Source organism: Coraliomargarita parva, from assembly GCF_027257905.1.
Lineage (GTDB): Bacteria > Verrucomicrobiota > Verrucomicrobiia > Opitutales > Coraliomargaritaceae > Coraliomargarita_A > Coraliomargarita_A parva.
Window position 1 is genome coordinate 1 of sequence record NZ_JAPZEI010000002.1, and the last position, 57671, is coordinate 57671.

A 57671-nucleotide genomic window follows, 5' to 3' on the forward strand; every position below is an offset into this window, starting at 1 on the left:
CTCATTGAAGTTGGTGTCCAGCGCGGTGACGACGTAGTAGTAAGTCGTGCCGTTGCTGACGCTGTTGTCGATATAATCAGAGCTGGTGAGTCCTGTGGCGATGGCCGCGTAGCCGCTGCCACTTGTGATGGAGCGATAGAGAGAGTAGCTGGCCATGTCGGGCTCGCTGTTGTCGGCCCAGTTGAGGGTGACACTGCCATCGCCGGCGCTCGCGGAGAAGCTGCCCGGCGCGGCCGGTGGTGTGGTGTCGACCGGTGTGGCGTTGGCTTCCGAACTGTAGGTAGACTCATTGAAGTTGGTGTCCAGCGCGGTGACGACGTAGTAGTAAGTCGTGCCGTTGCTGACGCTGTTGTCGATATAATCAGAGCTGGTGAGTCCTGTGGCGATGGCCGCGTAGCCGCTGCCACTTGTGGTGGAGCGATAGAGAGAGTAGCTGGCCATGTCGGGCTCGCTGTTGTCGGCCCAGTCGAGGGTGACGCTGCCGTCGCCCGCTGTGGCGGAGAAGCTGCCTGGCGCTGCGGGTGGTGTGGCGTCCGAGGCGACGTCAACCGTCACATCGGTGAAGACGCTGGAGTTGAGTCTGGCATTATCGTGCGAAGTCACGGCCAAACCGGCACGCACAGTCGAAGCGAGCGCAATGGTTTGTGCGCCTCCGAGTTGGCTCCACGATGAGCCGTCAGTTCTGTAATAGGCGGTGAAGCTATTGCCTGTGCGGATCAAACGCAGCCAAACCGGGGCGCTCAGCGAGGCGCTCCCCGCGGTCTGGACGTTGCCTCCCGCAGTGCTGCGGTATTCGAAGGAGACAGAGTTCGAAGTGACCATAATCGAGGCGTAGGCGGCATCCGGCTGGAGGCTGTCGCGCATCATCACGCCTGATTTGGCATAGGCATGCGTGGGATCGATACTCACGACCCGGGCCGCCACCATGCCGTCCCCGGAATAGTCGCGTGAAGTGAGTTGGAACTGGTCGTAGGTGCCGTAGATGTCGGCACCGCTGCCGCCGACCATCCAAGTCCATGTATTGAAATCGATGTAGCAGTAACCGGCGATGGCGGGCTCGGCGATGTCGCTCACGCTCCAGCCCCATGAGGGGAGGGCGTCCTCGACGAGATCACCCGGGGTGGCAGGCTTGACCAGGCGCCAGCACACCCAGTCGTCCGTCGCGGTCATGCCGCTGTCGAGCGAGGTGCTGACACTGGTCGGTGCGCCGTTGCCATCGTTGCTGCGGTTGAGGCGGAGACGTTTGTTTTGCGAGCTGCAGTCGATGTAGAAATAGCCCTTCGCGTCGGCTGCGGTGAGGGTCCACTCCAGGTCGCTGCCGGTTGCGGCGGCAGAGGCCAGTTCGATGTTGGAACCGTTGGAGCGCAGGCGCTGACCGTCGGCGACGGAGGCGATGTAATAGACATCCGGATTAGCTGCGGTGGGAATGAGGATCCACTGCATGCTCTCCCAGAGGGAGCGTATCGAATGAAGCATCAGGCCGCCCGAACCATCATTCCCGAGGCGGAAGGAGGCACCCTTGCCGTGGAGGTAGTAGGGCTGGGTCGGGCTCAGGGCGTGCTCACCATCCCAGCCTGCATACATGTCGCCGACAGGTGTCAGTTCTTGCGATGGATTGAAAATGCGGCAGACCGGAGCTGAAGGTGTCCATGGATCGGCGGTCTCTGCTCCGTAGTCGGGGAATATCGAGTAGCGCTTGATCCAGGACTTGTCCTCCGCCATCCAAACGAATTCAGACAGGAAGCGGAAATTGTCCTCTTCGGTCCAGGTCGCGGTGCCCGACCAGTCGGTGGTTGAAAACTCCGTAATCCAAAGCGGCCGTCCGAATGTATTATAGATGCCTTCAAGATAGGATATGAATGCCGGGGCGTCGGGCGTGCCATACCAATGGACTCCGGTGTAGTCGACGCGGTAGCCGAGCGCATCGACAGCGCCAAAGAAGTCGTATTGCCACTGGCCGAAAGCGACGGCCACAGCCGGGCTCAACAAGGGCAGGTTGGTGGCTTCCAGTTCCGGCCAGTGGTCGACCGCTTCGGCGACCTGAACATCGGAGCCGCCACCATCATCGAGATCGGGCTCGTTGAAGCCCATCAAGGTGACCGCGCTGCCCTGACGCAGCCAGAGCGGGCCCAGGACGGCAAGCTGTTCAATGTCGGCCAGTCCCCATTGCATCGGACCGAAGGTCACATTCTCCGTAAGATCCCAGCCGGTTGGGTTCCAGGGCGTTTGGCCCCATTTGTAATACCAACTCGCATTGAGTATTTCCCATTCGTCGCGGTTGGGATTGTAGTCACCGACACCTTTCTTCTGGTAGTGGGTGTCAAATTTCAAGGCCCAGTGCTGGCTCCAGAGTGATGAGGGTGTGGTGAGGGTGATGGTGGCCGGGGTCAACTCGTCGGTCTGCAAGGCAAGGCCGCTCCATACGTTGATGTATTGCCCGTAGCCGCTTCCGGCATCGCTGATCTTCCACAACTGGTTCGGCTGGGCGCTGTAGTCGGCCAGCTCGACCGGGTCGCCGGAAGTCGCATCTTCGGGGGATTGGAGGCATAGGAACGTATCCCGATTTCGGATACGGTAGGTGTCGCTGTCGATATTGTAGAGGATTTGAAACTGCGTATGGTCCGTCGGTGTGTGTGCCTGAGCCTCTGTGGCTCCTGTGGTGGATTGACCCGCAGACAGGTAGGCGGCCGTTTCGCGGTTCTGAAGTTGATACCAACCGTCTCCGATGTCGGTTGGGAGGCTGTCGGGTGCGTCTCCCCATTGTATGCTTGTGCCCAGTGGGAATGAGGAAACCCCAGCCGTAGCGGGAAGTGGCACCAGTTCCCGGACGACTTGTTGCCCGTTGTCAGGCAGATACATGATGATCGTCGAAGTCTGGACAGGGCTGGTGAAATTGACGGCAAGGTCCGTTTGACTGTTCCCCGTAATCACACCACCCGGACAATCGACGAAGTCGCTTCCGTTCCAATAGAGCAGACTGAAATTGGCGACGGCGTTTTCACTAGCGGAACCGGTGTAGACATGGACGCCCGCGACCCGCTGTTCGGTGCCGAGGTTGAGTGTCAGGGAATGGGGGCCATTCACGTTTTCACTGCGCCAGGCGTCATTCGGCCCGACGTAGCCGTCCACCGCGAGCTTTTCAAAATTGCTTCCATCGACGGAGGTGGAGGTGATGATGCGCTGCCTCGCCAAGTGCAGGCTGGTGTCCGTTCCAGTCGGCCATCCACTGCCGCCGTTGGGGGGCAGGAGTGCGATTTCGCGAACCGTGGCATCCACCTCGGTCGTGTAGAGCATGAAATCCTTGACCGTAATCGGCGAGCTCAGGACCAGGTTGACCGCAGTGTCCGTATTGCCGGTGAAGTTGCCTTGTCCACCGGGGAGGGGTTGCATCCCGGAACCGTTGTCGTAGTTCAGGCTGAAATTCGCGATGGTGCCGGTGTCGTCATCGCCCAGAAACAGCTGGATGCTGCCGATTTCACGCGACTCCGGAAGAGTGACACCAATCCAGTGGCCGCCGGATGCAGAGGCACTTCGCCAGGCATTTGCGGCGTTGACCACGCCGTCGGTGACATAGGCAGCTTCGCTGCCCGTTTGAGCCGAATCCGAGAAGGCGGACTGGAATTTTGCCCAATTTACACGATCGTCGCCATGAATAGTATTAAGTATGAAAAAGCTGAATGCCGTCAGTAGTGCCGGATTCAGGAGTTTGGTATGGGCTTGGGAAGACAGGGGGAGGTTCGGGGTATTCATTAAATCGACATTGGTTTTGGGGGATGACTCTACGTGAATGATGAATACCCCGCATCAGGGAGGACGATCCTGATGTGCGGACAGCAGTTTCAGCTGGGTGAGGGCGATGCTTTCGACAGAGGCGACAGGCAAGTGTATGCTCAGCTTGCGAGTCCGTGCACAGTCACGACGCCATTGTGGAACAGGGGATTGGGATCCGTTCCTTTGAAGCCGGGGAATAAAGTGGATGCGCCTGAACGCAATCATGGGGCAGGGGATAGGGAGGCGAGGACGCAGGGGGCTTGCGCGAATTGTATCATGCCATGAAACTTCACGGTGCGAACCTATACTTATGGCTATAGCCGAAAGTATAGGTTCGCGCTTCTTGACAGCGCTGATATTCCTGGTTGGAGCGGGGAAGGCGGCCCCCCTAGCCAATCGTCTGGTAGAGGGATTTTCAGAAAAAAGGCATAATCGGCCCACTTATGAATAACAGCCCTTGCCCCGAAAAGCGTTTCGCTCGCTCTCTTTCTCTTCTGGCCTTTGCATGCGCATGCATCGGTCAGACCGTTCAAGCGGATGCCATGCCGGATGCCGGTCCTGCCGACCAGGCCTGGCGCGATGCGTCCAAAGCCCCGGAGGAACGTGCCGAGTTGTTGCTTGCCGCCATGAGCCGCGAAGAGAAAGTCGCGCTCGTTTCGTCAACCAATCCGGAAGATACCGATGCCTTGCGTTATCTCGGTATCCCCGCGCTGACCCGGGTCGATGCGTCTGCAGGCTTGCGCGGGGATTACAATGTGACGGCGTTTCCCGTGCCGCTGGCTTTGGCGGCGACGTTCAATAAGGAGCTGGGACACGAGATGGGTGCCGCCATCGGCAAGGAAGCGCGACAGAAGGCGTGGAATGTCATCCTCGGGCCGACGATGGACGTGGCCCGCAGCCCCTTGAACGGTCGCATTACGGAATCGTTTGGCGAAGACCCTGTTCTGAACGGCTGGATGGGGGCAAAGGTGGCCGAGGGCATGGAAAGCCAGCATACGATTGCGCAGATCAAGCACTATACGGTGTATAATCAGGAATGGGATCGCCTGGTCCTGGATATTGAAGTATCCGATCGAGCACTACAGGAAGTTTACAATCTGCCTTTCCATATTGCGATCAACGAGGGCGGGGCCGACTCCGTGATGGGATCTTATCCCCGGATCAACGGCACCTTCGCCTGTGAGAATTTCGACTTGCTGGAAAACTTCCTCAAGGCGAATCCGAATTTCAAGGGCTATGTCGGCACCGACGATGACGCCGCCAAGGATAAGATTGCCCAAGTGAATGCCGGGATCGACTCGATGGCCTTGATCCACCGCCCGATACCGATGGAAGCCTTCTTTGACGGCACCGTATCGGACGAACGCATTGACGAAGCCACGCGCCGTATGCTTTTCGCGACCTTTGAAAACGGTCTCTTCGACCACCCGCTGCCCGAGCAAAAGGCGGAGGTGGTAACGACTCCGGAGCATCTGACCTTGGCCAAGCAAATCGCGGAGGAAGGCACGGTTCTGCTGAAGAATGCCGACGACTTCCTTCCCTTGGATAAGAATGTTTCGGTTGCGGTGATCGGACCGACTGCCAAGGACATGGTGACCGGCGTCCAAGGCTCCACCTATGTGCGTCCGGGAGATTACCTGACTCCGGTCGATGCCATCCGCCGGGCCGTCGAAGGCTCCGGTGAGGTTGTCGTGGCACAGGGGACTCTGGGAGATGTGACCCTGCCGGCGGTGCCTGCGGAAGCATTCAAGACCCGCCTTGGTGAGCCCGGCCTGAAGGTGGAATATTTCGACAACGCGGAATGGCAAGGCTTGCCCAAGCACAAGGACGTGGTCTCGCATCTGGATTTCCACGGCAAGCCGATCGAGAGCCTGCCTGAAAACTGGTCGGCCCGCTACACCGGCACGATCACCTCGCCGTCAACGGGACTGGTGCGATTTTCCGCGCGCACAGCCGGCCACATCGAAGTGATCATCGACGGCAAGACCGTGATCGACGGACGCCGTTCCGAATCCGCATTCTTCCAGGGCGACGGCGGGCACTACACCTATCCGATCCAGGGCACGGTGATGATGGAGGCCGGACGCCCGGTCGATATCGAAGTCCGCTACACCCGTCTGGGTGCCCGTTGGAACCACGAGGTGCGTCTCGGTTGGCAGCCCGAGTCCCTGATCCCCGCTGCGGTGGAAGCCGCGAAACAGGCCGATGTGGCCGTGATCTTCGTCAACCAGGTCAGCGGTGAGGAAATGGACCGCGACAACCTCAATCTTGTCGGCGACCAGCCGCAGCTGATCGAAGCGGTGAGTGCGGCGAACCCGAACACGATCGTGGTGCTGAACACTCCGGGGGCGGTCCTGATGCCTTGGCTGGACGATGTCAAAGCGGTTTTCCAGATCTGGTATCCAGGGGCCGAGGGCGGTAGCAGTTTTGCCGACATCCTGTTCGGCGATTCCGAGCCGGGTGGCCGTTTGCCGCTTACTTTTCCCGCCAGCGAGGCGCAAGGCCCGCAACTTTACCAAGGGGGAGGGCACATTGCGTATCCCGAGGGCGTGTTTGTCGGCTACCGTTATTTCGATCTGAAGGGGCAGGAGCCACTGTTCCCATTCGGTTTCGGTCTTTCATATACCGATTTCGACTACAGTTTGTTGCGTTTGACAACGATCGACCAAGGTCCCGCCCGCGTGAAAGTCAATGTGAAGAACACGGGAGATCGTGCGGGATCGGACGTCGTGCAAGTCTATCTCGGTGAATTACCGACGACGATGGTGGATACGCCTATCCGGAAGCTGGTTGCTTTCGAGCGGGTGTATCTGAAGTCCGGGGAAGAGAAGACGGTGACTTTGGAGATTCCGGAAGAGAGCTTTAACTACTGGAGCGAAGCTGATAAAAAGTGGATCCGTCCGACTGGTGAAATGCCGGTCTACATCGGCAGGTCTTCTCGTGATATTCAATTGGACGGCACGATGGTCGTCAACTGAGCATCGGCGGCGGGATCATGTCATTCTCCACGACAGTCACTGGCCCTGGGGGAGCGCCCGTTCCTATAATTTTTATGCCTATATGATACTCCGGCATTAACGACACCAGCCCTCCCTGATCCTTAAGGTCAGGGAGGGTCATTGCGTTTTTATATGAGATCCGCTAAGGTGTATAAAGTTTGCGAATTGCGGCAGAATCATGGAGACTTGGTAAAGTGAAATGCTTCCTGTTATTTATCCTGTTAATCAGCGTCTGTCATGGAGAGACCCTGATCCGGAGTATCAGTGACCTTCGCGGATTGTCGGCGGAGGAAGCTGCCGAGGAGCTGCCGGTTTTGATCAAGGGGAACGTTGTCCTGTATAACACGGAAAACGGCGACATGATGATTCATGACGGGAAGGAGGGCATGTTTATCTTCAATCCCGATCTCCCGGAGGGGGTCGAGACCTTTCACCAGGGAGACCGTGTGCTCATTCGTGGTAATTCTTTTTACGGCGGTTACATCCCGTCGGTGGCACCGGGGTGTAAAGTGCTCGCGGTCACTCCGGATGCGATGCCGGAGCCGATGAAATTAACCGGCGAGGACGTCTTCGCCCCGGATATCAATTTGCAGTGGGTCGAAATCCACGGGGTTGTGATCGGGTCGAAAGTCGAGGAGCATTTTCTTATTTTGATTGTGCAGGTCGAAGGGTGGATGATTCCGGTCATGTTGCCCCGCCATGAAAATTCCAATCGGGTGCGGGATCTCATGCAGCGTGCGGTCGTCATTCACGGTGTGGTCGGCACGAATTTTAACGACTTTTCCCAGATGACCGGGCGGCTGTTGTATGTGAATTCTTTGGATGATATCCGTATGTCGGGTAAAGGCATCGAAGATGATTCAGCTCCATTGGTTCGTGTCGACGAGTTGTTGAGGGCCAATAGCCGGCTTCATGAACTCAGCCGTGTGCGCGGGGTGGTCACGGCGAAGATGCAGGATGGTTTCTACATGCGGGGCGAAGGGGGGAGCGTGTTTGTGTATGCTGCCACCGATGGCGACATGCAGCGGGGAGATCGCGTCGAGGTAACCGGGTTTGCCGTGGTTGCTCCATTTCGTCCCGTCTTACGAGCAGCCAAAGTGGAGGGACTCGGCCAGGCAGAGATGCCTCAAGCTCAAAGTTTGAAGATTCGTCAACTGAACGAGCTGACTTTGGAGCAACGCGAATATTATGAATCCGAGACCGAAATCGCACTCTCCGGACAGCAATATGAACTCGTGACGGTCGATGCCCTCGTGCTTGGCGTCAGCGATGGCGTCCAGAATTTGATCATCAACTGTGAGGCGGACAACCGGTTTTTCGAGGCCAGCATCTCCAGGACAGTGGATGATGCGGAGTCTATTGAAGCCGGTGCGCGTGTGCGCTTGACCGGAATTTGCGAACTGAAGCCTTTGCAGTCCGAACTCACGATGCATTCGATTTCGCATATCCGGATCATCATGCGTGACGCCGATGATATTGTCGTGATCGAGTCACCGCCATGGTTGACGGCCCGGCGCGCGCTCTGGATCAGCATCGTGCTGTTCGCGGTCGCGGTTTTGGCGGCTCTTTGGGGGATCTTGCTGCGTAGGCAGGTCTCGATACAGACGAAGATCATCGGTGAAAAAATTGAGAATGAAGTGATCCAGAACGAACGCCAGCGTCTCGCCCGGGAGCTGCATGACACGGTGGAGCAGCAGCTGACCGGTTTGGCCATCGTCTTGGAGAATGTCAGGAACAAGATTAAGTGTAGTCCGGAAAAGGCGCTGTCCTCGCTGGAGGTTTGTATGCGCATGCTGCGCTATTGCCGTGAAGAGGCGCGCAGTTCCATCCGTGACCTGCGTAGCGTGGCCTTGAAGAACGGCGGCTTGGAAGGGGCGTTTAAAGAACTCCTGCCGTTGACTGCCAGCAATGCCGACGCGGCCTTCACTTACGAGTTGGAGGGGGATGTCTCCTCGATCCGTGAACCGAATGAAAACCATCTGCATCGTATTGCCGGAGAAGCCGTGGCCAATGCCGTGCATCATGGTAAAGCCAAGCATATACATGCGAAGCTTGTCTGCGGTGAAGACGAGATCACACTGGAGGTGACGGATGACGGCAGTGGTTTTGATACCTCGAAGCCCCCGCCACGCGGACATTTTGGCTTGCAGGGCATGCGCGAACGGGCGGATAAAATGCAGGGAACCATTTCAATCGAAAGTTCACCACAAGGCGGAACGAAAATCAGGGTCCGTGTGCCCCGTGCCGTCGTCACCTCTATTACCCCATGAAAGATAAAACGACCATACTACTAGTCGACGACCATACGATGATGGTCTTCGCGCTCGCGGAAACAATTGCCGAATATCCCGACCTTGAGGTGGTGGGAGAAGCATCGACCCGGAAGATGGCGGTGGAAAAGTATCGTGAAACCCAACCTGATGTTGTGATCATGGACTACCAGCTCGGGAGTGAAACCGGAGTGGCCGCGACACGTGAAATCTGCGAAGACTACCCTGATGCCCGCATCGTCATGTATTCGATCTACGAAGGCGAAGAAGATGTCTGGCGGGCGGTCGAAGCCGGTGCCTCCGGCTACCTGCATAAGTCAGCCGAAGTGTCGGAGATTTTGGATGCGGTGCGTGAAGTCGCGGCCGGGCACGAGTATTTTCCGGCGGTGATCGCCAAACGGATTGCCGAAAGAAAAGACCGCCGCGGGCTGACCGCCCGTGAGATGGAAGTGCTCCACAAGATCGTCAGCGGGTGCAGCAACAAGGAGATCATGAGCGATTTGCACCTCTCCGAGGCGACGGTGAAGCTGCATGTCTCGAATGTGTTGGCAAAACTGGGCGTGGCGGACCGGACCCAGGCGGCCATCCAAGCCGTCCGGCGCGGGATCATTCATCTCCACGATCTGCCGGATTCCTGAGCCTGAGGCGGGACGTTAGGGATCTGTGAAGGTGAGGAGCCCGTCTGGTCTGGCTCAGGGCAGGAGTTCTGTTTGTTGGCCGGAGTTGCCCTGATGAGTAAGCATATCGGAGTGGATCGCATCCGTGGACGAACCACCTCCCGCCTTCGGCGGACTCCTCCTTGCCAAGGAGGAGAATTCTTTGCAGGAGGTGCTTGATGCTGTTGTGGGACTTTCAGTCGTGCGATTCGAGCCTAGCCGTTCGGCTAGTTCTTAATTTCGTTTCGAACCTGTATGCTCGGAGATAATGCCCCTTCGTTTTGTATTGTCTTCTTTCCTGACGAAATCTTCCGGATTGCGTGCCTTGTTTGGATTACCGGCAGTATTCGCCCGAACCGCCTGTATCGGCCTGTTCTTCGGCTGTATCGCCGGGGCCCAGGCCCTGCCGGCTGGCTGGACTGCGGCCGATGTCGGATCACCGGGGGCATCCGGCGAAAGCAGCTATGCCGCCGGCAGTTGGACGGTGAGCGGGGGCGGTGCGGACATCTGGGGCAGTTCGGATTCCTTTCACTTCGCCAGTCGTGAAATCAACGGCGATGTCAGTATTGTGGTCCGGCTCGACAGCATGGAGAGTCCGGGCTCGTATGCAAAATCCGGGATCATGCTGCGCTCGGGGCTCCGGGCGGATGCGGCCTACGCTTTCGTCTTTGCCACCTCCAGCTACATCGGCTTCGACTGCCGGCAATCGACCGGCGCTTCGTCCTACAATGTAGGCACTGTGTCCGGAACCGTCCCTCGCTGGCTCAAGCTGACACGTGTGGGCAGGCGCTATACCGGATATTACAGTGACGATGGCGTTGACTGGACGATGCTGGGCAGCCCACAGGAGCTGGTCCTTCCGGTTGCGGCGCGTGCCGGACTGGCGGTGGACGCAAACGATGCAGGCACGGGGACGAATACGAGTGTGTTCTCGGAACTGTCGGTGAGCGCACTGACGACCTCGCGGGTGAATATTGCGAAGTATCAGAGCATGTCGGCGGATTCGGAGTCGGCCGGCTACGGGGCCTCCCGGGCAGTGGATGGATATGTCCGTAACAGCAGCGCATGGAAGAGCGGTTCCGGAAGCGGCCATTGGCTGATGGTTTCGTTGTCCCGGGCGATGGCGCTCGGGAGCATTCAGCTTTACCTCGGCGAGGACGATCAGGACCCGATCTCGGACTTCTGGGTGCAATATTACGACGGGGCGAATTGGACCGTGATCCCCGGGGCCAATTTTACCGGTAACACCGCGACCGTGCTGAACATCGTGCTGCCCACCGCGGTGACAGCCACGAATGTGATGCTGGTCACGAGTGACAGCGAGGCCACCGTTCGTGAGATTGCGCTGTATCCGCCCAATGGGGGCGACGGCTACCCGCTGGGCGCCGATGTCGTGTTGAACGCCGCCTACAAAAAGACGGCCGATGCGTCGGCATGGGACGCTCCCTATTACCCGATCCGGGCGGTCGACGGCTACGTGAGTGATACGGAAGGCTGGCAGAGTCTCAGTGGCGATCAGCAGAGTCTGGAAGTCGATCTTTGGGAAAGCCAACGCATCGGCAGTGTGCACCTTTACTCCGATACCTCCAACGATATCGCGATTCCGGACTTCACCCTGGCTTACTGGGATGCCGCAACCGAGACCTGGGTGAACATCCCGGGTGGCTCGGTGAGCAACAACGCGGAGAAGGCGCTGGCGGTGGTTTTCGATACGCCGGTCACGACCTCGAAGCTTCGTATCACGCCGACCCCCGGCTACGCTCAGAAGGTGCGCGAGCTGGTCGTTTTTCCTGCGACTGCTCCGGGCAACGATTTTCCGCTGTGGACCTCTGTGACGCCGGGGGAACCGCCGTCGACCCAATGGAATGACCTCGGCGACGCCTTTTACAATCTGTTCAACCGTGAGAACGCCGGCACCCTCGCTGTGGACGGAACGGAGGTCATCGAGGCCTTGCCGCGCTCCACCGAATACGAGCAGCAATTCCAGGTGCTCTACAATCTGGACAGCGACTCCTTTCGTATCAGGAACCGGGATACGGGCCTTTGCCTTGAAGCGGAAGATGCCGGCACCGAGCCGGGCACGGCTGTGGTGGCGGGCGAATACAACGGGCAGCCGCACCAGCTCTGGCGGATCGTCGATGCCGGGGACGGTTACGGCTACTACGTCAATGTCTGGAACGGGCTCGCGCTGACCACTGACTTGGGATCACCGGCGGCCATCACGCTGGAGGAGCCGACCTCTTTATGGCAGCAGCACTGGGAACTGTCCTATGTTATCCACTACCCGAAAAAGGGCGCCGGCGACTACGGCTGGGACTGGGACAAGATGAACATCAACTGGAGCTACAACTGGGGCTTGGACCCTTACGGCAGCTTGCCGGAAACGGTCGCATTCTCCCCGCAGCAGTGGGGGTCCGCCGACATCGCGGGGCTTCGCACCCGCTACACAACTTGGCATACCGATGCGCGCTCCCGCTACCTGCTCGGTTTCAACGAGCCGGATTTTCCTTACGAAGATGAAGAGGGAAACCATGTCGGCGGATCGGATGTAGCGGTTGCGGCGGCGATCGAGTTTTGGCCACAACTGGAAGCGGCCGACCTGCCGCTGGTCAGTCCGGCGACGGCCTACGCTTACAACGGCTGGTTGGCCGATTTCTATACCGACGCGGCCGCGCATGGCTTGCGGGTCGACTACACCGGTGTGCATTGGTATGGTCCGCCCGATGCGGACGGGCTGTTCGGCTACCTGAGCGGGATTTATTCCACTTGGGGAAAGCCGGTCATCCTCTCCGAGTTCAACACGATCGACTGGGACGGCAGCACCACTTGGTCGGAGGAGGATAACTATCGCTTTTATGCCGAATTCCTGTGGATGGCGGAAAGCTTCGACTGGCTGAAGCGCTACGGCGTCTTTGCCCTTTACGTCGATCCGCCGGAGAATCCATGGGACCAGACGGCTCCCATGGGAGCGCTCTTTACTGTGGACCGGGAGTATACCGCCACCGGAGACCTGTATGCGGGCTGGGACGGGGACCGCACGATCCGCAAAACCTCCCCATACCTGCTTCATAACAAGGGCGCATCCATGCATCTGGGGCACAACGGAACTACCGTTGCTATCGATACGATCCGCAACAGCGCTTCCGATATGCAGTGGATACTCGTGCCCAGTGCGGACAACCCTTATATCGTCTACATCGTCTCCATCACGGATGGACGACGCCTCCGGGTCAACGGCAGCTCGCTGGATCTCGCACCTCCGACCACCACCGGTTCCACAGTTCAATGGACCTACACGGCAGACGACTCCGGCTATGGTTATTTCTATCTGGACAACCTGGGCGCGGGCCAGCGCCTGAAGCTCAACCGCACGAATGACGCGTCCGGCGCACCGACCGGTATCTGGCTCTCGCTCGAAGATTCGTCGAGCACGGACGACAATGTGAAATGGCGCTTCATCAAGCCGGCGACACCGGTCGCGCAGGAAAACCTCAGTGAACTGTTCGGAGACTTGTGGCGTAGTGACGACATCGGGCGCCCGACCCAGTCCGGTTACGCCTACTTCGACGCGGGCACCGGAGTCTGGATCGTCGGAGGCGGCGGGGCGGACATCCTTGGCGAGGTGGACCAGTTTCACTATGTGTCCCAGGATTTCTCCGGTGACGGCGAGCTGATCGTTCAGGTCGAAAGTGTGCAGAACACGGACACCTACTCCAAGGCCGGCCTGATGTTCCGTAACTCGACGGCGGTGGACGCACCGTATGCGCATGTCTTTGTCGGACCGGGCACGGTCGGTTTTGAATTCCGGACGTTGGCGGGCGGTGACACCCTGGCAGCGGCCTATGTGGGGCAGACGGCACCGAAGTGGCTCAGGCTCGTGCGCCGCGGCGACAGCTTTACCGCCTTCTACGGGGAGGACGGCGAGAACTGGTCGCAGCTCGGCAGCAGCCAGACGATTGCCATGTCCACGGTCGCGCGGGCGGGGCTTTCCGTCACGGCGCACAACAACTCGCACCTGATCGTCAACACGAGCACCTTCAGTCATCTGAGCTTCCTGCCGACGGGCTGGCAGAGCTGTGATGTCGGTGAGACCGGGGCCTCCGGCTGGGTGAGTGGCGGGGACACGTTTACCCTCGTTGCCGCCGGATCCGATATCTGGGGAACCGCTGACAGTTTCCGTTCGGTGCATCAGGTGCTGACGGGTAACGGTGTGATCGTGGCGCGGTTGACTAGTGTGTCGGATGCCGACCCATGGGCTAAAGCGGGATTGATGATCCGGCAAAGCCTCGACTCCGGATCCGCCAACGCGGCGATCCTGATTACTCCGGATAATGGGGTCCAATTTCAGTCACGGAGCAGCGCCGGATCGGCCACCACGAGCCAAAGCGCAAGTGCAACGGCCCCGAAGTGGCTGAAGCTGGAGCGGGTGGGCGAGAGTCTCTCGGGCTATGTGTCGGATGACGGCGCTTCCTGGTCACTGGTCGGCACGGCGACGGTTTCACTTTCCTCCCCGTTCTATGTCGGGCTTGCGGGCAGCTCGCATGACAGCACGAATGCGGATGCCGCGAGCTTTACAAATGTAAGTCTCGAGATGGAAGGTTTCGTCGCCTACCAGCACAGCTATTTCAACAGCGCGGAGCTTCTCGACACCACGATCAGTGGAATAACCGGCGATGCCAACCAGGACGGTGTCCTCAACCTGCAAGCCTATGCGGCGGGCCTGAGCCCATGGGAGACGGCCACGTGGTCCAACGGAGGTCAACCCACGATGCATTTCGAGGACGGCACCTATCTAGCGCTGCGCTACACACGTATGAAGAGCGTAACCGATCTGGACTACACGGTTAAAGTCGGCCCCGACCTGAGCCAATGGGACTCCGGGCCGGAGCACACTACCCAAGTCTCCGTGACGAGTCTGGATTCGGACCGCGAAGCGGTTGTGGTGCGCGACAATACTCCGGTGGATCAAGCGGCTCGTCGGTTCATGATGCTGGAAATCGACTACCTTGCACCGTAGTGCATCGATCGTAGGTGGCTTCTTTCCTGTCCGCCGTAGCTGGAGCGTAGGAGGAAGCCGGCCACCCGCATGTCCAATCGGTTCCGCAAGTTCGTTCGGTCGCGCGGCTAAAGCAACGCGACTACGTCACTGAAGCCTAGTTATGCCATTTCGGCTCCAAACCTTTAGCAAATCGGTATAAAGCCATACTTTTGGATAGATAGCCAAGCCGGTGAAACTTGCTATTCTGTGAGAGGTCGCACACGCGCCTGTCACTCGAAACCCCACTCAACACGATGTCCCGTCTCCCATGCCTCAAAGCCCGTTATTGCGCTTCGTCTTTGCTATGCCTACTCCTGTTCTCCGCGGCTCCGACTATTTCTCCAGCGCAGACGGTCAGTGATGAGCCGGCAGCCGTCCATGAGGTTGATTTCGGACCGAATGTCTATGTCTTCGACCCTTCGATGTCGAAGCAGGTGATCCAAAGGAAGCTGGACGATATCATCGCCGTGACCGAGGCCAATCACTTCAAGCACGAGAAGCGTTTCGGTCTTTTGTTCAAGCCGGGCAAATACGAGGTCGACGCCCATATCGGTTTCTACACTTCGATTGCGGGCTTGGGCGCGCTTCCGGGGGAGGTCCAAATCGATGGCTATGTCCGTGTCGAAGCGGATTGGCATCCGGGGAAGAACGCCTTGGTCAATTTCTGGCGCAGTGCGGAAAATTTCACGGTGACCCCGCCGGATGGAACGAATCGCTGGGCCGTCTCGCAGGCGGCACCGATGCGGCGTGTTCATGTCAAAGGCAACCTGCAACTCGACCCGCGTGAACACGGTTTCGCGAGCGGCGGTTACCTGGCAAACTGCAAGGTCGACGGGCAGGCATCGACGGGTTCGCAGCAGCAATACATGTTGCGAAACAACAGTGTGGGCAGTTGGGCCGGTGCCGTCTGGAATAATGTATTTGTCGGTGTCGAGGGCGCTCCGCCGACGAGTTTTCCCAAGCCGCCCATCACGACCGTGCAGCGGGCCCCTGTGATTCGTGAAAAGCCCTTTCTCTACTACAATGCCGAAACCGGCTACCGGGTGGCGGTTCCGGGTGTGCGGAAATATGCGCGCGGCACCAGCTGGGCGAACGGCATGCCCACGGGCACATCGATTTCCCTCAGCGAGTTCTTTATCGCCAAGCCCGGAGTTACCGCTGCCGAGATCAACGCCGCGCTGGATGCCGGCAAGCATTTGCTGGTGACACCCGGTGTCTATCCGATCGATGAAACCATTCGCGTGACGCACCCGAATACCGTGGTGCTCGGCTTCGGTCTGGCGACTTTCGTCCCGCAGCATGGAGTGATCGGGATGCATGTGGCCGACGAGGAAGGGATCAAGATCGCCGGCTTGCTTTTTGATGCGGGGCCGGAGAAGTCTCCCGTGCTCTTGGAAGTCGGGGAGGCGGGGGCCCACAAGGACCTTTCGCACAATCCGATTTCCCTACACGATATCTTTGCACGGATCGGTGGGATGCATGTCGGCCATGCGACGACCGCAGTCCTGGTGAACTGCAACGACGTGATCGTCGATCACTTCTGGTTGTGGCGTGCCGATCATGGGGCCGGCGCCCGGGAAAACGCCACCGACCCGACCGGCTGGGATGACCCCAAAGCGGATTACGGACTGATTGTGAGGGGAAAGAACCTGACTGCTTACGGGCTCATGGTGGAGCACTTCCAGAAACATGATGTGCTCTGGGAAGCGGACGGGGGCAGAACATACATGTTTCAATGTGAGATGGCCTATGATGCCCCGAACCAGGAGAGCTGGATGGACGGCGAAACTCGCGGCTACGCCGCCTACAAGGTGGCCGACCCGGTGAACACGCACGAAGGCTGGGGCTTGGGAGTCTATGCCATCTTTCTGAATGACCCAACGCTAGTTGCCGAGCGCGGCTTTGAAGTGCCGGACAAACCCGGCATCCGTTTCCATAGCCTGTTGACGGTACCACTCGCCGGCCGGGGCACCATCCTGCACATCATCAACGATACGGGGGCCGCCGCCCGGGGTCCCGATACGGTTCCCCAGTTCCTGGAGCAATACCCCTGATCCAGACTACAGGCCCTGTTCCGATCGGATGCTCTGTGGTTTTCACTTGGTGCCCGCGAAACGAAACCATACTTTTGGTTAGATGACAGGGCTGCTCGTCCACTATAGAATATTACTGTTCTCAAGATATACCCCATATGAAACGAGACTATTATGACTGTGATTCGGCGAAAGGAGTGACTCCTTCTGCTTCGTCCGGGTTCGCACTCATCCTAGCCCTGAGCCTGATGGCTCTGGTGCTGTTGTTGATTCTTTCGCTCAGCAGTCTGGTTCAGGTCGAAACCCAAGTTGTTCATAACCAGAAATACCTGACCGAGGCGCAGCAAAATGCCATCCTTGGGCTGAGTCTTGCGATCGGTGAGCTGCAGACGACGCTCGGTCCGGACCAGCGCATTTCTGCCAGTTCGGATATTCTTTCGGGGAGCGATGCCACGAAGCGCCACTTGACCGGGGTCTGGGTCAGCGATCCCGATGGAACGAGTGTCGCGGGCCAATCGTATGCGGAAGGGGATTTGATCCGTTGGTTGGTCTCGGACGGCGTGGATGCGAGCGGCCGGCCGGTTTCCGGTTATCATACATCTGCCGTAGCGGCGGATGCCGTAACGCTTGTGGGCGAGGGGAGTGTCTCCGATGTGGAAGAGGATGGCTTGGAAAACGATTCCGTTCAAGTTGGCTTGAGCGCGATCGAGGACAGCTCAAAAAGCGGGCGTTACGCCTGGTGGATCGGTGATGAAGGCGTCAAAGCCACGATCAGTCTCAGCCAGACCAGCTATGGAGACAGTCCGAACGCCGATCAAGCGAAGCACCAATCCATCCTGAACCACCTGAGCAACCACAAAGGGGAAGTCGCTGTGATCGACCAGCTTTCCTCCAAGGTCACGACTTCGGTGGATATGAGCAACTTCGTCTCCGCCTCGGACCTGGTCAATGCCTACCAGAATGTGGACGAAGACGACGCCAAGGCCGAATTTCATGATCTGACCGCATGGTCGAAAGGTGTGCTGGCCGATGCCCGGAACGGCGGATTGAAAAAGGATCTTTCCCTCCTGTTTGAGTTGCCGGATTCCGAATTCGACCTTTCCGCCTATGGTGCGGCAGGACCGAACCGTATCAGTGTCTTTGGATACGGGAACACCAGCCTCTGGTCGGAGCCCTTGTTTGTCGCCGGGGACGCCGCGGGCCCGTCCTGGAATTTATTACGTGATTACTACCGATTCTACCATCGGATGGAAAAGCCGATGACGGATCCCACCCTACAGGGGCAGGATCATTATCCCAGTATGAGTGACATGCGTCAGGTGCATGGAATGAACCGGGATACGTCCTCCTATCAGCCTGCGCTGGTTCTTGGAGGCGGCGTGCCGAGTGAAGGGGACTGGACGCGGATCAACGGCTACCAGTTGGATACGCAGTTCCTCGGGGACGAGGGGGACTCCCTCCGGTTCACCAACCGGATAATGCCTTATATGATTCGTTTGCCCTATCTGCCGTATCTCCAGCGTTTCCTCTTGGAGCTGGGGGCGTTCCGGGCCGATCAGATGACCAATGCCGATGGGGATCCAGTGGAGAACGTCTATATCATGACGCGCGGCAGTGCGGTCTTTCATAACCCATATAATGTCAAAATCGACACGCCGATCATGGCTTTCAATTTCCAGGAAATGTATGTCAACCTGGAGTTTGAAGAGGACCCGACCGACGATGACAGCAACTTTGTCATCAATGGGGCCGCAGCCCGCCCCGGCAACGCGGTCTATGCGCCTGGCCAGGTCGTGGCGTGCCCGATGCGGGACTGGTTTGCCGATTGGGGGCCGACCTGGGGCATCTACGGGGATTGGTCGGGGCGTCTCAGTGGTATCGCCGGCAATTGGGATGGCTACACGCAACGTCCCAGCGACGACCCCTTCGATTTGAACTACGGGCCCTTTGTGAGCTCAAACCCCGATGAAGACCAAACGTATAAGTTCTGGATCGCAAACATGGTCGTCGGGCCGAGCCTCCGGGACGGCGAACCGCAGGATAGTATTGCGGGGGTCAACCAATGGGATAACCCGGTCACACTGACGAACAACGACCTCTCAGGGACTTTCTTCCTCGATGCTTATTTTTCAGCGGATGAGCCGATCGTCGAGAACATGATGGGCGCTCCGCGTTCGACTTCGCCCAAACGTATCTCAGCGGCATCGACCCGCAATAACCCCACACCGATTATGGGGGTCGATTATTTGCTCAAGCCCGCGATTTACACGGATCAGAATACACGTTATCCGGCCTACGCCTTTACCAACCCCGGTGCACTGGTCACTTCCAGCGCGAATTTATTCCCGGATCCGGGAAGTGGTGAAGCCGGCGGATTTCCCTTGCTGTCGCCGGACCGCCAATTCCGCATATTGGACCTGCCTCCCAGCGGGGCGACCGTGATCAACGAGGCCTGGGGCAATACCATTGACGCCAATGGCAAAGACGAAGTCGTCATGATCGACCTGCCGACCTTTCCTTTGATGTCCATCGGCTCGCTGCAAAATGCCCAGTTGTCTCACTTGGCCCAGATGCCGGCCCTGGCTGTGGCCAACTCCTTCGCCTCGCCCTACATTGACCCTACGAAAACACTGTCCACGTTCAATAACTGGCATGGCCAGTCGAGGTTGTTTTATGATTTGAGCTATCTCTCGAATGAAGCCCTATGGGATGCCTATTTCTTTTCCTCATACTCGATCCCCTATGATTCCTCGCGGGATGACTATAATGAAGGCAGCGATCATGTCGGCGACAGTTTCGATGCGGCCTTCGATACGGATTTCAGTAACCCGGACTTTCTCACCGGCGCTTTGCCGGACAAGCGCATGAAGCTGCTGCCGGAGGAAGGCGAATCGCTTGATGCGATCAAATCGAAATTGTTCGAGTCTTCGGGCGACCCCTTGGACTTGGGCTATCTCCGCTCTGCGGAAAATTTGCTGATGGAGGGCTCCTTTAATGTGAATTCCACCTCGGTCGATGCCTGGGTTGTGATTCTTTCCGCCGCCCGGGGGCTTGCCACCTATTTCGGTAACACCGAAGCCCGGGAGAACGACCACACCCAGATCTCCCGCTTGTCCCAACCGCTGAAAGGGGTCTTTGACGGCGACGAAGAGGGCGACGAAGCATGGGCCGGCTTCCGCCATTTGTCCGATGTCGAAATCCGGACCCTGGCCACAGCGATTGTCGCGGAACTCAAGGAACGGGTCGCCACCGTGAACAATAACCGGCCCTACCTCTCACTCGCCGAGTTTGTGAACCGCAGCCTGCGGTCCGACCGCTACGGACGCAGTGGCTTGCTGCAATCCGCCATCGACCAGTCGGGCATCAATGATGACTTCAGCCAGTCCGATATGGAAGTCACGAGCGCTTCGCTCAACGATGGTAACTACGGGCGTTTTCCCGAGCCCGGGAACATCCTCGATGCCAATGGTAACGGACGGTCCGCTGCGGCAGGAGCACCGGCCTATGTCCTGCAAGGCGATGTCCTGACCACGATCGGTTCCTTTATTCAAGTGAGAAGCGATACCTTTCGTGTTCGTGCTTACGGAGATGTCTTACATCCGCTGACTGGAGATGTGTTATCCTCTGCGGTGTGCGAGGCGGTCTTGCAGCGGGTTCCGAAGCCGGTCTTTCCCTCGTCTTCCGACCCTGAGGATTCGGACTACTGGGTGCCCGACGAAAGCCGGGAAAACCTGGGCCGTGCCTTCCGTATCGTGAGCTTCCGCTGGCTCAGTCCGGATGAAATCTAAGAATGTTACCTATGAAAGTGAAACTGCTCTATTTCGTCGCCTGCTTGTGGATGTTTCAAGTTTCATCGGCCCAGGAACCGGAGCCGGTCCGGATTTCCTTCGCAGCCTTTTCATTGGGGAAAAGCATCGGCGATCTGGCTTACGAGAGCGGTCAAGACGTCGAACATCTGGATGTCCCCTCATCCTGTCGCTCCGAACTCAAAACCTACACCGGAGGGCCGACGATCGTGTTTTTCACCGAGACTGCCGGAGAGGAGGGGCAAGTGCTCCGGAAGCCGGTAGCCCGGGTGGCCGTGCCGGCCTCCGGAAAGCGTTACCTGTTTGTTTTCATCGAGGACCACAAAGATGGCTACAAGGTCATGCCCTTGTCCGACGACATTGAGGATTTCGGTGCCGGCACCTATCGCTTTGTGAATTTCGCCGACTACCCGGTGGCCATCGAGCTGGGCGAGCAGCGAGAGATGATTAAGCCCAAAGGCATCACCGATATCAAAGGCAAGCTGGAGAGTGATCAATATTACGATACCCTCATGATCTCTCTACCGGAGGCGGAGAAGCCACGCAAGGCGTTCAAGGGACAGATCTACTTCTCCGCCGAGCAAAGGATGCTGTATTTCGTTTACCAAAAGCCCAATAGCCGTCCCGGAACGATCAAACTCATCGGCATCTCGGAAATGCTCCAGTCAGAGGCACAAGCGGAATAAGCCATAAGTTAGATTATATACCACGCCGATCTGCCTTGCCCTTGGGGAGAGATGTATCGGTTTTTCCGATTTCCGATTGATGGTCGCTTAACGAACTAGCATTCTTGGCTAGCGGGTTGGATGGGATTCATTTCGTTCAGGCCCAACTTGATGTATTCGCCTGAAGGAATGCGGGTGCCTGATGTTTGAATCGCATCGGACGAGTGATTCAACAGCCAGATGCTGTCACTTTGGGGATCCGGGTAAATGGCAACACGTTCACCGAGGGATTCGTAGTCATTGATTTGGGCCTTGCGGGCTGCCTTTTGGGCGAGGTCGGTGATCAGGGCTTCGGAGTGGGCTGCTGCGTAGTAGACGGTTCCTTTGTGAAAGCGATGGATCAAACTAGCGGGCTGCCCTTTGGATGGGCCATTCAAGAAGGTGGCTTCGACTTGAGCGGTGGTCGGAGTGACCCTTTCGACGAAAGGATCGCAGTCGACGATCGTTTCGCCCAACTGAGCTTGGATGCGACCGCTTTCGCTCGGGAGGGTGCGGTTGCGTGCCATGGTAAAGCCGAGCACATCGGCCAGGGCTTCGCCGGGAGTGTTGTAATTCTGGCCCCACTGGTCTTTATGCATCGTCTTTGCGACGCCCAGCAGGGTGCCACCTTGGAGGACAAAGCTACGGATCGCGTCACTCATTTCCAATGATAGGAGCTGTGCGGAGGGCATGACGAGGAGTTGATAGCCTTCGAGTGGGGTGCCTGGTTGGATGATGTCGACGGAGATGCCGAGGCGGGCCAGGACTTGATAGGTGGTAAGCAGGCGTTTGCTGTAAGGGATCTCCCCGCGGTTATGAATGTATGGATCTGGAGTGAGCGAGATTCGGGCACAATCCGGGCAGTAGAGGACGGCTGCTTTGGCTCGGGGGAATTTCGCTGGGATCGGGCTTTGGAATTCAGGTCGGGCTGCGATGTCCTGCATGAACTTGATCCGTCTTGGGTCCGGAGTGCCGCCCCAGTCGCAGAAGGTTTGGGTTTCATTCTCCGCGTTCGCGGGGTGGTTACGCCAATGCCACATGATAATACCCTGAGCTCCATGGGCGAGCATTTCGGCCCAGAAGGCCGGTTGGATCGGTTCCGGGAGAGAATTGGTCTCGAAGATCCAAAAAGGCTGGTGCTTTGCACTTCGGAAGAGGTCGTGTCCCAGCGCGTTGCTGGCAAAGGCTGTGGAAAAATAGGAATCCCACCCAACGGTATCGACCACTTTGGCCCAATCCTGATGGTCCAGTCCGCGGTCAAAGATCGCCGTAGAGTTAGTCGATACCCAATGGGATGGATCGATGATTGGCCGAATGACATCGTATTGCAGCTGGATGAAGTGGCGGATGCTTTCGCTGAAGAAGCGGGAATGATCGAGCACCTGGCCCATGGTCGAGCGTTTATTGGCGGGTATGCCGATCTCACCCCAGTCGCTGTATTCCTGACTCCAGAAGCGGGTGCCCCAGCGTTGGTTCAAGGTCGCTAAATCGCCGTGTACGCGCTTGAGGTATTGCCGAAAACGGAAGGTGGCGGAGCGACTGTGGCTCTCCGGTGGGGCGGCCTCGGGGCCCATGAGCTCGTTGTCGATTTGCCAGCCGATGACGGCGGGATGCTGGCCGTAGCGTTCGGCGAGCACTTTCGCAATTTCGACCGAGTAGTGTTGATAGATATCGTTGCAGACATCCGCGTCGCGGCGTCCACCGGGTTGGTGCCGGAGGCCGTCCCGGCTAACAATCATCATTTCCGGATACTGCGTGGTCAGCCAGGGAGGCGGTGTGGCGGTCGGAGTGCCGATGATCACTTTAAACTCAAGCGAGTTGGCCAGATCCATGAAGCGGTCGAGCCAGTCGAATTGATACTCGCCCTCACGCGGTTCGATTGCGCTCCAGGCGAATTCAAGGATTCGCAACGTATCCAAGCAGGCCGTCCGCATGTTCTGCAGGTCCTGCTCCCACTCGGATTCGTCCGTGATCTCGGGGTAATAACTGGTTCCAAATCGCATGATACAGCTTTATTCGTCGATGGAGATGGTTTTATCTCTAAACTAACATGCAGCAAGAGAGAAGGGGGGAGGTCTGTCAGCGGTTGGGCCCATCGAAGCGCGCGCGCCATTCGGGGTCTAAAGTCGTTTCTTTTCCGTTGTAGAGGACGCTCTCGGCGTGGCCGTCGATAAAGACGGCATTCACATTATTGCCGTGTCGCCCAATACCGATCCGATCCGGGGTGGAGTGGGTGACGTTTCGGCTGGTGCTATCGAGAAAAGCGATCGTTCGTGAGGCGTATGCGCTGTTATCCATGACCGTTCTGTGCATGTCGGGTCTGTCTTCGCCCGCGGAGGCGTAGTAGGCAGTATTGATCCCGTAGCAGTTGTTGTCGCGCTGGACTCTTGGGTGGGCGCTGTTGTAGTCGACAGACGGGCACCAGAAGACTGTTGTCTGTGCGACTTCGGGCGAGAGCTTCGTGATGTCGGACAGCGTGTGGATTCCTGAAGGTAGGCCTAGATACGGAATCAGGTCGCTGTGCCATGTGGTCATGGTCGGGTTGGTTTGCTGCCTGTCGTTGGTCGAGTAGAGCTTCGCCGCGACCTGCAGCTGCCTAAGGTTGTTCAGACATTTGGCATTGTTGGCGGACTCGCGGACCCTGGCGATTGCGGGGATCAGGATAGCCGACAATACGGCAATGGTTGCAATGACGGACAGCAGCTCGATCAGGGTAAACCCGGAGCGTGGGGAGATGGCTTGCTTTGGAGGGTGAGGGTTCATTGTCGTCTCGATTTCTAGAATTTGGGATCTTGCGTCATCGTTTCCAGTGGTGCCGGTGTCGTTGGGGCGACTACTTCCATCTCCTTCCAGCTATATTTTGTATAGACGGGACTGAGTGACGTTTGCTTGCCTTCCATGGGCGAAGTTCCGGGCGTTTCGCTGGCGATGCTTGCGGTAAATGCGATGGAGACTTGCTTACTTGATGCACTCGCCGTCGCTTGATCGCCAAAGGTGAAAGCCCTGCGCGGCCCGGAATAAAAAACGAGATCAATGTAAAATTTGTTGTTTCCTTCTGATGTTTCCAAGTGCCCCATGTATTCGCCGAATGTTGCTTCGATGGTGTTGAGGGCGAAGTGCAGGCCATCGAATTTGAAGCGCCCGAACCCTTTAGCCGAATCCAGTTCGACGACTTCGATTTGCTTGGGTTCGATGCCTTCGACTTCAAAGCGCAGCCGTAAGTCGTCGGCTTTAAACTGGCCATTCGTGAGCCGGTCGAAGTAGGGGTGGCGGTCACCCCCGTCGGTCGCGAGTCCAAGTGCCGCGAGGATATTGCCTTCTTGTTGCGCGCAATAGAACTGCATGGCGGTGAAATCATAGCCATCATGCAGGAACCGCAGTCTCAGCGAGCGGACTTGGCCCGGTTTGCCCCAATAGGCCAGGAGCGAGCGGCGCTGGTTGTTCAGGTCGCTGTAATTCACGCTGCCGAGTGAAAATTCCGGATGTTGGTAGGTGGTGCCGATGATATTCTTGCTGCCTTTGGCAAAGGCTTTTGTGAGGGTGCGCGGTTTGGATGCGATCGATGCGTTCGCGTCAAAATAATGCCGGAGCTTTTCGGGACATTTATGCGACAACCGGTGCTGGTCCAGAGTTGGCACTTCGTTGGGATCTTCACGTCCGAGCGCGCGCTGGATGGAGCCTTCGATTTGAGGCGTCAGCAATGTTTCATAGCAACGGCTGTGTGGTCCGGACCACTGTCCGGTTTGTGGATGGAAATACAGGGCGATTTCCTGCCAAGCGAGTTCATACAAGTTATCGATGAGTGCACCTAATTCCGGAGCCTCGACAAACCGGCGAAGGCGGCGCAATTCATTGAGCGCGACATTTGTATAGGGTGGGCTGTTGTATTCCGAGAAGGTGCCTAGTTCAAAGGTATAGTCATGGAAGCGCTGGATCCGGTCGCTTGCGAATTCGGTCAGCTCGTTGTCGTTTAATAGCTCACCGGCCAGCAGACAGACGAAACTGCCCATGATTACGATGTTGGTGTAGCCCAGAGGCACGTCTCGCTTCTTGATGGAGCGGGCGGCATTGAGGATGGCACGGTCCATCTGCTGGAGCAGTTCTTCAGGGAGGCGGTCGGCATGAGTCAGGTGGGCTTCCAGAAGTTGGGCGCCGCAGAAATCTGCCCAGTTCCAGTCCGGCGGATCCATTTCCTGGATCGATTCTTCAAGAAACCAAGGCCAAATCCCATAGGTTTCACTACTCGGGTCTTGGTCCTGCAGCGAGATGACTTTGCCGAGAATATCGATCGCAATTTTTAGGTCGTCCGGGCTGCCGGTGTCGAGGAGGGCGACTGCAAATTTCAGCGATTGCCGTGTTTCATGCACGGTCGGGCCTTTGTAAGTGGTGTGGTAACCGGGACTCGCGAAAGGGGTGCTCAGCATGCGGGTGGCTGGCGTGTAGTCTTTCCGTGCTTGGGCGACAGCTTTTTCGAGCTGTCTTCTTTCAAAGTCGGTCAAGCCTTCGAGGGCTTGAGGATGGTCTGTGGCGACTGTCATTGAGCTTTTTTGTTTAAATTCGCTTGACCTTAATCATAGTGAAAACAATTCTACAATAATAATTCTAGAATAATTATTCTGTAATAATAAGTAAGTTCTCGATTTCACATGGATTCACGTCTCCCCAAAACGATTAAAGGCAGTGCGACTCGCAAGCAGGAGCAGGTTGTCGATCAGATAGTTGCTTTAGCTCGCCAGTATGGGGCTGGGATGAAGCTGCCGACAGTGGTTGAGTTGTCCAAGTCGCTCGGCGTGACGGTTTCTACTGTGGACCGCAGCTTGGGGCGTCTGGAGGAGATGGGTATCGTGCGCCGTAAGCGGGGGAGCGGTATTTATGTCTCCTCGCAGATTGATCAAAAGCGGATTGGTCTGGTTTTCGGGCGTAATGTGTTTGGTTCCGGAAGTTCTCCTTTCTACCGGATGCTCATTCAGTGCTGCGAGCAACGTGCGCTGCGGCATAATGAAGCTTTTTCATTCTATCTGGATACGCCGCAGCTGGGGCGCGACGAAGAAAATGATATCCATCATGATTTGGCGGACGCACTTTCGCGGGGTCGTTTGGATGGCATTCTCGTTGCTAGTAAGCGTAGTCCGGAGCAGGACCGGCTACTCCGATCCTATGGTTTACCCATGGTGGTGCTGAGCGCCAACACATCGGGCTATGGATTGGTCGGGTTTGATATGGAGTTTTTTCTGGAGCAAACCCTTTGCGTGTTGAAAGAGCGGGGTTGTGAGTCGATCGGTTTTATTTCCACGCGGCCCTATCAACGGGAAGTTTTTGAAAAGGTTACGAAGCGTGAAGGCGTTACGGTTGATGCTGACTGGGTGAAGTGCCTCCCCGGGCCTGATATCATATCACCGGATCGCTATGAGGCCGAAGGGCGACGGTTGATGGGAGCGCTGCATGAGGCGAATTCGGGACGCATGCCGGATGGAATTATCATTGCGGATGACATGCTTGCGCGCGGTGCTTGCGATGAATTTGAACGTTTGGGCGGCGTCGTCGGTGGCGACGTCAAATTCGCGGTTCAAGTGAACCGTGGCTGTGATGTCTTACACAATTGGAATGATCGCCTGATCCAATACGAGATGGATTCCAATGAAGTTGTGGAAGCGATGTTTACCGAACTGGAAGCTCTCATGGAACAGCCCAACGAACCGCGTCCACCTGTTTTTGTTAAAGGCCATTTGAAGGCGTAGCCCCTTTTATTTCCTAAACCCACTCGAACCCTAAAAATATAAACTATATAAAAATTATGAAACATATCCCTATCCTTGGAATTACCCTCTTTGCGGCATCTGCCGTAAATGCGCAAACGACTATTTTCGATCATACTTTCGATGGAAGTGGCAGCACGGCTCTGGGCACCACCACAGAAGATTACAGTGGTGTAGCATGGTCTACCGATGGATTTGATGGGACGGACTTTATTTTTGCAGACGGGACAACGGATTCGCGCGCGGCCGCTTTGCTTGCCTACAGTTTTACTTCCGGCACTTACGAGATAACTGCGACTACGCTTGTCGCGGACACATTTTTGGGAATAGGTTTAACTACTTCTGATCCCGTTCAAATGGCTTATGTAAACGATGGAGATAGTTACTCTACGTTTGCGATTCGCTCAAATGGTGACTTTGAGTTCTGGGAAGGGCCTGGCAGTTCTATTACAAATGATGGAGGGGCCGTCGGTGATTATAATGGAGGCGACTACGGAAATGGGCCTCGTGTCGGCACCTTGCGCATGGTTCTTGAATGGGATGCGACCACTCATACGGGCACAATTGCCGGCTACTATACACCCAACGGAGGGACTGAATTCCAGGTAGATTTAGACGATCAATCCGCATCGATGACGAATACGATCAGCACGAGTGGTGCGGCTTTAACAGGTGTCGGACTGGTCTTCGATGGTCGAAATGGCGGGCAGTATGGAACTTTCACTATGACATCCATCCCCGAACCCAGCACCTATGCGTTGATTGGAGGTGTTGCAGCTCTGGCGCTGGGTGTGTGCCGTCGTCGCAAATAAAACCCGCGGTAAATGTTTAAATTAGATGCGCTGTCTACCTTTGTAGACAGCGCTCTTTTTCGCCTTCTGCAAGCTACGCTGCGAATGCTCTAGGACTCTTGTATCTGGAGATCACCATTATCCCCAAATTAAATCAGCTAAGATGAGCCGGTTGTTATTACTCCCTTTCTGCATCCTGAGCCTGCTACAGTTTGTTTCTGCTCGCACGCAAATCCCTCAGATCAATTGGGTTTCGGCAAGTGACTGGGTTAATGTGCAGGAACATGGTGCCGTGGGCGATGGCGTAGTCGACGATACGGATGCAATTCAAGCATTACTCAGTGATCTGCATCCCGGCAGTGTGCTCTATTTCCCTCCGGGTGAGTATCGGATTACCCGTGAGCTGTTGATTGAAAAGTCACAGGTCGGGAACCCGCGTGAGAAGCGCCTCATGGGGGCTGGTTTTTACGGTCATGGTTCAGATACGATCCTAAAATACGACGGTGAGCCTAGTGCGGTCATGTTGCGCATTCGGGGGATGCTTCATTATCACATCGAAGGCTTCGTTTTTGATGGGGGCGGTAAGGCGCGTGTCGGTATGTATCACGACAACCGCTTGGAGGGGAAAATGCTCTTCGAGACGCACCTCTACCATGAGTTCGTCACCATGCGGAACTTTACGGAGTATGGCATTCTATTTGGCGATCTGGACGACAACCCCGGAGGGGCGAGTGCCGAGACCACGTTCCAGCACATGATCTTTGAAAACTGTGGCACCGGGATCACTTTCAATAAATTCAACGACTACAACTTTACCTTCGATGGCTGCACCTTTCGTGATAATGCCCGCATGGGAATCGAATGTATGAACGGCAATTTCTATGTGCGTAACAGTCGCTTTGAAAACAACGGGTTGGATGTGTCTGCGAACCCCGAGCACTCCAGCAGCATACGTCGATCCGTTTCGGTGGGGTCGGGGGCCTTTCTTGAATTTACCAATTCGGTGTCGCCTTTCACCGTGGAGAATTGTCTCGTCACGGATTGGCAACGGGCGGCTGCCATTACTGCCTCGGGGGCTCCTCTGTTGATTTTCGACAATCACTTTATCAGTTCGATGGACAAAGGTGCAGTGATCGATTCGGACCATGCGCAGAACGTTGTTTACGCCGCCAACTCGTTTGAAGGCGCGAAGCGGCTGTTCGCTTCTGATTCCGGAAATTACGTGACCGCCGAACTCCCGGAAGTCTCTCCTTTGCGCTTGGATGCCGCGATGAACTTCATGCCGGATCAGGTCGAAGTGCCCGGTTGCTATTTTGATGTGAAAGAGGATTTCGGTGCGGTTGGAGACGGCAAAGCCGATGACACGGATGCGATTCAAGCTGCCATCGATGCGGCGCGTGCGCATGGGAAATTTGCACAAGTGTATTTGCCTCATGGCGAATATCGTGTGACGCGGCCTCTTCGTTTGGAGGGCGGTGACTATGTTTTTGGAGGGGGAACCCTATACAGTGAGATCTATTTCGACGGTGACCCGGATGACGATGCCATTGTTGTGGCACCTGAAGGCACGCTGACTTTGGATAACTTTCGCGTGAAGCGGTCCGCACTTAAAATCCGCAGGGAAGACCGGGATGAAGGCTGGCGGGTTCGAACTTACAAAGTCGGCGTATTTGATGGGAGCGGGGCGGACATTCGTCAGTTGCCTTCTGAAAATGGCTCACATGTTGTGTATCATTCGGTCTACGTCACTGGGAAATACGTGGAGCTGCCGTTTCAGCTCGGGCTACGTTTTGACGGGTTGCGGGCGCATGATTCCGTTGTTCTTGAGAATACCGAAGGCAATTTGCAGTTCTTCGGCTCTGGGGATGCCACGATTCTGCAAACAGTCGGTTATGAAGGCACTTTCTGGGTTCGTGGTGAAACCCGTGGCGGTTTTCTTGGGGTGATGACGCGCTTGGCCACGCTGACAAAACACAGTATTTTTGTGGAGGATAGCCAGTCCTTCGTCGCGAGTGATTTCTACGAAGAGCAAGCCCCGCCCGAAGCGATCGTGTTGACAGGGAAAGCGGGAGATCCCCCGGGGCGGTTGACTTTGGGATTTGTGAAGACCGACCGTTTTATTCACATCCGAGATTACGTCGGGGAGGTCAATCTGGTGGCCAGCCAATTCTATCAGCACAAGAGTAACCCGTCTCCGGGGATCGTTGTGGCGGGGGAGCCGCCGGTCATCAATTTGGTCTCCAATTTCTTCTATATTCCAGAGTTCTCCGTGAAGCCAGCTGACACTTTGGTCAATAGGGTCGGTAGCTCCGGCTCATCCCCGCATAATGCGGCTAAGATGACAATCAACGATGTCCATGAAGCCGGTCAAATCGAAGGCGCCATCCATGACTTGCGCAAGCTTGGTTGGGTCGATTGGCAGCTCAAGCATCCGGAGCTGCTTGAATTCAATGATGCGGAATAGCGATTAATTGTATTATTTTATGAGAATGTTACTTCCAAGTTTGCTCCTGAGTGGAGTTGCCGTTCTGGCCTTGCCTGCGTGCAAGGATGATCCTGCTGCCGGTTTTTCGGCGACGGTGCGTGAAACTTTTCCTTCTGTTGACTTGCGTGGTTATGGCCGGGTTTCCGGTGAAGAAGCCAGCTTGTCCGGTGGGGCCAGCCTGCTGACGATCGACTGTGAATCACCTGAAAAAGCCGAACTGCTGCAGGCAAAGTATCTGTCGGATCTAAGCCTATTGCCGAAGACCGAGGGAGCCGAACTCGATTTCCAAGGTGAGGCGGTGACGCTTGTTCAGGCCGACGGCCAAGGCTACATTCTGGCTGCCCGGAAAGGCAACAATGTCCGGATCGTATCGGCCCAAGAGCGTTCGTCTTTGCTGGCTGCGTTGGCTGAAGGGGATTGGTCGGACTGGGTATTCTCCACTGACATGACGGTGCCGATGTATCTGGACCGATGGGACAAATGGGGCTTTCGTTCGCATTTTCGTCCTTGGGCCGGAGCCCCCAAGGAATACGTGAAGTCGCAAGGTGGGGGGAGTTATGATTTTCTGGAGGAATTCGAGTTTGCCGAAGAAATGGGGCAGATCGGCCTATTACCCTTCAACGGGCCGCATTCGATGGATACGGCAGCAGGTTTGGACAACTCGATGTGGTGGGATTGGATGGTGCCGCTCGCACAGGAGCGTGGCTTGCCACTTGGCTTGAACATTAAAGTCGCCGAAGGGAGCGAGGCTCCCTGGTTGATGAACCGTTACCGTGATCAGGAGATGCAGCCGATGCCGCAATTCAGCGGAACCTACATGCGAATCGGATCGCCGTATTTTGGCACACGTGGCACTTCGTCCTGGGCGGCGAAGGAGGCGAACCAGGTTCAGTTCGATTTGGCGGAGTCCGTTTTGCGTCGATTCGAGGATGAAGAGAATGTGGTGACGATCCTGGAGCCACATGGCGAGCTCAAGAATCTGGCGCACTCGATCTTTCTTGAGTACGGGCCCACTGCGGATTCCGGGTATCGGGAATATTTGCAAAGCATCTATGCAGACCTGGGCGAATTGAACACAGCATGGGGGACCGATCTCAGCGCGTGGACGGATGTGCGTGTGCCTGAGGTGGCTTCCTTTGCCGGTTGGAGTGAGGATGCCTATGATCTGACCGGAGAGTGGAAACTGGCCTATGAGACACTGGCTCCCCAGCATCAGGGGAAAGATGATTTACTGTATTACAATGAACGCTACTGGGTGAAGCAACTGGAGAGCGCTCCTGCGCCTGTAGCGTGGTTTCGTCGTGATTTCGACGATTCGGATTGGGCTTCGATCCAAGCCCCCGGCAGTGACTTGAGCTTACTCATCCCCAGCCGTCCGGCTGTCTTTCGACGCCACTTCCAACTGTCGCAGGACTGGTTGAATACGCACGACCAGGTCTGGCTGTATGTCTGGGATATGAATCTCGCATCGAAGGATACCTTTAAGGCAGTGCTCAACGATACCTTGGTGGACGAGTCGGGGCTGAAGCTCATGCGGCCACACTGGACGGCAGTGAACGTCACCGGGCAAGTGAAGGCGGGAGCAAATCTATTGGCGCTTCGTTTGCCGAAGGGAAAACTTTCCTATCGGGTCTACCTATCCGGGAAGGCGCCTCAGGGCTATCCGTATTTCGATTCCGGGCGCAACCAGCAGTGGTATGACTTTGCCATGTGGCACTGCCGGTTGCGTAAAGAGGCGGTGCGTCACGGCTTGGAAACCATCCGTAAGGTCTTCCCGAATCGTCAGGTGGCGCAAATGGCACCGGATGCTTACTTCGATGACGTCAAAGAACTGTCCCGCGAGTATGGCTCCAATTTTCATAACACGGGTTACATGTCCGCCTTCTATGCCGATATGTTGCCGGCATTGATGCGCGGTGCCAACCTTCCGTTTTCACTTGAACCGGGTGGTCCGGCTAAGGACTTGGAGCGCTTCAAATCCTTTCAGGGCATGTGGACAACCGAGGGTGTGCAGGGGATCGATTACTTTATCCACATCGGTTCGCTTATGTGGGACCCCGAAATTCGGCAGCACTTCAAGGACAACCTTTCCTTGTTCGAGTTGATCGGCAAATACCATTCGACCCAGGCGGAAGTGGCCGGCCTTTACTCGTCGGAAAGCACGCGTCTCAATGGCTTCCCCTGGGTGCTCGACCCGAACAAACTGCTCGCTTCCGGTTACTGGATCTGGAATACGCGCGGCTATATCCGGGACTACTATCCGAGTGATGCTTTGAGTGAGTCCTCCTTTGCCAATGGCGATGCGGCAGCCTATCGTGTGATTCTCGATTGCAATACCTCAATCATGAGCGTGGCGATGGTCGATGAAATCGAGCAATACGTTCGCGACGGCGGCACATTTGTGACTTATGCGCAGACGGGCCGTCACGGCACAACCGAGGCAGATGCCTGGCCAATTGAGCGATTGACCGGATATGCGGTCGAGAAAATCGATGCCATGGATGCAGATGGCAAGGTGCTTGAGTCGGGCCTGCTGTCAGTGGCGCCCGGCCAGACCGTGCTGTTCGGCGAGTGGGCGGGCACCCGGGCGAATGGCTTGCACTTGCGCAAGGTCGCGGCTGAGGCCCAGGACGTCCTGCTCTGGGATGACGGCAGCGTTGCTTTAGGGGTGCGCCCCTTGGGCAAGGGCTATGTCGTTCAGGTGGGCTGTAAATTCAGTGCGACCAAGATTCGCGACCGCTTGGATCCGGAGCAGCGCAGTCAGGAAAGTTTGCATGCTTTGCCGGAAGGCGGTGACGAGGCTTTGACGAATTTGCTGGTGCAATTGATGGAGTGGCGGAACGTGGCACCGCTGCCATTTAAATGGGAGGCCGATGGCGATGGGGTGCTCTTGCGACAATATGTTTCCAATAACGGGCTTTACGACATCTGGGCACTTTATAATCAAAATGAATCGAAAGCGATTGAAGGCAAACTCCGCATGCGTGACCGTGCGCCGGCGTGGTGTCTCGATCTGTTGGATGAGAGTTCGGTGGCGATGACTGACGGGGTGATTGAAGTCGCACTGAAGCCGAATCAAACCCGGGTATTCATGACGCCACGCGGTCAGATTACAGATGCGCCGGTTGAATGGTTTACGCTGCAGCGGAACTGGTGGCGAGGCACGAAGCGCAGTGGAGATACGTCGACCGCGAAGGTGAGCTTTGACAACATGAAGGACCTGACGAATGGCTGGGCCTACCACCTGCTTGAACCCGGACAGAGTGTCGGTCAATACGTCGGTGAGGGCGTCGATACCACGGACTGGCCGCGTAAAAAGCGTTTGAGCGCTTGGAAAACCGCCGAATGGCCCGAGCCAAAGACGATCATCCTTCGCCGGAAATTCACCATCCCGGAAAATTGGTCGGGTGATGTCAGCCTGAGCTTGGAGTCCAAGTCCGGATCTTATTTTGCAGGAGAGGGTGAAATCTTCCTCGACGGGAAAAGCATTCACAAGAAGAAGCAATACGGCATGGATGGCTTCACAACAGATGCCTTCAAGCCGGGGAGCAGTCATGAGCTGGCGGTCGTGATTCAGGCCGATAGCACGCTGTGCGGTGTGCGCGGTAACGCCTGGATCTGGCTCTGGCCGACACCGGAGGCCAGTATTGATCTGGCCGGCGAGTGGCAAGTCAGCCCGGATTCTCTGAATTGGACCGGCACCATGAAGCTGCCGGGCAAATACGGCGATGCGACCTTGCTCAAGCGGACGGTCAATGTGCCCACCACTTTTGACGGGATGGAGCATCCGCAAATCTACCTCGATGCCGATGCGCGCGATCTTGTTGGCTTCATTGTGAACGGGCATTTTGTCCGTCGTTATCATCGAATCACTTCGGATCGTTTCCAGCTGAATGTGACTCCATGGATCCGGTTCGGCGAAGCGAACGATATCGAGCTGGTGCCTTACTGGCGCAACCCAGTCGATAGTTCGATCCAGTCGATCAAGATGGCCGTCTATTCCGAACCATATTGATTCTGCACTTTGTATTCAAAATGAATTACGACGATCAGTTCGATGTGATTGTGATGGGGGGCGGGCCTTCCGGTTCACACACGGCTCTGGCAGCAGCCCGCGCCGGGCGAAAAGTGCTTTTGGTGGAGAAGCATGGTTTTCTCGGTGGTTCACTCACCGCGATGGGCGTCGGGCCGATGATGAGCTTTCACAACCCTGCCGGCACTCAGGTCGTGGCGGGGCAGGCGGAAGAATTGATTCAGCGACTGATTGCGAAGGATGCCAGCCCCGGGCACATTCCCGATAGTGTGACCTACTGCAGCACAGTGACCCCATTCGATAGCGAGGCCCTGAAAATCGAACTGGAGTCGATGATTGTGGAGGCTGGAGGTGTGATTCTGTATCACACGCACTTTGCGGGTGCGGAGACCGATTCGAGTGGGCAGCGGGCGACCTCTGTGACCTTGTGCAATAAATCCGGGCTACAGACTTACCGGGCGGAGATCTTTATTGATTGCACGGGCGACGGCGATCTCTGTGCGGCACTCGGTGCTCCCTTTGCCAAAGGTCGTCCGGAGGATCAGGCGATGCAGCCGATGACGATGAATTTGAAAATCGGCAACGTCGACATGGACGCCGTCCGTCAGGATGTCTTTGACCGTCCGGACGATTTCGAATTCGACATGGGGGTGGAAGAGGGCTTGAGGCGTTTACGCATCACCCCGCGGGTGAGTTTAAAAGCGTATACGCACACCTGGAAAGCGGCTCAGGAGCGTGGCGAGGTGAATGTGCCGCGGGAGTTCGTGCTCTTCTTTGAAACCGCCACCCCGGGAGTCGTCATCGTGAACACCTCACGTATTCAGGGATTGGATGGCACCAATCCTTATCACCTGAGTCTGGCGGAGATGGAAGGACGCCGGCAGAACTTGGAAATCTTCCAGTTCCTCAAAACGCACTGTCGAGGATTTGAGAACGCGATCCGTATGGACAGTGCCTCGCAAATCGGAATTCGTGAAACACGCCGGGTCGAGGGGCTCTATACGTTGACGGCGGCGGATGTTTTGGATGAGACGCAGTTCCCGGACCCGATTGCCCTGGGGGGCTATCCCATCGATATTCACTCGCCGGATAAGGTCGAAACGAATTCGAATCATTTGGGTGAAAACACGCGCTATCAGATACCGATGCGTTCCATGCTCTTGGCTAAGCCGGAGAATTTGATTGTGGCGGGCCGTTGTATCAGCGCGACGCATGAGGCTATGGCCGCTTTTCGTGTCAGCCCGATCGCGATGGTGATTGGACAAGCTGCCGGTGTGATGGCTGTCGAGGCATTGGAGCAAGGCGTGCCAGCCAATCAGGTCGATTACGAAGGGGTGCGCACAAGATTATTTGCGGGTGGGGCGTTGCTTCCGGACTGCCCCTGCGCGACGGCGAATTAACAAATCTCAATTTATTGAAGAAAAGAAATCTATGACTCAATTTAAAGACTCGAAACAGACAATGGGGTTGTTCCTGACGCCGGACTGGCTGCACGATTATTCCGATATGGAAGAAGCCTTGGTTGAAGCCGCTAAGGGCGGATTCGGTATCATTATCGGTTTCGCCCGGCATATGCGCCAGACGGTGCTTGATGCTGAGGTGCGCGCTGCAATCAAGCATGCTGCCGAGACTTCGCATGAGCTCGGTATGAAGTTTGCCCTCGATATGGACTGGTGCCACTGGGCCAATATCAGCGTGGAGCGTGAGCCGGAGATGGCCTTGTGGCAATTGGTTTCCGAAGGAGGCGCCTGTCACAATGGTCAGTTCGAGCTGTGCGTTAAGTATGAGGGAAAAGCTCCGGTCGTGGTCGAGGAGATCTCTGCGGTTTTCGCCTGGGATGCCGAGGGGAAGGTCCATGTCTTGTCGCCGGATGACTACGAATGCGATCAAAGCTCTTTCGCGTCTGATTTCGCTTGGCCCAGCTTGGATGACGATCAGGCGGTGAGCCTGCATAAGCCGCGGGGTATGGGATACTACTGTAAGCTGAATGGACGTATTAAGGCGGGGAATTACACTCGGGTTCGCGTCTATCTGGCGATGCGTTCCTCGAAATATCCGGATGTTTCCAGCCCCGAGTATTTGCGTGTGCAATCCGACTTGTTGTCATTTTACAATGATGTCCCGATGGATGGTGTGGGCTGGGATGAACCGGGAAAGGGTGGTTCAATGCGCGGTCATAAAGCGGGTAAGAGCTTCCTTGCCAAGTTTCAGGAGAAATACGGTTACGACCTGCGTGAGCGTTTACTGGACTTGGACGTTGGTGAAAGTCATACCGCGGTTCAAACGCGTCGGGATTATTACGCAGCTTTGGTTGAGATGAACTTCCAGGCACAGAATGCGTTTAACCAGCAAGCCAGGGCGCAGTATGGCGAAGATGCTTTTCTCGGCACGCACCACACCTATTCGGGTATGCCCATGGATATTCGCTGTGGGGTGATGGACTACTTTAAACTCGGGGAGGTTTTGTCCGCCGCATTTACGGATACGGGTTGGGATGTGACTCGGCACGCTGAAACGGTTTATAACTATACTTTAGTGGATAGTCTACGTAAGGAGTTGGGCAAGCCGCTCAGTTACGTCAACGACTGGAGTAAGAAGCCACGCACGGTCTGGTATGATTACTATACCCGGCTTAAGATGCTGTATCGCATCGAATGGTTCATGATTTTCCTCGGTCGTCATTGTGAAAACTTTCCGACATTCCCCTGGGATCCGTATTGGAAGGATGTAACCCGTAACGCGGAACAGTTGGAGTCCTTCCGGGAGACCTTGCCCTCGGACTTAAGCGTGCATTCGGAAATGGCAGTCTGGTTCTCATGGGAAAGCCAAGTCTGCCACGAACGCTCCTGGGGACATTATGTGCGCCTTTGGGTTACATGTAACTACAATCTGGCCGAGCAAGGACTGGAGCATAGCCGCTTTTTCGATTACGTGAGCACTGCCGCACTGGAAAACGCAGAGGTGCGGGACGGGCAAATTATCATTTCGGGGCAGTCTTATCGCCGATTGACACTTCCCTACGCCTCAATGGTTTCCGCAGCAATCTGGGATAAATTGAAGGCCTGTCGTGAAGCTGGGATTGAACTTATCTTTATCGGACCGCCTCCGAGCCGATTGTGGGATAAGGAAGTCCCGATCGATCAGGATTTTGCCGAATGGGCCGGTGTGAAGCGGGTCAATGCCGCAGAGTATGACGCGGTCTTGAAATCGCAGCGTCCGGTGCCGAGCATGACCGATTGGGAGCCGGATAAGGCCGATTTCCGATTCCCGGTGACTGCTGAATCCGGGACCGAATGTCTGAAGGATATCGAAGGTGATACCATTGGTGTGCGCCGGAAAAATGTCACTTGGTTCTCCAATTTGGATCCGAGAGAAAACTTCTATAAGCATCTGGCCAGTTGTGCGGAGGGAGTGCCTGCAGTGACTCATTACGGTAAGGCTTATTACCGTTGGTATGCCAGTTCTGATTCGGAGACTGCAGTGCTCGTCTGTATTGCACCGATGTATGCTGTCTTACATGAATCCTTCGATGCTAAGGAGTCTCGTTTCCGTTTGGAGGGCGGCACTTGGGGCATGTTACAAGTGAATCGATCAGACGTCACCCTCTTGTTGGGGGATTCGGGCACTCAGCTGCTTTCTTGAACGATCATTGCCGATTATCGTGTGGAGATAACAATGTCCAAATTCAATCGCTTGAGCGATCATCTGATCCTCCCCGGTGAAATGCCGCCCTGACTTTCGCATGCAGACACCCGACTGGTGGATGCATGATTCGAAACCTCGTGTTCTCCGGAACACATAACCTCAACCATACCCCCCATATGAAAATAGTGAAACAAGCTATGCTGGGTGTGCTGTATCTCTGCACATCCATTGCAGCTTCTGCTGCGAGCAATATTGCCCCGATGAGTTGGACTCCACGCTCCGACTGGATCGATGTCACGCAATCGCCTTACAATGCGGCAGGCGATGGTGTGACCGATGATACGGTCGCGATTCAGGATGCGCTGGATGACATCAAAGGAACCACCAATGCCAAGGCCACCGTCTATCTGCCGGCGGGGACCTACCGGATTACCGGTTCGCTCTCGATTGCCGGCAGCGGGACTCAATTGATTGGTGACGGTATCAACACGGTCATCCAATGGGATGGCAGCGCCGGGGGCACCATGATGAATTCCGTCGGCGTGTCCCGTGGTAGCTTTATCGGGATCGTGTGGCAGGGGAGTCCGGATGGCAGCTCGACGCACGCGAACCGAGCCGCGTACGGAATCGACCACCATTCGCCCACCATCTATGAAACGCGTGTGCGTCATGAGAACGAGGCATTTCATAACTTCACCACGGCAGGTATTCGTAGCTACGGCGGTACCGGTTCAGGCCCGATTCCGACAGCCGAAACCATGGTGTGGAATTGCCTCTTTGAAGACTGTGCGATCGGGATCTATAATGGGAGTGATGCCTACAACAGCTATCAGTGGATCATCGAAGGGAGCCTTTTCAAGAACTGTGGCTATGGCATCAATACGCCCAGGGGGAAAACGGTCGTTTTCGATTGCCGGTTCGAAGGCTCGACGTCGGTGGATATCAGCACGACGGCAGGAATCGCCCAGCGTGTGCGCCGCTGCGTGTCGGTTGGGTCGGAGCAGTTCTTTGAAGTGATTTGGGGAAGTTCTTCCGGGAGCCAGATCATCGAGGATTGCCATATTGACAGTTGGACCAACACCGACGGTGCGATCATTTTCAAGGCGCAGGGCGCGATGATTGTGACGGATTGCGTTTTTACGAATCCGCCCAATACCCACGAGCCGATCTACATGGCCAATAATTATAACCCGAGTCGGATACTTGTCGGTGGTAACTATTGCCCGACATTGACCAACCTGGTCAAAACACAGGTGGATACGACGCTTTACAACCTGCCGCTTGGCGCGCGGGGCAGCAACCTGCCATCCTGCGAAGTGGAGTTCCTCCGGAATACCTGGCCGGCGGACAGCAGTCACATTCTTGATGTCACACAGTCGCCCTATAACGCGGCGGTCAATGATACGAGCACAGACTCCAGCGCAGCCATTCAAGATGCGATTGATGATGCGGTGGCTGCGAATGATGGCAGCATCGTTTATATCCCACGCGGCAAGTACCGCATCGAGACAACCCTCGATCTATCCGGCAGTCATTATACGCTAGAAGGTAGTGGCCTCCGTACCACGCTTCTTTGGTATGGGAGCGTCGGCGGCAACATCATGCAGATCGATGACCCTGAGGATGTTCAAATTAAGCAACTCAGTGTGCTACAGGTCGAAGGCGACGGTGGCAGTATTCCTTCGGATCTGACGAGTGTCGCGCTGAAGGTGACCGGAAGCGGTGCGTCTTCACTGGTTATCGACGGCTTCTACAGCAAGATGTATCGTTATAACAATACCGGGGGAATTGCCAGTAATCCCTTGATTCCCGGGATTGTGATGGAAGATTTACCGGCGGATGCCTTGGTCTTTCTGGGCCACAATGATGCGGGCTTGATGATCAAAGACTGTGGTCGTGCGACCATATTGGCGAAATACAATATGGGTGGGCCCATCCGGATGAGTGGTAGTGATTACGGTAAGACCGGTTTTACCGGCGTGGTGGTCAACCAGTCCGGTTCATTGCACGACTTTTTAAATTACGACATGCTGATCGATGACAACCAGGATCTGGTCGTTGGTGCTTGGTATGAAGAGCAAGGCTATGACCACGTATTGCTCAAGCGGGGGACTGGTACGGCGCCCGGGCGTGTCACGATAGGCGGGATTAAACAACACAGCTACTACGGTAAGGTTCTGGATGTGGATAATTACGAGGGCACCTTCTTTTACTACGGGCAGGCCTTCTCATCACCCTCTGAACCTCACCCGGTCGTTCAAAACGGTTCGAATTCGCTCAATCTGGTTCTGGCGGGCTGCACTTGGGGTACCTATGCCCCGGATCTGGATTTGGATATCGGGGCGAACCTGATCATGTTAGGCAATGTCCAGTCGAACAGCCCGAGCTATACGACGCTGACCGATTACACGCCAACGGGATGGGAGGAGCCGGTTTCGGACGGCTTCGATGATCTGCGCGAACTCGCCTGGTATGACCTCGCGCTTCGCTATGGAATGGGCAACTTTCTGCTCAACTCTTCGGTGGAAAAAGATACCGTGAATCCGAATCCGACGACCGTTTTGGGCGACGAGCCATTGTACTGGGGAGTCGGCGGTGAATCGGCTCTGGGAGCGGGGACGCGTCAGGTTGCGGTGGTCAGCGGAGGCTCGCCCTTCGGGCCCGGCGCTCAAAGTATGCTGTTCACTGATACAACCGCCGATACCTCGGGTTCGCGCTTGGATCTTCGTCAGTATTTCGGGCCATTCGCATTGACTGGGGATGACGGGGCTGTGCTGACTTTTGATTTCAGGCTCAATAGTTCGGCCACCCAGAACGATATCTGGATGCGCGTAATCACCGAAAGCAATCATACCATCTTGTCACTGCACCCGATGAGCAATGGCACGACGGGGCACCTCTATGGCGGGGGCATCTCGCCCTCTCTAGCGCTCGATACCTGGTATCGTGTACAGGTCGTGGTGGATGCGCCTTCGGCCGGGACGGGGTGTGCTACCTTATCTCTCACGCCTTGGGCCGGTACCGGGCCGGGGACGACGTTGACTTACACGATCTCAACCTATGGCAGTCCCTTGAGTTCCGGGTTCAATCGCTTCTACGTCAACCAAGTCAGTCCCGGGCAATCCGCGAGCATGAACCTGGACAATGTCCAGTTGATGATTGGTGATCCGCTCTTGTGATCCTTTTGTGTTAGCCAGGGTTTAGGAAACAAGCCTGCTCTAAGTGCGTATGGCTGGCTTAATTAAGAGTTTGGCTGCCGGTGGCTTCCCCCCGAGCATCAGGGATTCCAGTTGGGTGAACATGAGGTCGACGAAGTCGGCGGGATTCACTTCGGCCAGAATCAGGTTGTCTTGCCAGTACTCGAGCACCAGGGAGCCTTGATTGGCGTGGCTTGCGACTTGGATGTCCTTTCCCGGCCGGATGTTGGTTTCCTTCATGTGGAGGCAGGCACCGCGGGCGAGAATATCGTCAGTGATCACCAAGGCATCGGGCAAGTGCTTCTTGCCCCCGCAGCGTTCGATGCAGCGGCGCATCCATTCGCGGCCGAGTGGTTCGTGGCTATCAAAGGGGGGCTCGGATTCATCTTCCGGATGAAGCACGGCCTCTTCGATGACTTTCAGGCCATGCTTTTCGGCTGCGTTGGTGAACATTTTGCAGTGGCGGGTTAAAATGCCCAGCAAGCCGATGGTTTGGCAACCGCGTGAAGCCAGCGTGCCGACGCATTCATCTATGAGATAGTTGGTATCGATGCCGACGGTTGGGAAATACGACGATGGGGCGAGTGCAACAGCAGGGATATTTTGATTGGCAAGCCATTGCTCGTATTGCGGATTGTTGAGCTCGCAAATGAGTAGGCCGTCCAGTTTTCCTTGCTTCAGAGAGTCGGCGAGTTCCGGATTAAAGGTATCCGTTTCGAATTCTGTTTCCTGGCTGCGTGGGCTGAGGTAAAATGAGAATTGTTCGTTGCCGGCTTCGGCACGTTTTTCGCAGTGCTGCAGGAGGAGAAGGTAAAAGGCGGATGATCCCAGTTGGAAAATGTTGCGTCCGAAAATCAGGCCCACGCGTTTTTCCAGCAGGTGGCTTGAGACATAGATGCCGCTGCCCTGTCGACGATGTATGACCCCTTTCGCCTCCAGTTTGGCGAGGGAGCGGTCGAGGGTGGTCAGGGTGACGCCCAGCTTGCTGGCAAGCTGTTGCGCCGTGGGGAGCTTCATCCCCGGACCGTAGCTGCGGGCCATGCGGGTGAGTTCGCTGATGACGAATGGCTGTTTGTTGCGGGGTGAGCTGCTGATTTTTGACATGTTCTGAGGTTTTTCCAGTGGGCGATGCACCAGACTAGCTTTATATATACTGTATCTATGAAAATTTGACAGCAAAATCTAATATTAGAATTGATCTACAACAATCAGCTGCTTTGACTGTCGGTAAATCGGCGGTTCCGCCGTCCTGATTACCCTACATTTATCTGAATTCCTCTGATGTTCATGTTAATTCCCTCGTTGAGCCGATCCCGCGTGCTGGCTGTTGTTGCCGGGGCAAGCCTCGCTTTGCTCAGTGCTTGTTCGAACCGCAATGCTTTCTCTGACTTGCCTCTGGACGAGCAGGTTGGCGCTGGAGTCGAATTCCTCCGGGTCTTTAATTTCGATTCCGCATATAAGGTTCTGAGCGTGGTTCAGCCCGAATTGCCGCAAGATGATTCAAATTGGACGCTCGCCACCTACAGCTTGGGCTTGGCGGCTTGGCACAAGACGCCTCCGGGAGATACGGCATTGGAAGAGGCGAGGACCCTGTTCGAGTTGGTGGTCGCTGTTTCGCCGAGTTCAGAATTGGCTGCCAGTGCGTTACTGGACTTGGGGCGGATGGCAGAGATCTCGGACTACCTCGGAGATCCCACGGACGTGCCCTTGGCCCAAGACTATTACAAGCGGGTATTGGACGAGTACCCGGGGACGGAGATGTCCACGCGCGCAGCACTGTTTCTTGCTCAGTGTATGGCTCAGAGTTTTGAGCCGGAGCAGATTCTCGAGGCCATCGTGGTATTGGATGCCGCTCTTTCCCGTCAGCCGGATTCGCCCTGGGCGAGTACCATTTTGCAATATAAGGCGCAACTTTACGCTTTTTACCTCAATGATTATCCAGCCTCCTTGAAACCATACGAGGAAGCCATGGAGCTGGGCTTTCCCCGGTCGTCGGAGGGGGATCTCTCGCTCTGGCAACTCGGCTTGCTAGCGGAGGAGGGTGGAGACGATTTGCTGGCAGCCAGGGCCTATACCCGGCTGGTTCGAGATTTTCCCCGCAGCACGTACGGGGCTGTCGCGAGGAGGCGCGTGGTGCAAATAGCAGGAGCACACCCGGAGCTCGATATCCCCATACCTGAGTTGTCTGAAATCGAGCTCGGCCGCTAACCCTTTACCGGTATTTCATTCATGAAAAAGTTGTTGTCGAAGTTTAGCCCTAACTGGATTGCCGCATTTTTGCTCTTGGGTGCATTTGTTGTCAGTGCGGTACGATTTTATACGGTTTCCAGGACGACCAGCGGTTCAGGCGAAGTGTCCGGCAAAGTGATTCGTGTGGCGCACTGGCAGCTGGAGCCGGGGTTCCGAGAAGCGTTGCAGTGGGCGATGGACGAGTATAACAATTTGCCGGAGGTCAAAGAGGCAGGGGTGAGTGTGATGCAGACGCCCATCGCAGAGCGTGTCTACAACCAGTTCATGAATGTCCACCTGATCAGCGGGACGGCTCCGGATATCGCGGTGAAGAACTCTTCAGAGCTGATTAAGGGGAATGCATTAGCTAAATTCTATGCTCCCTTGGGATCCTACACCGCTTCTCCGAACCCGTACAATCAGCCGGAATTTCAAGTCGAGGGACTGCCTACCAAGCTTTCCACCTTTCTCTCCGATACAAAATGGAAGGATACATTCTTTGATGGCCTTCAGGGTGGCTATGAAGAGACGCTTAGCGACTACTATGCCATCCCCATCTGTACCTGGGGCGGAATGCGCTTTATCTACAATCTCCGGATACTCGGGGAAGTGAAGGATTACGCTGCGAATCTTGCGGCCGAAGCGACCCAGCCGGAGTGGATGTCAGGATTATGGCGAACCGCAGCAAACGAGGAGGGGTATTTGCCCGAAGCCTCTGCACTGGCATGGCTGAAGACCGATGAAGTGCCTCAGACGCTTGGCCAGTTCATGTTCTACTGCGCGGCGGTCCAGGCCTATGCTGCGGACAATAGCGATGCCTATTTGGTCCCGATTGCCGGTAGTAAATATTCCGCCAACGATATCGCCACACTGTACTCTGTTGAGTTCCTCTCCGCACCATGGAAAGAGCTGAGTCTGGAACTGGGGAAGAAGAGTACGGCGCTTGAAGCGCTGGCTGCATTTGATCGTGGGCTCTGGAGTTTTGACAGCCCGTTCCTCCGTGAAATGATCGAGTTTCAGCGTTTGGTTTGCCAATTTTATCCGAATGGATTTCTAGGGCTTGATCGTGAGCAGGCGCAGCGCCGATTCGTCTTGGGGCAGGCCGCTATCCTGAGTACCGGTGGCTGGGATGCGACCAGTATTTATCAGGGGATCGCGGAACGCTCAGATCCGAAGGATCGGTTTGAAGTCAACATTGCCATCAAGCCTTTAGCGGTTGAAGGCGAGCGTTGGTTTGAATTCCTCGATATGCGCTCGACCGAGGCGGATGCCAAAGGGGGAGTCCCATTTGCGATCAACAAGCAGTCGCCGAATTTTGATTGGGCATTGGATTTCCTTCGTTTTCTATCTTCACACAGGATCAATGAAGGCTTTTCGCAGCGTGCTGGATGGCTCCCGGTGATCGTCGGAGCAAAGCCACCGGAGCGTGTTGCCGCGTTCATGCCCTATAACGAAGGCATCCCCAAAACTTTCAGAATGCAAATTTCCGAAAGCACGACGCCTGCGAATATCCGGAATGCATGGTCGTCGAACCTGAAGCTTGTCAAAACCGGGGATTTGGAGGGCGAAGTCATGTTCGAGCGTGTGAAAAAGGCAATCGAAGATCCGGTCAATGGCCTCCATAAGGCTTGGATCTTTGACTTGATCAAGGCCAAGGATCAATCCCGTGCCAATCAACGTTCCATGTCAGTCGAGCGCTTGAATTACATTTTAGGTGAGGCGGCTGCCGCGAAGCGCGAGCGTGCGAGTACCTACCTGAACTTGATTGAGGACGAAGGAGTGCATTTGAGGCGCTGGTGGCACGAATTGCATCCCTCCGACCCATATCCGGAATATTAATATCTAGCACCTGAATTTTCTCCGATGTCTTCCAACACTGATTTATCCCCGAATCCGGCGACGGATGCCCACGCGAAGGGCAAACTGCGTGCGAAACTCTTTCAAAAGAGTAAGCTGTTTCTCGCCCTGTATCTGCTGGTTTTGCCGACGACCTTGTCCCTGCTGGTCTTCAGTTATTATCCGAAGTTCGACGTCTTCCTCATGTCTTTCTTTCGCTGGCAACCGCCGACGGTGAAAGAGTTTATCGGACTTCGTAATTTCAAGGAGGCCTTTGCCGATCCGATGTTCTGGCAAAGCTTCAAACTCGTGGGGATACTCCTCATCGCGAACCTGTTCAAACTTTGGCCGGGAATTCTGGCTGCGATTGCGCTGAACCGGGTGAAGAGTGACCGTTTGCGCTATTTCATCCAAGTCTGCTTTGTCATCCCGATGATTATTCCGGGGATGGTATTCCTGTTGATCTGGAAAAATTTCTACGACCCGGATTTCGGACTGGTCAACCGTTTCCTTAACCTGACCGGCGGCATGCAACTGTTGGACTGGATGGATGCCGCGATGCCACAGCTTTCGAGTGCATTGTCACCGATTCAAGCATCGGCCATCAATCCGGTCTTCGGAGGAATTGGAGGCTTGATCATTCTTGGAGCCTACATCCTGGCAGCCGGGAAACGCAAGGTGCACGATGCCAGTCGCTGGGGGGACTACGTCGTACTACTGGCCGGTTCGCTGATATTGCCGGTCGGGGCGGCCTTCTTCGGACTGCAAAGCGCGCCGACCGAAGGCAAGGTCTTCATGACCGGTTTGATTGCCTTGGTTTGGATGTTTGCCTGTGCCCGTCGACTGGGGAGCAGCTGGATTGCCTGGCCTTTCCTTCTGCTTGGGGGGATCGGTGTGTTCTGGGCGGATCTCTGGCGCTTGCCGGTGGCACTTGGTATCGCTTTCACCATTGGGGAGATCCTGCGAGCCAAGATGGACGACTATAAGGCTAAGCCTTACTTCTCTGCATTGGGAGGCCTTTGCATCGCGGTGGGAGTTGTCTTCATCTTCCTGGGGAATATCTGGACCGAGCCGACCGGCCAGTTCGTCAACGGCACACCTGCCTGGCTGGGCAACAAAGATCTGGTCATCCCCGCGATTCTCTTCTGGGGCTTTCCCTGGGTCGGCACAGTCGGGGTACTCATCTACCTCTCCGGCCTGCAAAATATTTCACAGGATGTGTACGAGGCTGCCAAGCTCGACGGTGTCAGTCCGCTCGGAATGATCTTCAAAATCGAGCTCCCGTTGATTATGACCCAGGTGCGGATCAATCTGATCTTTATGACGATCAGTACTTTGACCATGTATGAGATCTTCCTGATCCTGCTCGGTCCCGATGGTGGCCCCGGCGGTAAGGGGATGGTGCCCGGGCTCTATATGTTTAGTGCCGCTTTCAGCGAAGGGCGTTTCGGTTATGCCTGCGGTTTAGGCATGGTGCTTTTCGTCATCATCCTGCTCCTGACCATCGTCTATCAAAAATACGTTAAGGTGGAGAAGTAATTCCCCTGCCTCAAAACTATCAAGACTCAGCTTTTACCTACTTGTTCATGAAACTGGAAACATCCAACAAACTCGGCGAGGTCATCAAGCTCGGCTATCTCGCCTTCGTGCTGCTCTTTGCTTTCTTCCCGCTTTACGTCATGGTCGTGGTGAGTTTCAAGAGCAACGAGCAGTTTCTGGCCAACCCGTGGTTCTTCGATTCGATCAGCGAGTGGAACTGGCATAACTGGGCCATTGGATGGAACACTGTCAGTGGCTATATCTGCAACTCGATCTTCGTTTCATTCCTCGGTACCGCGATCACACTCTGTATCGTGCTAATGTGCTCATATGCGATCGCGCGTTACGACTTCCCCGGAAAGAACGTCATTTTCTACTTGATCATGGCGACGATGTTTCTGCCTGGCACGGTCGCCGCGCTGGTTACTCTTTTTGACCTGCTACGCAAGATGGGCCTGGTCAACAACCTCTGGGCGCTTGTGCTGATGGCATCGGTTGGCGGCCAAGTTGCCGGTGTCTTTATCTTACGTAATTTTATCGAGGACATACCCAAGGAACTCTTCGAGTCTGCACAGCTCGATGGAGCCGGACACCTGCAGCAGATCCGTCATATCATTCTGCCCCTGTCCGCTTCGATTATTTCGGTGACCTGTATCATGGACTTTCTCGGGTCCTGGAATAACACCATCCTGCCACTGTTGCTTTTGCGTGACGATCAACTCCTCACGATTCCCGTCGGTCTCTTCCGACTCGATGGCGAGTATGTGAAGCAATACGGACAGCTCATGGCCGGCTATGCCATTTCATCAGTCCCGCTGCTCATCATCTTCCTGTTCTCGATGAAGTTCTTTGTCAAGGGGCTCTCCGCCGGCGCGGTGAAGGGCTAAGCGCCGAAGGCGCGAACGCTGAACATCGAACGTCCAACTTTGAACGCTGAATACTTTCCCACCTTTTACCTTTCCACTTTCACACTCTAAAAAACAATGGCTACTGTTACACTCAGCAAACTCGATAAGACTTATAGTCCCGGCAAAAAGGACAGCTTCCGCGCGGTCAAGGGCATCGACCTCGAGATCCGCGACAAGGAGTTTATGGTCTTCGTCGGCCCTTCCGGTTGTGGCAAGTCCACAACACTGCGTATGATCGCCGGACTGGAAGAGATCACCGGAGGCACATTGAAAATCGGCGACCAGATTATGAACGACGTCGAACCGAAGAACCGCGGCATTGCCATGGTCTTCCAAAATTATGCGCTGTATCCGCACATGACGCTCTTTGACAACATGGCCTTCGGCCTGAAGTTGAATAAGACGCCCCGCGACGAAATCAAACGTCGTGTGGACGAAGCCGCAGAAATCTTGGGTCTGACCAGCATGCTGGACCGCAAGCCTAAAGCGCTCTCGGGTGGACAGCGCCAACGTGTGGCGGTCGGTCGCGCGATCGTGCGCAAGCCCGATGTCTTCCTCTTTGACGAGCCGCTCTCCAACTTGGATGCCAAGATGCGCGTGCAAATGCGCACCGAGATCTCCCGCCTGCATGCACGACTCGATGCCACCATGATCTACGTCACCCACGACCAGGTGGAAGCGATGACGATGGGGGACCGCATCTGTGTGATGAAGGACGGCAACATCATGCAGGTCGATGAGCCGCTCAAGCTCTACAACGACCCTCAGAATATGTTTGTTGCGGGGTTCATCGGTTCGCCTCCAATGAACTTCTTTCACGGAAGCTGCATTGAGAAAGGTGGCTCCAGTTATTTCGCTGAAGAAGCGTCCACCCGCGGTCAAGCCTTCACCTTGAAATTGGAGGGGCATCTTGTCGCCGCGGCAAAGAAACAGGGAAACAAGCCTGCTGTCTTTGGCGTGCGTCCCGAGCATATTGAGGTTTCAGAAAGTTCCGGTGGTGACTCGATTGAAGCTGTGATCGACGTGGCCGAACCAATGGGTTCCGAGACCTATTTATATCTGAATACACTCTCCGGAAAATCCTTCATTGCCAAAGTCCACGCGGAGCACGCCTTCAAGATCGGGCAACAGGTACACCTCAGCTTCAATCAGGAGCGCGCCGCGCTCTTCGATCAGGCATCCGAGAACGTCGTTAAGGGATAAGCGGAGAAAAAGGTCCGAGGAGAAAGTATACAAATGAGTGATACGAATTGGTTTAATGAGGCCCGCTACGGGATGTTTATTCACTGGGGGGTCTACTCCTATGCGGCCCGTGGCGAGTGGTTTCCCAACCGGGAGTTGGTTCCTTTTGAGGAATACAAGACACGCTACGCGGAAAACTTCAAAGCGGAGCGCTACGACCCGAAAGCCTGGGCAAAGTTGGCAGTCGACGCCGGCATGAAGTATGCCGTGCTGACTACGCGGCATCATGATGGATTTGCCCTTTGGCCGACGCAGACCAGTGATTTCCATGCGGGGAATATCGGTCCGATGCGTGATTTAGTTGGTCCTTACGTGGCAGCCTTTAGGGAAGCTGGCCTGAAGGTCGGCTTTTACTTTTCGCCGGCATCCTGGTTTCATCCGGACTATCCGGGCCCTCATTTCCGAGACTGGCCGAATGAGGGGGATTGGAAAGATTCCGGGCAGCGTGATCGCTTTATTGAGCACTACAAAGCCCAGCTCATTGAGCTGATGTCGAACTACGGCAAGATCGACTACCTTTGGTATGACGGGTGTATCCCTGATGACCTGCAGAGTCGTGAGGTCAATGAAGCTGTTCTGGCACTACAGCCGGAGATCCTGATCAATGAGCGTAACGGCGAGCCCTTCCATGTGGAAGTTTGCGAACAGGCGATCAAGCCGCCGGCCGAGGATATCCTGTGGGAAGCCTGCATGACGCTGAATGATAATTGGGGCTACCATGCCGGTGACCATAATTGGAAACAGTCCCATGATGTGATCCAGATGCTGACGGATACCGCACGGAATGGAGGCAATTTGCTTCTTAACATTGGGCCGAAGTCGGATGGTAGCGTGCCGCAGGAGTCGGTTGATATTTTAACCGCTGCCGGGGATTGGTTGAAGCGTAACGGCGAGGCTATTTACGGAGCCGAGAAGTGTCCTTTCTCTTGGAATAACTGGGGCAAAGTCACGATGAAGGGGAGCAAAGTCTACCTGAATATTTTCAAGTGCACCGGCACGGAACTCTGCTACGGGGAGATCAAGAATAAAGTGCTTTCGGCCAAGTTTCTGGAGAGCGGGGTATCCATCGATTTCGAGCAAAAAGACGGTCGTTTATTCCTCCGGGACTTGCCTGTGCCTCTGAAGGATCCCATCGCCACCACGATTGTTCTTGAACTCGACGGCCAACCGGAAGCGATTCGCGAGCAGACTTCCTTCTGGATTCCGGGCTAGGTTTCTCGAGCGCGAAGACTGGTGAATTATGTTCGAGTGATGAATACCATTCGAGATCGGTTACAGGAACGAGGGGCCAATTCTTACGATGGGGAAGGCTTCGAGGAAAACTCCGTCCTGTTGCGTGGGAATTTCAGAGAGCTTGGCGGATGTTATCGTGAAATCATGCTGCCGGACGGAAAGCACCATCCACAAGGATTGCCGGATCCGGCACCGGTCGTTGAGTTCCTCGTTTCGTCTGCTGGCCAAATCTAATTTTAACCTAATATGCTTCGTTTCATCTTTTCCGTATTCTTCATCATGTCTGCTATTCAAGCCGCCAACGCGGAATCATCTCTGTCCTTTTCCGAATTCGATCAACGCGCAAACCGTGGTGAAACGCTCACGGTTGCTTTTCTGGGAGGCAGTTTAACTTGGGGGGCCCAGGCGACCGATCCTCTGAAGACTTCGTATCGCGCCATCGTGTCGCGGAACTTGCGCGAGCATTACCCGAATGCCCATTTTACCTTTGTCGATGCGGCCATCGGTGGCACCGGTTCACAACTTGGAGCCTTTCGTTTGAATCGCGATGTGCTGGCTTACGAACCGGATCTGGTCTTTCTTGATTTTACGGTAAATGACCATGCTTCAAAGGTTCCCGAAGACGACCGCCTCTCTTCTTATGAGTCGCTGATACGGCGCATGTTGCAGGCGGATATTCCGGTTGTCCAAGTCATCCTCGCAGTGAAGGCCGATATCATGCCGAAGCCGTCCGTGCGTCCATTGGATGACCTCCATAAGGCGATTGGCGCGGCTTATAATTTACCGCTTGCCGATGTCTTAACTTCGATGCGTAAAGCGGTGCTCGAGGACGAACGCGCCACCCCGGATGAGCTTTGGGATTTGCCTTATGACAACACCCACCCGGGGGATGCCGGTTACGCGCTGTATGCTGAATGTGTGTGGGATACTTATTTGAAAGCGGTTCAAGACGCGGCGGTCTGTGCGCTGCCCGAAGCCACGATCTACCCGGATCACTACATGCAGGTCGACCGCTTTCTCTTGGCTGGCTTAAACGCGTTGCCGAAGGGCTGGAAGACCGGTGTTCCCCATCGCAATGCCGTCGCCTTTGATTTTACCTGCTCCCGCTGGATGGATGACCTCGCGCTCGCCGAAGCCAGTGAAACCGAATCGCCCGAGGCGCTTGTGCTCGAGTTCAAGGGCGAGAGCGTCTTGCTCTTCGGCGAAAGCACGCCTAAGTCCGGACGTTATACCGTCAGTATCGATGGGGGAGAGCCGGTCGAATACAAGGCGCTGTGTGCCAGTGGTAATATGCGGCTGGTGCAACTACTGACGCATGGCTTGGATCCGGATGTCCAACACCGCCTGGAGATTCGTCCCTTGCTGGAAGCCGGTGAAGAACTGCGTCTCAATAGTGTTTGTGTGGCCGGTGGCTCTGTCATCACCAAGTAAGGGAAGGACGCTCATATGGCAGGAATGGACTGGCTCAAAGACGCGGTGATCTACCAGATCTATCCGCAGACTTTTCAGGATAGCGACAGAGATGGAGTCGGCGATTTTCAGGGGATCATTTCCCGTTTGGATTACATCCGCGATCTGGGGATCAATACGATTTGGTTGAACCCCTGCTTCGATTCACCCTTTGGGGACGCGGGCTACGACATCCGCGATTTCTACAAGATCGCGCCACGCTATGGCGACGAGGCCGACTTCGTCGAACTGGTCCAAGCCGCCCATGACCGGGGGATTCGAGTGATTCTTGACCTGGTGGCCGGGCATACCTCGATGGACAATGTCTGGTTCGCGGAAGAGGCCGCCGATCCTCATTGTGTCGAAGCCAATCGCTACATCTGGAAGAACCGTGACTTCGATCCCAAGGAAGGTCCGGTGCGTGGGGACTTTGTCTCCAACTTTTTCTGGTATCAACCCGCTCTGAACTTTGGCTATTCGGAACCGAGTGAGCCTTGGCAGGACCCCATTGATGCGCCTGGGCCGATGAAAAACCGGGCGGAGCTGAAGAAGATCCTCGCTTACTGGTTTGATCGTGGCTGTGACGGATTTCGTGTGGATATGGCCGGCTCTTTGGTCAAGCCGGAGGGCACCGCGGCCTCCATCGAGGCGGTCAAAGAGATTTGGCAGGAGGTACGCACTTGGATCGATGCGAACTATCCGGACCGGGTACTCATGTCTGAATGGAGTTCGCCCAGCCGTTCGATTGCGGCTGGTTTCCATTTGGACTTCATGCTGCACTTCAATGCGCCGGGCTATTCCTCTTTGTTCTTCAACGGCAATGGCACTCTGCCACCGCCGAAAGGGCAGACGCATTGCTATTTCGATGCCGAAGGGAAGGGGAGTCTCGAAGTGTTTCAAAAGTCCTATATCGAGCAACGTGAGGCGACCTTGGGTAAGGGACTAATTACCCTGCCGGTGGGCTGTCATGATTTTCAACGTTTGCGCTGCGCGCCCCGAGGTTGGGACGAACTCCGTTGCGCCTGGGTCTTTTTCATGACGCAGGCCGGACCGCCGACGATTTACTATGGTGAAGAGATCGGCATGCGCTATGTCGAAGGCGTGCCTTCGAAAGAAGGTTCGTTGCTCGACGGCATTGTCGCGATCAATGCCGGCACCACCGAGCTTGGTGAACGCGCCGGCACGCGGACTCCCATGCAGTGGGACGATTCCGACAACGCCGGATTTTCCACGGCGTCTGCCGACTATTTGTATCTTCCGATCGACCCTGATCCCGACCGTCCGACCGTGGATGCGCAGCTAAAAGATCCGGGTTCGCTATTAAACTTTGTTCGCAAGTTGATCCATATCCGCAAAGCATATCCGGCCTTGGGGACGGACGGTGACTATCGGTTCCTGAACCCCGGAAATTGCCATTATCCGTTTATATATAAGCGTGAGTTAGCTGGCAGTTCTTTTCTGATTGCAGTCAATCCATCCGGTCAGACGCAATCCATTACCGTGGAGATGGACGGTCTGTTGGATGCATCCCTGCTGAACTGTGGATGCGAACTGATTCAAGATGGAAACCAATTATCCATAAGTGTTTCAGGTTTTGGATATGGTATTTTTAAGTTAATGTAAGGATATGTGGTCACCTTTATCGGGCTACCTCATCTCTCCGGGAGATATCCCAGCTTCACATATTAAAGTCTTGATTTTACATCAACTATCATATGGTATACGCGTGTCTTTACGTAAGTCGTTGTGTCCTAACATCAGATACCTAAGTTTGCCTTTTATTCAGACTAATCGCTTCGGTAGTGATGTTTTTTGTCTTACGGACTGTCTATAAACCTTGCCAATACTTCTACCCCCCCAAAAAAATGTGCATCGCAAATTGCCCTAGTCAGCGAACGCTTCCGAGCAAAAGTGGTTTTGCACTGATCATTGCGATTAGCCTGATGGCTTTTGTCTTACTGCTGGTTGTCTCCATCGCAACTTTTATCAGAGTGGAGTCATCGAATAGTCTGGTCATACAGCAGCGGCTTCAGGCGGAGGAAAATGCACGTTTGAGCTTGATGATTGCACTGGGGGAGTTGCAGAAGCATGCCGGACCGGATCAACGTGTAAGTGCCCGTTCAGATGTAACTGGAGATGCTGCTGAAGCCGCTGGGAATCGTTTTTGGTTGGGAATCTGGGATTCGACCCAGTCTGCGGCAGCACCCGTATGGTTGGTCAGTGGTAATGAAGGTCTGGCTGCGACCGATCCTGATTATGTGAATCCGGACATTGCATTAGCAGATCCGGCTGTAAGCGATCAAGTGGTTTGGATGGTGGATGACGGTAGTGTTTCACAGGCATCCGACAGGGTGAAGGTGCCGCGCCGTTCGATTGTCAATACGAGTTTGGATGGATCGGGAGGTTATGCATTCTGGGTCGGGGACGATGGGGTGAAAGCCAAGGTGAACATCTTGTCGGAGGACAATACGCCTTCGATTTCTCAGAATGCGTCACCGACGGTGGTGTCTTACGGCTATGGAATCAATCAGGTGGATGCTGAATTTGAGAATGATGATTTCGAGGACGATGCCCGTCTGGAGAATTTGGCCACCTTGGATAGCTTATCGACTTTGACCTCTGGTGCGTCTGTGGCTCGAGACTACTTTCATGATCTTTCGGTCGACAGTTATGGTGTCCTCAGTGACACGAAAAACGGTGGGTTGAAGCAGGACCTAACGGCTGCTTTCGAGTCGGATACAGTGTTTCTCCGTGAGTTTGGAGACCCGAATGTGCAGCCGATGTTGTCGAGTTTAAGACTGGTGGACGACATTGTGGATGCTTCGGGAAATCCGACGGGACCGAATTGGTCAATTTTGAGGGACTACTATCTGCATTATCAAACACTGACAGGCGGTAATTCGATGGCACAAATTCCGGCTCAGCCCAAATTGAACACAACGGCGGTTCGTTATGATTATTTCCCATACAAGCATGGTAATCCCGCATTTGGTTTAGAGGATAATTATCAGATGAATAGTCCAGTAACACCGGTCTTAGCGGGCTTGCAGTTTGATTTTTCGATTAAGTCTGTCAGGCAGGGCTCAGGGAATTATAAATTATATATTGGGATGAGGCCAGTGATTCGAATTTATAATCCCTATAATGTATCAATTGATACTAGCTTTTATCGTTTTTACATGCGCCTGAATCCAAAATTTAAAATTACGGTTGGCTCGCAGGTAATCGAAGAGGACTTTGTTTCTATGGGGCTTACGGAGTCGAGTTCTGATCGGGGTTATTATATTACGCAAACAAGCTCTCCATACGATTTAAAACCAGGAGAAACCCGAATTTTTTCTACCAATTCAAGCAAGAACCTAGTGCCTACATATTTGGCAAATGGGTATTATTATGATGAAATTACTTCGCAGGAATTTGGCCCTGACGAAGAAGTTGTGATTAATAGTGTAGAATTGTTATCGGACGCGGACTTAGCGGATGACAAGTTGGACTTTTACATTGTGCTCAGAAAAATTAATCCTTCATGGATTGGAGATTTGGATATACATCGCTTTGCGAAGCTCTATCAGGCGGATGCCGATAAAAAGCCACCAACGGTTGATGATGAGATCGCTCCTTTTTTTGTGAGTAGCGCTAGTAACCAGAGCGGTGTTTATCTAGCCAGTTGGTCATTTATGATGCCGACTTCGCGCGAGGTGAATGGATTTCGTAACATGGTAGATCAGAATTTAAGAGCTTTGGCCGGCGATGCTGATTGGGATGGTTTTAAAGACGGAAATGGAAACACTTCTATGGGGATGTATTCGGCGCAGCAGGACCATGGACTGTTGTCGGGGGCGGTTCCTCCTGAGGCATGGGATACGAATCGCTACAGTGGCTACTGGGGGAGCTCTACGGCGACGGGGGGGCAGCGATTCGTAGTTTTGTTTAATGTCCCTCGCGAACCTCTGCTTTCCATTGGAGAATTACAGCATGCGAACCTTTCTCGCTACAGTAGTGACCCTGGATGGATTGTCGGGAACTCTTATGCCAATCCGCGCATCCCACTGGGGCAAGTGGTTAATTCTAATTTCGCTAATTATACGGTCTATGATTTGCCCTACCGTATCAATGAAGCTTTGTGGGATTCCTATTTTTTCTCGTCGATCGACCCATCTCTGAGTGAGGCTGATTTTTCCGATTTATATACAGATGGATTGCAGCGAAATAAACGTTACGAGTTTGCTTATGAGTTACAGGACTTGATTGATGCGAATGCTTTCAGTGATTCAGAAGCCAACGCCCAAGCTTACAAGGCCTTAGCTTCATGGATGATGGTGAATGGGCCATTTAATATCAATTCGACCTCAGTCAAAGCTTGGGTGGCCTTGCTAAGCTCAATGAAGGATTTGAAGCTCCCTGTCTACGATCCGACAGATGGGACTTCAGTCAACGAAAGCGCCAGTCTATATTTCTCGAGGTTAAGTCGGCCTTATGGCAGTGACTACCAATCTAACTCGGGTTCTGCGGGGGATGCTGAAGCTTTTTGGCGTGGGTATCATGTCTTGAGTCAGCAACAGATTGAAAACTTGGCAGTAGAAATCGTGAATCGGATCAAAGAGCGTGGACGACCTTTCTTAAGTCTAGCTGAGTTTGTGAACCGTAGCCTTGTCGATCTCGGTAGCACTGTGGAGGACGAGCGTGTAAGTGGTATTCTTCAGCGAGCTCTGGATGCTCCAGCCAGTAGCATCAATGATGTATTGGATAATGCGCTCTCGTTGGATGCCGATGGGCCGGAAGATAGTCCGTTTCCAGTCGCCAGTTCAGGTAAGCAGGCCACTAATGCGCCGGGTTACTTGTTGCAGAGCGATGTGCTCCAAGCCCTTGGCCCGATTTTAACGGCACGGTCTGATACATTTATTATCCGTGGTTATGGGGATTGCGTCGATCCATTGACGGATACGATCACCAATCGTGCTTACTGTGAAGCGGTTGTTCAGCGCTATCCGGATCCAATCGAGGGTGACCGTAGTGATTTGAGTAATCGCAATCTTCCGGTCGGCGACTTTGGGCGCGCTTTTCGAATCGTAAAGTTTCGGTGGTTGAACCCGGAAGATGTCTGACCTTAAACTATCGAGTATTTATGTTTTTCCGAATCCCATATTTATTCATTTTTTTATCTTTGCTTACTATTTGTCAGGCAAACGATGAAGTCCCGGAGATATTCGAACTCGATTTTATTACATTGAATTGGGATGAGGGGGTGATCCGCGATTTGAATTATCTAAGCGATGGTGAAGTTAAATCACTCAAAATCTACAGTCGTGGTTTTTCTTTACCTAAGGCATATCGAGGGCCCAGCCCGATTGTCTTTTTTCGTGAGGTGCCTGCGGATACAGAGACCGGAGTTCGGCGGATTCCTGTGGCGAAATGTGATTTAACTTCCGATCTGGACGAGGTTTTATTTATCTTCAAAGCACTTGATGGAGAAGGGGAGGCGTTTCGGGTTTTTCCGATCCCCAGAAACATAGAAAACTTCAAGCGTGGCAGTTACCAAGTCTGTAACCTGAGTGATTTCGAGATTCGTGGTAAAGTCGGTGAGGAATTGTTTGCCGTAGCTTCAAATGGATTTGAAGTCGTTGAACTAAAGGATGCCGAATCGACTTCCGTTGAGGTCAAGTTTGCCCGTTCGGATGAAGAGCAAAGTTGGGAGCTCGCCTACAGTTCTATTTGGCCACATGAACCGAATAATCGCATGAACATTTTCATCCTAAATAGTGATAACAGCCTGAATCCTGTTCAGATACGTCTTTTTAGTGAATATTCCCCTCGATGAAGTGGCCAAATTACTATAATTTACTCGACCAAACTATCATATGGTAGTTTGTTGTGTTTTTTACTCCTGCAGCCTTGTTTCTCCCCTGTAATCTCATGCGTCTCTCTCTAACTTTCTTAATATTGGCGTTTCTGTTCAGCCAATCAATTGCCTCTGAAAGGGCTGCTTTTTTTACGGCCGATGTGGTCGATTATACTCGAGGAGAATTAACGTTTGATGGCAAGTGGACTGAT

Annotated in this window: 31 protein-coding genes (1 of these 31 running past the window's edge); 26 read left to right on the forward strand and 5 right to left on the reverse strand. The window is 55.0% G+C overall.

The genetic code is table 11. From position 1 onward, the window contains the following. The coding region (locus O2597_RS02630) for a glycosyl hydrolase (RefSeq protein ID WP_269522631.1) at positions 1-3750 on the reverse strand (3750 nt) is incomplete at its 3' end. Positions 3751-4214: 464 nt separating this feature from the next. Between O2597_RS02630 and O2597_RS02635 the strand changes: the two genes are divergently transcribed. The 7 genes from O2597_RS02635 to O2597_RS02665 all read left to right on the forward strand — a co-directional run bounded on the left by O2597_RS02635 (position 4215) and on the right by O2597_RS02665 (position 21259). Next, complete coding sequence (locus tag O2597_RS02635; RefSeq protein WP_269522632.1) at positions 4215-6749, forward strand: glycoside hydrolase family 3 C-terminal domain-containing protein; 2535 nt, start codon at positions 4215-4217, stop codon at positions 6747-6749. 215 nt (positions 6750-6964) lie between these two features. Next, positions 6965-9040: a sensor histidine kinase gene (locus O2597_RS02640; RefSeq protein WP_269522633.1), complete on the forward strand. Its 2076-nt coding sequence runs from the start codon at positions 6965-6967 to the stop codon at positions 9038-9040. After that, positions 9037-9678, forward strand: coding sequence for a response regulator (locus O2597_RS02645; RefSeq protein ID WP_269522634.1), 642 nt, complete (start codon positions 9037-9039; stop codon positions 9676-9678). Before O2597_RS02640 ends, O2597_RS02645 begins: the two co-directional genes overlap by 4 nt. Positions 9679-9964: 286 nt before the next feature. Further along, positions 9965-14713 carry a glycosyl hydrolase gene (locus tag O2597_RS02650; protein WP_269522635.1) on the forward strand — a complete coding sequence of 1583 codons (4749 nt, stop codon included), beginning with the start codon at positions 9965-9967 and terminating at the stop codon, positions 14711-14713. 275 nt (positions 14714-14988) lie between these two features. After that, positions 14989-16788: a coagulation factor 5/8 type domain-containing protein gene (locus O2597_RS02655; protein ID WP_269522636.1), complete on the forward strand. Its 1800-nt coding sequence runs from the start codon at positions 14989-14991 to the stop codon at positions 16786-16788. Between the two features lie 137 nt (positions 16789-16925). Next, on the forward strand, positions 16926-20555 hold the full coding sequence (locus O2597_RS02660) for a hypothetical protein (RefSeq protein ID WP_269522637.1): 3630 nt from the start codon (positions 16926-16928) through the stop codon (positions 20553-20555). Between the two features lie 11 nt (positions 20556-20566). After that, on the forward strand, positions 20567-21259 hold the full coding sequence (locus O2597_RS02665; RefSeq protein WP_269522638.1) for a hypothetical protein: 693 nt from the start codon (positions 20567-20569) through the stop codon (positions 21257-21259). Positions 21260-21354: 95 nt separating this feature from the next. On the opposite strand, the gene O2597_RS02670 is transcribed toward O2597_RS02665, so the two are convergent. The 3 genes from O2597_RS02670 to O2597_RS02680 all read right to left on the reverse strand — a co-directional run bounded on the left by O2597_RS02670 (position 21355) and on the right by O2597_RS02680 (position 25815). After that, positions 21355-23280 (reverse strand): beta-galactosidase, encoded by a 1926-nt coding sequence (locus tag O2597_RS02670; protein ID WP_269522639.1) that lies wholly within the window; start codon positions 23278-23280, stop codon positions 21355-21357. A 76-nt stretch (positions 23281-23356) separates the two neighbouring features. Beyond that, the gene (locus tag O2597_RS02675) at positions 23357-24040 is read right to left on the reverse strand and encodes a type II secretion system protein (protein WP_269522640.1); all 684 of its coding nucleotides are present in this window, start codon (positions 24038-24040) and stop codon (positions 23357-23359) included. 14 nt (positions 24041-24054) lie between these two features. Then, positions 24055-25815 carry a hypothetical protein gene (locus O2597_RS02680; RefSeq protein ID WP_269522641.1) on the reverse strand — a complete coding sequence of 587 codons (1761 nt, stop codon included), beginning with the start codon at positions 25813-25815 and terminating at the stop codon, positions 24055-24057. Between the two features lie 108 nt (positions 25816-25923). On the opposite strand from O2597_RS02680, the gene O2597_RS02685 reads away from it, so the two are divergent. The 7 genes from O2597_RS02685 (at position 25924) to O2597_RS02715 (ending at position 41166) form a co-directional block, all read left to right on the forward strand. Next, a complete protein-coding gene (locus O2597_RS02685) occupies positions 25924-27015 on the forward strand; it encodes a GntR family transcriptional regulator (RefSeq protein ID WP_269522642.1) in 1092 nt (363 codons plus the stop codon). Positions 27016-27071: 56 nt separating this feature from the next. Beyond that, on the forward strand, positions 27072-27845 hold the full coding sequence (locus O2597_RS02690) for a PEP-CTERM sorting domain-containing protein (RefSeq protein WP_269522643.1): 774 nt from the start codon (positions 27072-27074) through the stop codon (positions 27843-27845). Positions 27846-27987: 142 nt separating this feature from the next. After that, complete coding sequence (locus O2597_RS18700) at positions 27988-30288, forward strand: right-handed parallel beta-helix repeat-containing protein (protein ID WP_269522644.1); 2301 nt, start codon at positions 27988-27990, stop codon at positions 30286-30288. A 25-nt stretch (positions 30289-30313) separates the two neighbouring features. Further along, positions 30314-34324, forward strand: a complete 4011-nt coding sequence (locus O2597_RS02700; RefSeq protein ID WP_269522645.1) for a beta-galactosidase — start codon at positions 30314-30316, stop codon at positions 34322-34324. Positions 34325-34344: 20 nt separating this feature from the next. Beyond that, positions 34345-35742: an FAD-dependent oxidoreductase gene (locus O2597_RS02705; RefSeq protein ID WP_269522646.1), complete on the forward strand. Its 1398-nt coding sequence runs from the start codon at positions 34345-34347 to the stop codon at positions 35740-35742. Positions 35743-35773: 31 nt separating this feature from the next. Next, a complete protein-coding gene (locus O2597_RS02710; RefSeq protein WP_269522647.1) occupies positions 35774-37984 on the forward strand; it encodes a hypothetical protein in 2211 nt (736 codons plus the stop codon). Positions 37985-38163: 179 nt separating this feature from the next. Beyond that, on the forward strand, positions 38164-41166 hold the full coding sequence (locus O2597_RS02715; RefSeq protein ID WP_269522648.1) for a glycosyl hydrolase family 28-related protein: 3003 nt from the start codon (positions 38164-38166) through the stop codon (positions 41164-41166). A gap of 39 nt (positions 41167-41205) precedes the next feature. Here the strand turns inward: O2597_RS02715 and O2597_RS02720 are convergent, their stop codons facing one another. Next, positions 41206-42288, reverse strand: a complete 1083-nt coding sequence (locus O2597_RS02720) for a GntR family transcriptional regulator (protein ID WP_269522649.1) — start codon at positions 42286-42288, stop codon at positions 41206-41208. A gap of 183 nt (positions 42289-42471) precedes the next feature. On the opposite strand from O2597_RS02720, the gene O2597_RS02725 reads away from it, so the two are divergent. The 12 genes from O2597_RS02725 to O2597_RS02780 form a co-directional block, all read left to right on the forward strand. Further along, on the forward strand, positions 42472-43392 hold the full coding sequence (locus tag O2597_RS02725) for a tetratricopeptide repeat protein (protein WP_269522650.1): 921 nt from the start codon (positions 42472-42474) through the stop codon (positions 43390-43392). A 21-nt stretch (positions 43393-43413) separates the two neighbouring features. Then, positions 43414-45252: a type 2 periplasmic-binding domain-containing protein gene (locus tag O2597_RS02730; RefSeq protein WP_269522651.1), complete on the forward strand. Its 1839-nt coding sequence runs from the start codon at positions 43414-43416 to the stop codon at positions 45250-45252. 24 nt (positions 45253-45276) lie between these two features. Next, positions 45277-46788, forward strand: coding sequence for a carbohydrate ABC transporter permease (locus tag O2597_RS02735; protein ID WP_269522652.1), 1512 nt, complete (start codon positions 45277-45279; stop codon positions 46786-46788). Between the two features lie 47 nt (positions 46789-46835). Continuing rightward, positions 46836-47675 (forward strand): carbohydrate ABC transporter permease, encoded by an 840-nt coding sequence (locus tag O2597_RS02740; protein ID WP_269522653.1) that lies wholly within the window; start codon positions 46836-46838, stop codon positions 47673-47675. Positions 47676-47771: 96 nt separating this feature from the next. Further along, on the forward strand, positions 47772-48899 hold the full coding sequence (locus tag O2597_RS02745; protein ID WP_269522654.1) for an ABC transporter ATP-binding protein: 1128 nt from the start codon (positions 47772-47774) through the stop codon (positions 48897-48899). A gap of 33 nt (positions 48900-48932) precedes the next feature. Further along, complete coding sequence (locus O2597_RS02750) at positions 48933-50150, forward strand: alpha-L-fucosidase (protein WP_269522655.1); 1218 nt, start codon at positions 48933-48935, stop codon at positions 50148-50150. A 39-nt stretch (positions 50151-50189) separates the two neighbouring features. Beyond that, complete coding sequence (locus tag O2597_RS02755; RefSeq protein WP_269522656.1) at positions 50190-50405, forward strand: hypothetical protein; 216 nt, start codon at positions 50190-50192, stop codon at positions 50403-50405. Positions 50406-50417: 12 nt separating this feature from the next. Then, positions 50418-51602: an SGNH/GDSL hydrolase family protein gene (locus O2597_RS02760; protein ID WP_269522657.1), complete on the forward strand. Its 1185-nt coding sequence runs from the start codon at positions 50418-50420 to the stop codon at positions 51600-51602. 15 nt (positions 51603-51617) lie between these two features. After that, on the forward strand, positions 51618-53243 hold the full coding sequence (locus tag O2597_RS02765; RefSeq protein WP_269522658.1) for an alpha-amylase family glycosyl hydrolase: 1626 nt from the start codon (positions 51618-51620) through the stop codon (positions 53241-53243). 242 nt (positions 53244-53485) lie between these two features. Further along, entirely contained in the window at positions 53486-56725 is a 3240-nt protein-coding gene (locus O2597_RS02770; RefSeq protein WP_269522659.1) for a hypothetical protein, read from the forward strand. 20 nt (positions 56726-56745) lie between these two features. Next, positions 56746-57438 (forward strand): hypothetical protein, encoded by a 693-nt coding sequence (locus tag O2597_RS02775; protein WP_269522660.1) that lies wholly within the window; start codon positions 56746-56748, stop codon positions 57436-57438. 95 nt (positions 57439-57533) lie between these two features. Then, a protein-coding gene (locus tag O2597_RS02780) for a hypothetical protein (protein ID WP_269522661.1) crosses the window boundary here: on the forward strand, positions 57534-57671 show its 5' end (the start). 4029 nt of this gene lie beyond the right edge of the window; only the first 138 of its 4167 coding nucleotides appear in the window; the start codon lies at positions 57534-57536; its stop codon lies beyond the right edge, outside the window.

Bases quoted from the DNA above. Each gene is read 5' to 3' on its own strand.
- O2597_RS02735 (WP_269522652.1), top strand. From the start codon at position 45,277: ATGTCTTCCAACACTGATTTATCCCCGAATCCGGCGACGGATGCCCAC.
- O2597_RS02650 (WP_269522635.1), top strand. From the start codon at position 9,965: ATGCCCCTTCGTTTTGTATTGTCTTCTTTCCTGACGAAATCTTCCGGA.
- O2597_RS02745 (WP_269522654.1), top strand. From the start codon at position 47,772: ATGGCTACTGTTACACTCAGCAAACTCGATAAGACTTATAGTCCCGGC.
- O2597_RS02715 (WP_269522648.1), top strand. From the start codon at position 38,164: ATGAAAATAGTGAAACAAGCTATGCTGGGTGTGCTGTATCTCTGCACA.
- O2597_RS02775 (WP_269522660.1), top strand. From the start codon at position 56,746: ATGTTTTTCCGAATCCCATATTTATTCATTTTTTTATCTTTGCTTACT.
- O2597_RS02685 (WP_269522642.1), top strand. From the start codon at position 25,924: ATGGATTCACGTCTCCCCAAAACGATTAAAGGCAGTGCGACTCGCAAG.
- O2597_RS02690 (WP_269522643.1), top strand. From the start codon at position 27,072: ATGAAACATATCCCTATCCTTGGAATTACCCTCTTTGCGGCATCTGCC.
- O2597_RS02710 (WP_269522647.1), top strand. From the start codon at position 35,774: ATGACTCAATTTAAAGACTCGAAACAGACAATGGGGTTGTTCCTGACG.
- O2597_RS02760 (WP_269522657.1), top strand. From the start codon at position 50,418: ATGCTTCGTTTCATCTTTTCCGTATTCTTCATCATGTCTGCTATTCAA.
- O2597_RS02770 (WP_269522659.1), top strand. From the start codon at position 53,486: ATGTGCATCGCAAATTGCCCTAGTCAGCGAACGCTTCCGAGCAAAAGT.
- O2597_RS02725 (WP_269522650.1), top strand. From the start codon at position 42,472: ATGTTAATTCCCTCGTTGAGCCGATCCCGCGTGCTGGCTGTTGTTGCC.
- O2597_RS02740 (WP_269522653.1), top strand. From the start codon at position 46,836: ATGAAACTGGAAACATCCAACAAACTCGGCGAGGTCATCAAGCTCGGC.
- O2597_RS02655 (WP_269522636.1), top strand. From the start codon at position 14,989: ATGTCCCGTCTCCCATGCCTCAAAGCCCGTTATTGCGCTTCGTCTTTG.
- O2597_RS02635 (WP_269522632.1), top strand. From the start codon at position 4,215: ATGAATAACAGCCCTTGCCCCGAAAAGCGTTTCGCTCGCTCTCTTTCT.
- O2597_RS02660 (WP_269522637.1), top strand. From the start codon at position 16,926: ATGAAACGAGACTATTATGACTGTGATTCGGCGAAAGGAGTGACTCCT.
- O2597_RS02670 (WP_269522639.1), bottom strand. From the start codon at position 23,280: ATGCGATTTGGAACCAGTTATTACCCCGAGATCACGGACGAATCCGAG.
- O2597_RS02720 (WP_269522649.1), bottom strand. From the start codon at position 42,288: ATGTCAAAAATCAGCAGCTCACCCCGCAACAAACAGCCATTCGTCATC.
- O2597_RS02665 (WP_269522638.1), top strand. From the start codon at position 20,567: ATGAAAGTGAAACTGCTCTATTTCGTCGCCTGCTTGTGGATGTTTCAA.
- O2597_RS02675 (WP_269522640.1), bottom strand. From the start codon at position 24,040: ATGAACCCTCACCCTCCAAAGCAAGCCATCTCCCCACGCTCCGGGTTT.
- O2597_RS02645 (WP_269522634.1), top strand. From the start codon at position 9,037: ATGAAAGATAAAACGACCATACTACTAGTCGACGACCATACGATGATG.
- O2597_RS02705 (WP_269522646.1), top strand. From the start codon at position 34,345: ATGAATTACGACGATCAGTTCGATGTGATTGTGATGGGGGGCGGGCCT.
- O2597_RS18700 (WP_269522644.1), top strand. From the start codon at position 27,988: ATGAGCCGGTTGTTATTACTCCCTTTCTGCATCCTGAGCCTGCTACAG.
- O2597_RS02765 (WP_269522658.1), top strand. From the start codon at position 51,618: ATGGCAGGAATGGACTGGCTCAAAGACGCGGTGATCTACCAGATCTAT.
- O2597_RS02750 (WP_269522655.1), top strand. From the start codon at position 48,933: ATGAGTGATACGAATTGGTTTAATGAGGCCCGCTACGGGATGTTTATT.
- O2597_RS02700 (WP_269522645.1), top strand. From the start codon at position 30,314: ATGTTACTTCCAAGTTTGCTCCTGAGTGGAGTTGCCGTTCTGGCCTTG.
- O2597_RS02680 (WP_269522641.1), bottom strand. From the start codon at position 25,815: ATGACAGTCGCCACAGACCATCCTCAAGCCCTCGAAGGCTTGACCGAC.
- O2597_RS02730 (WP_269522651.1), top strand. From the start codon at position 43,414: ATGAAAAAGTTGTTGTCGAAGTTTAGCCCTAACTGGATTGCCGCATTT.
- O2597_RS02755 (WP_269522656.1), top strand. From the start codon at position 50,190: ATGAATACCATTCGAGATCGGTTACAGGAACGAGGGGCCAATTCTTAC.